Source organism: Microbulbifer yueqingensis (assembly GCF_900100355.1).
Lineage (GTDB): Bacteria > Pseudomonadota > Gammaproteobacteria > Pseudomonadales > Cellvibrionaceae > Microbulbifer > Microbulbifer yueqingensis.
Genome location: NZ_FNFH01000005.1, coordinates 1 through 57,267 on the forward strand (window position 1 = coordinate 1; position 57,267 = coordinate 57,267).

At 62.1% G+C, this 57,267-nt stretch carries 53 protein-coding genes (1 of these 53 only partly in view); 25 read left to right on the forward strand and 28 right to left on the reverse strand.

Annotation, left to right across the window (positions count from 1 at the left end; all coding sequences use genetic code 11):
- Positions 1-449: 449 nt before the first annotated feature.
- Positions 450-1,754: a tyrosine--tRNA ligase gene (gene tyrS / locus BLT26_RS11965; protein WP_091514406.1), complete on the reverse strand. Its 1,305-nt coding sequence runs from the start codon at positions 1,752-1,754 to the stop codon at positions 450-452.
- Positions 1,755-2,020: 266 nt separating this feature from the next.
- Between tyrS and BLT26_RS11970 the strand changes: the two genes are divergently transcribed.
- A complete protein-coding gene (locus BLT26_RS11970; RefSeq protein WP_091514410.1) occupies positions 2,021-3,400 on the forward strand; it encodes a peptidoglycan DD-metalloendopeptidase family protein in 1,380 nt (459 codons plus the stop codon).
- 4 nt (positions 3,401-3,404) lie between these two features.
- Positions 3,405-4,517 (forward strand): anhydro-N-acetylmuramic acid kinase, encoded by a 1,113-nt coding sequence (locus tag BLT26_RS11975; protein WP_091514413.1) that lies wholly within the window; start codon positions 3,405-3,407, stop codon positions 4,515-4,517.
- 8 nt (positions 4,518-4,525) lie between these two features.
- Here the strand turns inward: BLT26_RS11975 and erpA are convergent, their stop codons facing one another.
- The 4 genes from erpA to argC form a co-directional block, all read right to left on the reverse strand.
- Positions 4,526-4,879: an iron-sulfur cluster insertion protein ErpA gene (gene erpA / locus BLT26_RS11980; protein WP_091514417.1), complete on the reverse strand. Its 354-nt coding sequence runs from the start codon at positions 4,877-4,879 to the stop codon at positions 4,526-4,528.
- 163 nt (positions 4,880-5,042) lie between these two features.
- Positions 5,043-5,453 (reverse strand): bactofilin family protein, encoded by a 411-nt coding sequence (locus tag BLT26_RS11985; protein WP_091514420.1) that lies wholly within the window; start codon positions 5,451-5,453, stop codon positions 5,043-5,045.
- Between the two features lie 70 nt (positions 5,454-5,523).
- Positions 5,524-6,267 (reverse strand): DUF6776 family protein, encoded by a 744-nt coding sequence (locus BLT26_RS11990; protein WP_091514424.1) that lies wholly within the window; start codon positions 6,265-6,267, stop codon positions 5,524-5,526.
- 57 nt (positions 6,268-6,324) lie between these two features.
- The gene (argC, locus tag BLT26_RS11995; protein ID WP_091514428.1) at positions 6,325-7,371 is read right to left on the reverse strand and encodes an N-acetyl-gamma-glutamyl-phosphate reductase; all 1,047 of its coding nucleotides are present in this window, start codon (positions 7,369-7,371) and stop codon (positions 6,325-6,327) included.
- Between the two features lie 111 nt (positions 7,372-7,482).
- On the opposite strand from argC, the gene BLT26_RS12000 reads away from it, so the two are divergent.
- The 4 genes from BLT26_RS12000 to hemL all read left to right on the forward strand — a co-directional run bounded on the left by BLT26_RS12000 (position 7,483) and on the right by hemL (position 12,160).
- Positions 7,483-9,306 carry a chloride channel protein gene (locus tag BLT26_RS12000; RefSeq protein ID WP_245720696.1) on the forward strand — a complete coding sequence of 608 codons (1,824 nt, stop codon included), beginning with the start codon at positions 7,483-7,485 and terminating at the stop codon, positions 9,304-9,306.
- A 49-nt stretch (positions 9,307-9,355) separates the two neighbouring features.
- Positions 9,356-9,778: a protoporphyrinogen oxidase HemJ gene (gene hemJ, locus BLT26_RS12005; RefSeq protein WP_091514431.1), complete on the forward strand. Its 423-nt coding sequence runs from the start codon at positions 9,356-9,358 to the stop codon at positions 9,776-9,778.
- A gap of 151 nt (positions 9,779-9,929) precedes the next feature.
- Positions 9,930-10,718, forward strand: a complete 789-nt coding sequence (thiD, locus tag BLT26_RS12010; protein ID WP_091514433.1) for a bifunctional hydroxymethylpyrimidine kinase/phosphomethylpyrimidine kinase — start codon at positions 9,930-9,932, stop codon at positions 10,716-10,718.
- A 158-nt stretch (positions 10,719-10,876) separates the two neighbouring features.
- The gene (gene hemL / locus BLT26_RS12015; protein WP_091514437.1) at positions 10,877-12,160 is read left to right on the forward strand and encodes a glutamate-1-semialdehyde 2,1-aminomutase; all 1,284 of its coding nucleotides are present in this window, start codon (positions 10,877-10,879) and stop codon (positions 12,158-12,160) included.
- Between the two features lie 14 nt (positions 12,161-12,174).
- Here the strand turns inward: hemL and BLT26_RS12020 are convergent, their stop codons facing one another.
- Positions 12,175-12,561: an MAPEG family protein gene (locus tag BLT26_RS12020; protein ID WP_091514440.1), complete on the reverse strand. Its 387-nt coding sequence runs from the start codon at positions 12,559-12,561 to the stop codon at positions 12,175-12,177.
- 123 nt (positions 12,562-12,684) lie between these two features.
- Between BLT26_RS12020 and hemB the strand changes: the two genes are divergently transcribed.
- Positions 12,685-13,695, forward strand: coding sequence for a porphobilinogen synthase (hemB, locus tag BLT26_RS12025; protein WP_091514443.1), 1,011 nt, complete (start codon positions 12,685-12,687; stop codon positions 13,693-13,695).
- 61 nt (positions 13,696-13,756) lie between these two features.
- On the opposite strand, the gene BLT26_RS16330 is transcribed toward hemB, so the two are convergent.
- From BLT26_RS16330 to mrcB, 3 genes are all read right to left on the reverse strand, one after another.
- Positions 13,757-14,338, reverse strand: a complete 582-nt coding sequence (locus BLT26_RS16330) for a hypothetical protein (RefSeq protein WP_139169530.1) — start codon at positions 14,336-14,338, stop codon at positions 13,757-13,759.
- The gene (locus BLT26_RS12035) at positions 14,335-15,969 is read right to left on the reverse strand and encodes a hypothetical protein (protein WP_091514449.1); all 1,635 of its coding nucleotides are present in this window, start codon (positions 15,967-15,969) and stop codon (positions 14,335-14,337) included. Before BLT26_RS12035 ends, BLT26_RS16330 begins: the two co-directional genes overlap by 4 nt.
- 392 nt (positions 15,970-16,361) lie before the next feature.
- Positions 16,362-19,040 carry a penicillin-binding protein 1B gene (mrcB, locus tag BLT26_RS12040; RefSeq protein WP_091515209.1) on the reverse strand — a complete coding sequence of 893 codons (2,679 nt, stop codon included), beginning with the start codon at positions 19,038-19,040 and terminating at the stop codon, positions 16,362-16,364.
- A gap of 212 nt (positions 19,041-19,252) precedes the next feature.
- Between mrcB and BLT26_RS12045 the strand changes: the two genes are divergently transcribed.
- Entirely contained in the window at positions 19,253-20,281 is a 1,029-nt protein-coding gene (locus tag BLT26_RS12045; protein ID WP_091514453.1) for an adenosine kinase, read from the forward strand.
- Between the two features lie 5 nt (positions 20,282-20,286).
- Here BLT26_RS12045 and BLT26_RS12050 read toward each other — a convergent pair whose 3' ends face one another.
- The 4 genes from BLT26_RS12050 to BLT26_RS12065 all read right to left on the reverse strand — a co-directional run bounded on the left by BLT26_RS12050 (position 20,287) and on the right by BLT26_RS12065 (position 23,901).
- On the reverse strand, positions 20,287-22,044 hold the full coding sequence (locus tag BLT26_RS12050; protein WP_245720697.1) for an EAL domain-containing protein: 1,758 nt from the start codon (positions 22,042-22,044) through the stop codon (positions 20,287-20,289).
- 64 nt (positions 22,045-22,108) lie between these two features.
- The gene (locus BLT26_RS12055; RefSeq protein WP_091514459.1) at positions 22,109-22,678 is read right to left on the reverse strand and encodes a YajG family lipoprotein; all 570 of its coding nucleotides are present in this window, start codon (positions 22,676-22,678) and stop codon (positions 22,109-22,111) included.
- 61 nt (positions 22,679-22,739) lie between these two features.
- On the reverse strand, positions 22,740-23,186 hold the full coding sequence (locus BLT26_RS12060) for a copper chaperone PCu(A)C (protein WP_175453107.1): 447 nt from the start codon (positions 23,184-23,186) through the stop codon (positions 22,740-22,742).
- Between the two features lie 19 nt (positions 23,187-23,205).
- Positions 23,206-23,901: an N-acetylglucosaminyltransferase gene (locus tag BLT26_RS12065; RefSeq protein ID WP_245720706.1), complete on the reverse strand. Its 696-nt coding sequence runs from the start codon at positions 23,899-23,901 to the stop codon at positions 23,206-23,208.
- Between the two features lie 174 nt (positions 23,902-24,075).
- Between BLT26_RS12065 and BLT26_RS12070 the strand changes: the two genes are divergently transcribed.
- The 11 genes from BLT26_RS12070 to coq7 all read left to right on the forward strand — a co-directional run bounded on the left by BLT26_RS12070 (position 24,076) and on the right by coq7 (position 35,898).
- The gene (locus BLT26_RS12070; protein WP_091514468.1) at positions 24,076-25,857 is read left to right on the forward strand and encodes a protein-disulfide reductase DsbD family protein; all 1,782 of its coding nucleotides are present in this window, start codon (positions 24,076-24,078) and stop codon (positions 25,855-25,857) included.
- Positions 25,858-26,113: 256 nt separating this feature from the next.
- The gene (aroQ, locus tag BLT26_RS12075; protein WP_091514471.1) at positions 26,114-26,548 is read left to right on the forward strand and encodes a type II 3-dehydroquinate dehydratase; all 435 of its coding nucleotides are present in this window, start codon (positions 26,114-26,116) and stop codon (positions 26,546-26,548) included.
- Between the two features lie 47 nt (positions 26,549-26,595).
- Positions 26,596-27,063, forward strand: coding sequence for an acetyl-CoA carboxylase biotin carboxyl carrier protein (accB, locus tag BLT26_RS12080; protein WP_091514474.1), 468 nt, complete (start codon positions 26,596-26,598; stop codon positions 27,061-27,063).
- 15 nt (positions 27,064-27,078) lie between these two features.
- Positions 27,079-28,419 (forward strand): acetyl-CoA carboxylase biotin carboxylase subunit, encoded by a 1,341-nt coding sequence (gene accC / locus BLT26_RS12085; protein ID WP_091514477.1) that lies wholly within the window; start codon positions 27,079-27,081, stop codon positions 28,417-28,419.
- 99 nt (positions 28,420-28,518) lie between these two features.
- Positions 28,519-29,400, forward strand: coding sequence for a 50S ribosomal protein L11 methyltransferase (prmA, locus tag BLT26_RS12090; RefSeq protein ID WP_091514480.1), 882 nt, complete (start codon positions 28,519-28,521; stop codon positions 29,398-29,400).
- A 91-nt stretch (positions 29,401-29,491) separates the two neighbouring features.
- Complete coding sequence (locus BLT26_RS12095; RefSeq protein ID WP_091514483.1) at positions 29,492-30,613, forward strand: DUF3426 domain-containing protein; 1,122 nt, start codon at positions 29,492-29,494, stop codon at positions 30,611-30,613.
- Between the two features lie 233 nt (positions 30,614-30,846).
- Positions 30,847-31,785 (forward strand): tRNA dihydrouridine synthase DusB, encoded by a 939-nt coding sequence (gene dusB, locus BLT26_RS12100; RefSeq protein WP_245720707.1) that lies wholly within the window; start codon positions 30,847-30,849, stop codon positions 31,783-31,785.
- On the forward strand, positions 31,782-32,093 hold the full coding sequence (gene fis / locus BLT26_RS12105; RefSeq protein ID WP_091514490.1) for a DNA-binding transcriptional regulator Fis: 312 nt from the start codon (positions 31,782-31,784) through the stop codon (positions 32,091-32,093). The genes dusB and fis overlap by 4 nt, the downstream gene beginning before the upstream one ends.
- A 166-nt stretch (positions 32,094-32,259) precedes the next feature.
- Positions 32,260-33,831, forward strand: a complete 1,572-nt coding sequence (gene purH, locus BLT26_RS12110; protein WP_091514494.1) for a bifunctional phosphoribosylaminoimidazolecarboxamide formyltransferase/IMP cyclohydrolase — start codon at positions 32,260-32,262, stop codon at positions 33,829-33,831.
- A gap of 109 nt (positions 33,832-33,940) precedes the next feature.
- Positions 33,941-35,236 carry a phosphoribosylamine--glycine ligase gene (gene purD / locus BLT26_RS12115; protein WP_091514498.1) on the forward strand — a complete coding sequence of 432 codons (1,296 nt, stop codon included), beginning with the start codon at positions 33,941-33,943 and terminating at the stop codon, positions 35,234-35,236.
- A gap of 14 nt (positions 35,237-35,250) precedes the next feature.
- A complete protein-coding gene (gene coq7 / locus BLT26_RS12120; RefSeq protein WP_091514501.1) occupies positions 35,251-35,898 on the forward strand; it encodes a 2-polyprenyl-3-methyl-6-methoxy-1,4-benzoquinone monooxygenase in 648 nt (215 codons plus the stop codon).
- 38 nt (positions 35,899-35,936) lie between these two features.
- Here coq7 and BLT26_RS12125 read toward each other — a convergent pair whose 3' ends face one another.
- Positions 35,937-36,344 (reverse strand): OsmC family protein, encoded by a 408-nt coding sequence (locus BLT26_RS12125; RefSeq protein ID WP_091514505.1) that lies wholly within the window; start codon positions 36,342-36,344, stop codon positions 35,937-35,939.
- A gap of 341 nt (positions 36,345-36,685) precedes the next feature.
- Here BLT26_RS12125 and crp point away from each other — a divergent pair, with 341 nt between their 5' ends.
- The gene (gene crp, locus BLT26_RS12130; protein WP_281245474.1) at positions 36,686-37,321 is read left to right on the forward strand and encodes a cAMP-activated global transcriptional regulator CRP; all 636 of its coding nucleotides are present in this window, start codon (positions 36,686-36,688) and stop codon (positions 37,319-37,321) included.
- 77 nt (positions 37,322-37,398) lie between these two features.
- Here crp and trpC read toward each other — a convergent pair whose 3' ends face one another.
- From trpC to BLT26_RS12170, 8 genes are all read right to left on the reverse strand, one after another.
- Complete coding sequence (gene trpC, locus BLT26_RS12135) at positions 37,399-38,193, reverse strand: indole-3-glycerol phosphate synthase TrpC (protein WP_091514511.1); 795 nt, start codon at positions 38,191-38,193, stop codon at positions 37,399-37,401.
- Positions 38,190-39,239, reverse strand: coding sequence for an anthranilate phosphoribosyltransferase (gene trpD / locus BLT26_RS12140; protein ID WP_091514514.1), 1,050 nt, complete (start codon positions 39,237-39,239; stop codon positions 38,190-38,192). The genes trpC and trpD overlap by 4 nt, the downstream gene beginning before the upstream one ends.
- Before the next feature lie 24 nt (positions 39,240-39,263).
- Positions 39,264-39,842, reverse strand: a complete 579-nt coding sequence (locus BLT26_RS12145) for an anthranilate synthase component II (protein ID WP_175453108.1) — start codon at positions 39,840-39,842, stop codon at positions 39,264-39,266.
- Positions 39,839-40,702 carry an ion transporter gene (locus BLT26_RS12150; protein ID WP_091514518.1) on the reverse strand — a complete coding sequence of 288 codons (864 nt, stop codon included), beginning with the start codon at positions 40,700-40,702 and terminating at the stop codon, positions 39,839-39,841. Before BLT26_RS12150 ends, BLT26_RS12145 begins: the two co-directional genes overlap by 4 nt.
- Complete coding sequence (trpE, locus tag BLT26_RS12155) at positions 40,695-42,215, reverse strand: anthranilate synthase component I (RefSeq protein WP_091514522.1); 1,521 nt, start codon at positions 42,213-42,215, stop codon at positions 40,695-40,697. The genes BLT26_RS12150 and trpE overlap by 8 nt, the downstream gene beginning before the upstream one ends.
- Positions 42,216-42,471: 256 nt before the next feature.
- Entirely contained in the window at positions 42,472-43,137 is a 666-nt protein-coding gene (gene rpe / locus BLT26_RS12160; protein WP_091514525.1) for a ribulose-phosphate 3-epimerase, read from the reverse strand.
- Positions 43,138-43,156: 19 nt separating this feature from the next.
- A complete protein-coding gene (locus tag BLT26_RS12165) occupies positions 43,157-43,870 on the reverse strand; it encodes a nucleotidyltransferase family protein (RefSeq protein WP_245720698.1) in 714 nt (237 codons plus the stop codon).
- Positions 43,871-43,901: 31 nt separating this feature from the next.
- A complete protein-coding gene (locus BLT26_RS12170) occupies positions 43,902-44,957 on the reverse strand; it encodes an aminoglycoside phosphotransferase family protein (protein WP_091514533.1) in 1,056 nt (351 codons plus the stop codon).
- A 216-nt stretch (positions 44,958-45,173) separates the two neighbouring features.
- On the opposite strand from BLT26_RS12170, the gene BLT26_RS12175 reads away from it, so the two are divergent.
- Genes BLT26_RS12175 through BLT26_RS12195 form a run of 5 tightly spaced genes read left to right on the forward strand, consistent with a single transcriptional unit; the run spans position 45,174 to position 51,789 of the window.
- Positions 45,174-47,756, forward strand: coding sequence for an LPS-assembly protein LptD (locus BLT26_RS12175; RefSeq protein ID WP_091514536.1), 2,583 nt, complete (start codon positions 45,174-45,176; stop codon positions 47,754-47,756).
- 8 nt (positions 47,757-47,764) lie between these two features.
- On the forward strand, positions 47,765-49,105 hold the full coding sequence (locus tag BLT26_RS12180; RefSeq protein WP_091514539.1) for a peptidylprolyl isomerase: 1,341 nt from the start codon (positions 47,765-47,767) through the stop codon (positions 49,103-49,105).
- Entirely contained in the window at positions 49,102-50,136 is a 1,035-nt protein-coding gene (gene pdxA, locus BLT26_RS12185) for a 4-hydroxythreonine-4-phosphate dehydrogenase PdxA (RefSeq protein WP_091514543.1), read from the forward strand. The genes BLT26_RS12180 and pdxA overlap by 4 nt, the downstream gene beginning before the upstream one ends.
- 14 nt (positions 50,137-50,150) lie before the next feature.
- Positions 50,151-50,948, forward strand: coding sequence for a 16S rRNA (adenine(1518)-N(6)/adenine(1519)-N(6))-dimethyltransferase RsmA (gene rsmA, locus BLT26_RS12190; protein WP_091514546.1), 798 nt, complete (start codon positions 50,151-50,153; stop codon positions 50,946-50,948).
- A 31-nt stretch (positions 50,949-50,979) separates the two neighbouring features.
- Entirely contained in the window at positions 50,980-51,789 is an 810-nt protein-coding gene (locus BLT26_RS12195; RefSeq protein ID WP_091514551.1) for a symmetrical bis(5'-nucleosyl)-tetraphosphatase, read from the forward strand.
- A 46-nt stretch (positions 51,790-51,835) separates the two neighbouring features.
- Here BLT26_RS12195 and BLT26_RS12200 read toward each other — a convergent pair whose 3' ends face one another.
- The 6 genes from BLT26_RS12200 to BLT26_RS12225 all read right to left on the reverse strand — a co-directional run.
- Positions 51,836-52,639 (reverse strand): CPBP family intramembrane glutamic endopeptidase, encoded by an 804-nt coding sequence (locus BLT26_RS12200; protein ID WP_139169536.1) that lies wholly within the window; start codon positions 52,637-52,639, stop codon positions 51,836-51,838.
- A gap of 169 nt (positions 52,640-52,808) precedes the next feature.
- Positions 52,809-53,153: a CPBP family glutamic-type intramembrane protease gene (locus tag BLT26_RS12205; protein WP_139169538.1), complete on the reverse strand. Its 345-nt coding sequence runs from the start codon at positions 53,151-53,153 to the stop codon at positions 52,809-52,811.
- Positions 53,154-53,767: 614 nt separating this feature from the next.
- Complete coding sequence (locus BLT26_RS12210; protein WP_091514562.1) at positions 53,768-53,914, reverse strand: class IIb bacteriocin, lactobin A/cerein 7B family; 147 nt, start codon at positions 53,912-53,914, stop codon at positions 53,768-53,770.
- A 14-nt stretch (positions 53,915-53,928) separates the two neighbouring features.
- On the reverse strand, positions 53,929-54,069 hold the full coding sequence (locus BLT26_RS12215) for a class IIb bacteriocin, lactobin A/cerein 7B family (protein WP_091514566.1): 141 nt from the start codon (positions 54,067-54,069) through the stop codon (positions 53,929-53,931).
- A gap of 33 nt (positions 54,070-54,102) precedes the next feature.
- Positions 54,103-56,235, reverse strand: coding sequence for a peptidase domain-containing ABC transporter (locus BLT26_RS12220; RefSeq protein ID WP_091514569.1), 2,133 nt, complete (start codon positions 56,233-56,235; stop codon positions 54,103-54,105).
- Positions 56,235-57,267 carry the 3' portion of an HlyD family secretion protein gene (locus BLT26_RS12225; RefSeq protein WP_091515216.1) on the reverse strand. It continues 215 nt past the right edge of the window, so 1,033 of the gene's 1,248 nt are visible here — the last part of the coding sequence; the start codon falls outside the window, past its right edge; the stop codon is at positions 56,235-56,237. The genes BLT26_RS12220 and BLT26_RS12225 overlap by 1 nt, the downstream gene beginning before the upstream one ends.

Sequence of the window (57,267 nt, forward strand, 5' to 3'; positions counted from 1 at the left end):
TATTCTACACATCCGGGCTGCTGAAGCAAGTGCTTTTTAGCAGCTTTTTCCGGCTCCCTGACCGACCGCTCGGGCCTTTCCGGGAACCCCGACCACCGCTTCCGGTGACCGTCGAAGGGGCGCGCATTATATCGACCTCTTCGTGCTTGGCAAGCCTTTTTTGAAGGCTTTTTTCAGTGCCGGAGGCGATGCCCGAAGGCGTCTTTTCCCGACCCTGAAGGAGCGCCTGGCCCCTTCCGAAGGGGCGCGCATTATAGCGAGCCCTTCGATCCTGGCAAGCTCTTTTTTCAATAAATTTTCCTAAGAAAATCAATCACTTGGAGCTGCCTCCCCGCCACTTCTCAAGCAGCGAGGGCGCGAACTATACGGACTGCCCCGGGGGCTTGCAAGCGCTTTTGTGACAAAACTGTAAAAAAGTTTTTTCGCGACCCGAGGCGCCCGAAAACTGGTCAATCTTCCAGGGTAAAAAGGTGGTACTTCTTCTTGCCCAGGCGCACGATAAAGAAACGCTCACTCAGCGCCCTGTCGCGGGCGAACACGCCGGCGGGGTCGCCGTTGCGGTCGATCCCCACAGGCTCACTGTTCACCAGCACGGCATTGCGGCCCAGCGCATCCTTCACCGGCTTGCCGGAGGCGGCCATTCCCGCGTCCACCAATACCTGGATCAGGCTCTGCTCAGCAAAATCCCGCGGCAATACCGAGCTGGGGAGACCATCCTGGCGCAATTGCTCCAGGTCACTCGCCGACAGCTCGCCAATCTCACCAGAAAACATGGCCCGGGAGATCCTCTCGGCCGCGGCCAGCCCAGCCTCACCATGCACTTCCCGGGTGACTTCACGAGCCAGTATCCCCTGGGCTTCCGGCTTGCCGGCACGCTCGGCGTCAGCTCGCTCGATCGCATCGATCTCGTCGACACTGAGGAACGTAAAGTAGCGCAGGAACTTATATACGTCCGCATCGGCGGTGTTAAGCCAGAACTGGTAGAAGGCGTAAGGCGAGGTACGCGCCGGATCCAGCCATACCGTGCCACTCTCGGTCTTGCCGAACTTGGTGCCATCCGCCTTGGTGACCAGCGGCAGGGTCAGCCCGAAGACCTTCCCGCGGTGCTGGCGCCGGGTCAGGTCTACCCCACCGGTAATATTGCCCCACTGGTCGGATCCGCCGATCTGCAGGGTGCAGCTCTCCCGGTGATACAGCTCAGCGAAATCCATGGACTGCAGCAGCATGTAAGAGAACTCGGTGAATGATATCCCCTCGCCCTCGCGCTGGATCCGCTGCTTGACCGATTCCTTGTTGATCATATTGTTGACGGAGAAGTGCTTGCCCACGTCCCGCAGGAAATCGAGCACGCTCAAGCCCTGGGTCCAGTCGAGATTGTTGACCACTGCGGCGCTATTCTCACCGCAGTCGAAATCGATGAACTGGGACACCTGGGCGCGAATCTTCTCCACCCAGCCAGAAACCACCTCGGGTGTATTGAGGCTTCGCTCCTGCGCCTTAAAGGATGGGTCGCCAATCAGGCCGGTTGCGCCGCCAACCAGGGCGATAGGCCTGTGACCTGCCGCCTGAAACCTCTTCAATGTCAGCAGCGGTACTAGACTGCCTATATGCAGGGAATCAGCGGTGGGATCGAAACCGCAATAGAGGGTGCGGGAATGCGCCAGGTGCTCGGTAAGCTCCCCATCCCCGGTGGCCTGATTGATCAGCCCGCGGCGGTCCAAGTCTTTCAGCAGTGTGGTGTCGACCCCAGCCATCGTTTCCCCTCATGAATTGACTGCTACAGAAGCCGCTGCTGGCGGCAAAACGGGCAGCAACATTACCCGATATGGAGCCAAATACAAGCAGGCCGCCGCGCCCCGACCGAAAAGGCTGCAAACGCAAAGGAACTAGGTCATGGACAGACAGGTCAATTACTCCGTGAATCAGGATGAGATTTTTGATATAACACACTCTCGGTGTTCGTTTTTTAGGCACCAGCAAGCATTCAATACAAGTACAAACAGCGCCCCCTGTTAAGACCATGCAGAATCAACGCACCCCCAATCCGCGCCTGCTGGGCGCCCTGCGCCAGCATTTCCCGCGCACCCACGCCCTGGCGGCCGGCGCCGCAAGCTGCGCCCTGGCACTCGCCATGTTTGTCTCCACCCCGGAGGTCGAGGCGAAGCGTCTTTCGCTACCCGTGACCCTGTCCGCGGTCGAGGAGACCGGAGCGGCGGCCCCCGATGTGGCATTGACGGCTCCTGCACCCGCGCAGGCGGCACCCGCACAGGTAAGCACCAAGCGCGTGGAAGTGCGAAACGGTGACACGCTGTCCGACCTGTTCGAGCGCGCCGGGGTCGACACCCGGCACATGTATGAACTGCTGGAAAGCGGCAAGGAAGCTCGCGGTCTCGCCAGGCTGAGCCCGGGTGAGGAACTCACCTTCCATATCGCAGACGACGGCTCGCTGGAGAGCCTTGAACTTCACCGCGATCGCCTGAGTCGCCTGGAATTCAAGCGCGGCGATGCCGGAGACTTCACCTACGCCCTGCATCAGCGTGAAGCCGACAGCTATCCCGCGTATCGCCAGGCCGAGATCGAGAGCTCACTGTTCATGGCCGGAAACGAGGCCGGGCTGAGCAACAACCTCATCATGGAAATGGCCCAGGTTTTCAGCTCCGATATCGATTTCGCGCTGGATATCAGGAAAGGAGACCGCTTCAGCGTCCTGTATGAGGAAGAATTCCTCGATGGAGAGAAGATTGGTAACGGCCCGATCCAGGCAGTGACCTTCGTCAACCAGGGCAAGACATTCAGCGCAGTACGGTACGTAGACAGCAACGGCGACGCCAATTACTACACACCGGAAGGCAAAAGCATGCGCAAGGCGTTCATCCGCACACCGGTGGACTTTGCCCGTATCAGCTCGCACTTCAATCCGCGCCGCCTGCACCCGATTTTCAAGACCCGTCGCCCGCACAACGGCACCGACTATGCGGCGCCGAGGGGTACGCCGGTCTACGCGGCCGGCAGTGGCCGCGTGGTCAAGGCGGGCTACAGCAAGGCCAACGGCAACTACGTGTTTATCAAACACGGCGATCGTTACGTGACCCGCTACCTGCACCTGACCAAGCGCAAGGTGAAGACCGGCCAGCGTGTGAAGCAGCGCCAGGTCATCGGCACCGTCGGCTCCACCGGTTACGCCACCGGCCCGCACCTGCACTATGAATTCCTTGTGGATGGCCGCCACCGCAACCCGGCTACCATTGTGCGCAAGCTGCCCAAGGCGAAATCCATCCCGGAGGCTGAGATGGGTCGCTTCCGCGCCCAGACCCAGCCACTGCTGGCAAAACTGGAAAATTACGAACAACCGGCGCTGGCACAACGCGGCGAAGAGCAAAACCAACAAAGCGTCAACTGACAGCATGGGCGAGCTTTATGTCGGCCTGATGTCCGGCACCAGCGTCGATTGTATCGATGCGGTGCTGGTGGATTTCAGTGAGGAGAACTCGCCCAGGCCCCATATCCTGGCGACGCTGGGGCACCCGATTCCCGGCGCATTGCGGGATGCCATCCTGGCACTCTGCGCGCCGGGCCCATCGGAGCTTGACCGCGCCGGGCAACTCGACAGCCAGCTGGGCCGGCTGTTTGCGGAAGCGACCCTCGCCCTGCTCGAGCGCGCCGGTATCACTCCGGAGCAGGTCACTGCGATCGGCAGCCATGGGCAGACCGTGCGGCACCGCCCGCCCGGAACCGTGGCCCACCCCTTCACCATGCAGCTCGGCGACCCCAACACCATTGCCACACTCAGCGGAATCGCAACCGTAGCGGACTTCCGGCGCCGGGACATGGCCCTCGGCGGCCAGGGAGCCCCGCTGATGCCGGCCTTCCACCGGGCAGCCTTTGCCACCGCCGAGAACGACCGCGCCGTGGTGAATATCGGCGGCATGGCCAATATCACCGAGCTGCGCGCGGATGGCGGAATCCGCGGATACGATACCGGCCCCGGTAACGCCCTGCTGGACTACTGGATCGGGCTGCACCGCAGCCAGCCCTTCGACCGTGACGGCGCCTGGGCAGCCAGTGGCAGGGCGAACCCCGAGCTGTTAAACCGGCTCATGGCCGACCCCTATTTTTCCGCCCCGCCGCCCAAGAGCACCGGGCGCGAGGCCTTCAATGCCACCTGGCTGGAACGGGCCTGCGAGGGCCTGGAGCTGGCGCCGGCGGACGTGCAGGCCACCCTCGCCGAGGTGACCGCGGCCAGTATCGCCGATGCAGTAAGGAGCTTCGCCAACGGTGGCGAGCTGTTGATCTGTGGCGGGGGAGCGAGGAACTCGGATCTCATGCAGCGCCTGCAGCGCCGCCTGCCCACCTGGTCTATCGCCTCAACCGGGGACTACGGCATCGAGGCGGACTGGCTGGAGGCCGTGGGCTTCGCCTGGCTGGCGCGCCAGACCATGCGGGGACTACCGGGGAACTGCCCCGGCGTGACCGGGGCAGCGAGGGAAACGGTGCTGGGCGGCATATATCCGGCCTGAGGCCGGTTTCAGATCGAGAAGGAGGAGCCGCAGCCGCAGGTGGAAGACGCGTTCGGGTTCTGCACCACGAAGCGTGAACCGGACAGGCCCTCCTCGTAGTCGACCGTCGCCCCTACCAGGTATGGATAGCTCATCGCATCGACGACAATCTCTATGCCGCCTTTCTCGACCAGCGCATCGTCCTCAGCCACCAGCTCGTCAAAGGTGAACCCGTATTGAAAACCGGAACAGCCGCCGCCGGTCACGAAAACCCGCAGTTTCAGCTCCGGGTTCCCTTCCTCCTCCAGCAGGCTCTTCACCTTGGCCACGGCCTTGTCGCTCACGACAACGGGATCAGGGGAAAAGGAAACAGCTTCTGACATAAGTTTCTCTCGACAGACAGGGGCCCGCAGTGAATGTACAGGAATTGTACTGAATCGGGCCGGGTGGCGGCCATATTGCAAAAACCAACGAAATCAGTCAAGTATTCCGCAGGTTGCGGCCGGCCGGGCGCACTGCAACCCGGCCGGCACTTCCGCGCTACAGTTACTCCCCGTCGACGGAGGCCTCTTCAGAGTACTCGAGCATACGGGGCTCACTGGCGCTATCCATCTCCACGTTGGAAACCAGGGAACCGTTTACCTGGGCGCCTTTCACCATCTCGATCAGCTTGTAATGGACATTACCCTCAACCATCGCCTTGGCGGACAGCTCCAGGTGGCGGGCCGCGTAGACGTCGCCAGTGACATTGCCATTGATCACCACGTGGGGTACGCGGATCTCGCCCTCCACTTTGCCGCCATCGACAACCTGCAGGCGGGCATCGCTGTCGCTGTGGGCGCTGACATTGCCCTTTACCGTGCCCTCGATGACGAGATTGCCGCGGAAATGCAGGTCGCCGCTCACTTCGGTCTGGCGGGCGATCAGGGTCGTGTGGTTACTTCCAGAGCTAGCCATAGTCGTCGTCTTCTCTTTCTCTTGTTTTCTGAACATATCGGTCAAAACCTCGTGCAATCAGCGCCCGCTGTCAGCTCTTCTGAACCAGCCAGCCATAACGCTGCTCGATATTGAACCCCTTGCGCGCCCCGGACTTGAGTGACAGCTCGACTCCCTCCGGCTCGAAGCCATGAGGCAACTGTAGCTCGCCCTCAATATTCTGGAAATATTTGAAGCGCAAGGGGATCTTCTCGCCCTCCACCTGCTGCGACAGTTCGCTCAGGGGATAGCGTTTGGGCTGTCCATCCTGACTGCCCACCACGGTGAAGGTAGCGTGTCCCTTCACCACGGTGTGTCTCGTCGCGGACTGCTGCACCAGCAACTTGAACTGGTAGCGGCGCTCCTCGTCCGTCTGCGAAAGACTGAAACGGCCGATGGATACACCGTCACTGTCCTCGTCGGGAGCCATCAGCCCGCGGTAAAAGGAAATTTCCTGCTTGAGCTCGGCGATACGGTTCTCTTTCTCCACCAGCTCGGCCCGGACCTTTTCGCCCGCCTGCTCGCCTATCGCCAGCGACTGCTCCGCAGTGGCAACCCGCAGGCGCAGGGCTTCGTTCTCTTTACGCAGTGACTCGAGAGTTTCGACGGCCGTCGCATGGGCCAGGGTTTTCCGGTCGAACCCCTTACGCAGGTTGTACTGCCCGGCGTAGTAGGCCGACGCAGAGGTCACCAGAACCAGCAATGCCACGCCGAGTACCGACAGTACGCCAAAATACGGCCGGTGCGGCACCACTTTCATGCGGTAGTTCTTGCTGCGTTTTACTTTTTTTGCCATGACACCCGGTGGATTCTCAATCTCGTTAATCTGACGACCCTGTTGAATTAGCCGATTCTAAGGCAGCAGCGCCGGGCTCTCCAGTCCGAGCTTCTCATTCAGCCCAAACATGATGTTCATATTCTGTATTGCCTGGGCCGAGGCGCCCTTGGCCAGGTTGTCGATCACCGACATGACTACCACGGTATCCCGGTTATCGGGCCTGGCCAGGGCGATCCGGCACATGTTGCTGCCGCGGACACTTCTCGTCTGCGGGTGGCTGCCCGGAGGCATCACATCCACAAACGGCTCATCCGCGTAGCGGCGCTCAAACAGTTCCTGCAGGGCCTGGAGTTCCAGGTCCGACTGCAGGCGCGCATACAAAGTCGCGTGGATACCACGGATCATGGGCAACAGGTGCGGAACGAAGGTGACCGAGGCGGGAGTGCTGCCCTCGGCCTGCACCCGGCGCAGTCCCTGTTCAATTTCCGGCAGGTGTCGGTGACCCGCCGCCGCGTATGCGCGGAAATTATCGCTGTTCTCCGCCAGCAGCAGCTCGGTCTTGCCCTGCCGGCCCGCGCCGCTGGCGCCACTGGCGGCACTGGCAATCAGCTGGCCCGCCTCCACCGCACCGGCCTCCAGCAGCGGGATCCAGCCCAACTGGATAGCCGTCGGATAACAACCCGGGCACGCTATCAGTTGCGCCCCGGCGATCTGGTCACGATTGACTTCTGGTAGCCCGTAGACTGCCTGTGCCGCCAGCTCCGGGGCGGTGTGTGACTGGCCATACCAGCGCTCCCACGCGGCGATGTCCTGTAGGCGGAAATCCGCAGACAGGTCTATGACCCTCACGCCGCGCCGCATGAGCTCCGGCACCTGGGCCTGGGCCACCCCGTGCGGGGTGGCAAAAAAGACCAGGTCACAACCGGCGAGCTGTTCGGTATCCGGCTCGCAAAAAGCCAGGTTACAGTGACCTCTCAGGCTGGGGAAAAGTTCCGCCACCGGCTTGCCCGCCAGGGCCCGGGAAGTGATCGCAGTGAGTTCCACCTCAGGGTGCGGCACCAGCAGGCGCAGCAATTCCACTCCCGTGTAACCCGTACCCCCGACAATCGCTACCTTGATCACCAACTGACTCCTTACTCGCGTATCCTGCACGGGCGCCAGGAGTTCTGCTGGCGCCGTCTGTATAATGGATGCTGCACTCTACCACAAGCCAACACCAGCAAAGGACGCAAGGTGCCGCAGAAATCACGTCCCACCAGCAAGAAGAAACTGCAGACATGGCCGCCGCGGGAGCGCGGGCTGGAAAAGTGGCGCCTGCAGCTCTCCTCACAGGACGCTCTTGCCCCCCTGCTGGCCATGGCACTGCTCACCGGCATCCTGGCCGGCATGGTCACCGTGGCCTTCCGGCTCTTCAGCGAGATACCGGCAGAACTGTTCCTGGCGGTACCCGAGCGCTACGAGACTCTCCCGCCCCTGTGGCGTTTCGCCCTGCCCCTCGCCGGCGCGCTCGTGCTCGCCGCGGTCTACCATCTGCTGCGCTCCGGGATCCGCCATGTTGGCGTGGTGCACGTCATCGACCGGCTGCACAACCACCAGGCCCATATGCCATTGGGCAACGCCCTGTTGCAGTTTTTCGCAGGTGCCATTGCCCTCGTGAGCGGACAATCCGTGGGACGGGAGGGGCCGGCCGTACACCTCGGTGCTGCCAGCGGCAGCTGGATGGCGCGCAAACTACGCCTGCCCAATAATTCCGTCCGCAGCCTGCTGGGGTGCGGTGTGGCCGCCGCGATTGCCGCCTCGTTCAACACCCCCCTGGCCGGCGTGGTATTTGCGATGGAGGTGGTGATGCTCGAGTATTCGGTGGCCGGCTTCCTCCCGGTCATCCTCGCTGCAGTGGCGGGCAGTGCCGTCACGCAGCTGGCCTTCGGCAACGAGCCGGCTTTCAATGTCCCTGCCATCCAGCTGAGCTCCCTGGCCGAGTTGCCGATACTCCTGCTCTGCGCCATCGTGATCGGCACCCTCGCGGCGCTGTTCATCCGCGCCCAGCGCCGCCTGGCGCCGCTGCAACGACGGTCCCCGGCGCTGCGCTTCCTCGCCGTGGGCCTGGTGACCGGCACTCTGGGGATCTGGGTACCCGAAATCCTGGGAGCCGGCTACGATACGCTCGAGCTGGCGATGCTCGGCGACATTGCCCTGGGCACCCTGATAGTGATCGTGGCAGCAAAGCTGGTGGCGACGGCTTTCGCCTCCGGGCTCGGCATCCCGGGTGGGGTGATCGGCCCCAGCCTGTTCCTCGGCGCCTGCCTCGGCGGTATCGCCGGCAGCCTGACCAACCTGTGGCTGGGGGAGTACACCGCCAGCCCGGGGTTCTACGCCATGGTGGGTATGGCAGCCATGATGGCGGCCCTGCTGGACGCGCCGCTGGCAGCGCTACTGGCCATCCTCGAGCTCACCTACAACCCGAATGTCCTGTTTCCCGGCATGATGATGATTGTGGTGGCCTGCCTGGTCAGCCGCTATTTCTTTTCCGCCGAGGGTATCTTCCAGGAGACCCTGCGCGCCCTGGACAAGAGCGGCACGCCGAGCTGGCGAGCGCAGATGCTCAGCCGGGTGGGCGTGGCCAGCGTGATGGAACGGCGCTTCGTCGTCGCGCCGCAGAAAGTGGGAAAGGACCAGGCAGAACGTCTGATCCAGCGCCATCCACAGTGGATCCTGGTAGAGCTGCCGGACGAACCGGCCCACCAGTTACTCCGGGCGGCAGACCTCGCGACCTTCCTGCAGCGGGTGAAAGAACGACAGGAAGAGGAGGCAGAGACAGGCGGCAGTGAACCCGGCGAAAACGGCGAGCTCCCCCCGGTCGACCTGCTGCAGTTGCCCGGCGAGCGCTACGTGCTGGCAGCTCTGAACTGGCGCAGTACCCTGCTCGAGGCGCAGCAGAAGCTGGAGGCCAGTGGTGCCGACGCGCTGTACATTTCCCGCGGATATGCCGGCGCACTGGACAAGGACGCCTCGGGCATTATCCTGCCAGCGGATATCGATAACTTTTACCGCAAGTGACCCTTGCGCCGGGCAATCCGCCCGGGATCATAATCACAAGGAATACGCAATGCTCTGGGTCAAAGCCTTTCACCTGATGGCCATGGTCACCTGGTTCGCCGCCCTCTTCTACCTGCCGCGACTCTTCGTCTACCACCGCGACGCCACCGACGCCACCAGCCGCGACCGTTTCTGCATCATGGAACGCCGTCTCTACCGCGGCATCGCCCTGCCCTCGATGCTCGCCACTATTGCCCTGGGCATCTGGCTCATCTCTTTCAATGTCGACTATTACAAGAGTGCCGGCTGGCTGCACGCCAAGCTATTCATCGTGGTGCTGCTGATCGGCTATCACCATGTGTGTGGGGCCTACGTGCGCCAGTTTGCCGCCGGCACCGTCACCCGGAGCGGGCGTTACTTCCGGGTGTTCAACGAGCTGCCGGTACTCGCACTGGTGTCGATCGTGATCCTGGCCGTGGTAAAGCCGTTCTGATCTCGCCCGGGGCCCCTGTGCCAACTTGGGCGGGGGCCTGGACAGTAGCCACGGGCCCGGCCGCGCCGCTTAGGCGCGGGATCACACAGGCCCCGCGCCACAGAACAACTAGAATTAACCGCAAAGTCACCGGCCACCGCATGCGATCACAATGGATACTCGTCAACCCGTCATACTGACCATCACCCATCACGACCCGAGCGGCAGCGCAGGAATCACCGCCGACACAGAGACAGCCGTCAGCCTTGGCTGCCACTGTACCTCCGTAGTGTCAGCGATCAGTGTCTGCGACACCGGAGAGCTGCATGGCGTCGCGCCGGTGGAAGATACCCTGCTGGTGGAACAGGCGCGGGCAGTGCTTGAAGACATGCCGGTGGCAGCGATCAAGATCGGTTACCTGGGCTCGGTGGAGAACGTGCAGGCCCTGCACAGTGTGCTGAGCGACTATCCCGACATTCCGCTGGTAATCGACCCCGACGCTACCCTGGCCGACAAGGACAGCATGCTGGCGCCGCCCTTGTGGGCAGCGATGAGCTCCCTGTTGCTTCCCTTTGCCACCATGGTCTGCCCCAATCGCCGCGAGGCTCGCGCAATGGCGGTGGAGGCGGACGTGCTCGACGCCCAGGCCCAGGAGTTACTGGAAAGCGGCTGTCGCTACCTGCTGTTGACCGGGGTACCCGCCGCCGAACAGAAGCTGGAAAACCGCCTTTACGACGAACGCGGGCTCGTGCGCCAGTTTCTCTGGCAGCAACTGCCGCCGGCCGCCTACGGCACCTGTGGGACCCTGGCCACCGCCATCGCCTGCCATATCGCCCACGGCCTCACCATGATCGAGGCCGTGAGCCGCAGCCAGCAGTTCACCTGGAGTGCCATTGCCGACAGCCGCCGGCTGGGCATGGGCCGGCCGGTACCCAACCGGCTCTTCTGGACCAAGCGCTGAAGCAGGGTCCCTCAGGAATCTGCTGCCGACCTGAGAAATTTCTGTTTCCCCGTGATATTTGCCGCGGCGACAGCCTGCCGCGGGGCATTTGCCCCCGCCGGCGGCCATCCGGATAATACCCGCCAAATTTCAGCCAACCAGCAAGGCCGCGAGTCGATATGAGTAAATCCGAGCAACTGTTTGCCGAAGCCCAGCAGTACATCCCCGGCGGCGTCAACTCACCGGTGCGCGCCTTCCGGGCGGTGGGCGGAACCCCGCTGTTTATCGCCCGGGCCGAGGGCGCCTACCTGTTCGACGCCGACGGCAAGCGCTACATCGACTATGTGCAGTCGTGGGGCCCGATGGTGCTGGGCCACGCGCACCCGGAAGTCATCGAGGCAGTGGTGGAACAGGCCCAGTCGGGCCTCAGCTTCGGGGCGCCCACTGAACTGGAAACCGAGCTGGCCGAGGAGCTGTGCCGCCTGTGGCCGAACATGGACCTGGTGCGCTTCGTCAATTCCGGCACCGAAGCCACCATGAGCGCCATCCGCCTGGCCCGCGGCTTTACCGGCCGTGACAAGATCGTCAAATTCGAAGGCTGCTACCACGGCCATTCCGATTCCCTGCTGGTGAAAGCCGGCTCGGGCGCGCTGACCATGGGCGTACCCTCCTCTCCGGGGGTGCCCGCCTCCGTGGCCGACCACACCATCACCCTCACCTACAACGACCCCGAGTCGGTGCGCGAGTGCTTTGCGCAGCTGGGGGATCAGATCGCCTGCATCATCGTCGAGCCGGTGGCGGGCAACATGAACTGCATTCCGCCGGAACCCGGGTTCCTGGAAACCCTGCGCGAAGTGTGTGACCAGTACGGCGCCCTGCTGATCCTCGACGAGGTGATGACCGGCTTCCGTGTCAGCCTGACCGGTGCCCAGGGCCATTTCGGCATCGAGGCCGACATCACTACCCTGGGCAAGGTTATCGGCGGTGGCATGCCAGTGGGCGCCTTCGGCGGCAAGCGCGAAATAATGGAACAGATCGCGCCGCTGGGGCCCATCTACCAGGCCGGAACACTTTCGGGGAACCCGGTGGGCATGGTGGCGGGCCTCGAGACCCTGCGCCTGGTGCAGGAACCCGGCCTCTACGACCAGCTGAATGCCAGGACTGAAAAACTCGTCAATGGCGTTCTGGATGCCGCAAAGGAGGCGGGCATTCCCCTGACCGCCAACCGCGCCGGCAGCATGTTCGGCTTCTTCTTCACCGACGAGCCCCGCGTGACCAACTACAAGCAGGTGATGGCCTGCAACGGCAAACAGTTCAACCGCTTCTTCCACGGCATGCTGGACGAGGGTGTCTACCTGGCGCCCGCATCCTACGAGGCCGGCTTCATGTCGGCAGCCCACAGCGACGAGGATATCGAGCAGACCATCGCCGCCGCGCGTCGCGTGTTCGCAACCATGGCCTGACGGGGCGCCGCCCCTCAGGCGGCCAGGGCCGCCATCACCAGCAGCGCCAGGCAGCAGCCGTAGCTCGCAAACCAGAAGGTAGAGCGCGCCGCGTGCCAGTCGCACAGGTAACAGGCGCCATAGATCACGCGCAGGCCGATAAAGGCCAGCGACAGGCCCGCCAGCCACTGCTCGGCCACGCCCGCGACCATGGCCGCCAGCACCGCCGCGGCAAATACCGGCAGCGCCTCGAAGCTGTTGCGCTGGGCCCAGTCCGCCCGCTGCGCCAGGCCCTCCTGTGCCTCCAGGTAGCGACGGGGCGCACGGTTGTCATAACGCCCCTGGCCACTGGCCTTGGCGATGACGGTAAACAGGTAGGGCATCAGCACGGCTACCAACAGGCACCAGAGTGCAACGGACATCGATGATTCTCCTTTTGTTATGATTGCCGCCAGCATAGTCGAGCCGGCAGCACGGTGGCAGTACCCGGGCCGGCGGCGCGGGCGATCTATCCTTCAAACAGTCTTCAACGGGAGTCCAGCCCCATGAGTATCAGCCTTGAGCGCGGCGCCTTCCCCAACACACGCATGCGCCGCCTGCGTGCGCGCGACTTCTCCCGCCGCCTGGTGCGCGAGCAGCACCTGATCCCGGATGACCTGATCCTGCCCCTGTTTGTCATCGAGGGGCGCGACGAGGTCCAGCAGGTGGCCTCAATGCCTGGCGTGGAGCGCCTCAGTGTCGACCTGCTGGCAGACAAGGCCCGAACCCTCACCAGCCTCGGCATACCGGCCGTGGCCCTGTTCCCGGTGGTCGATCCTTCGGCAAAGTCCGAAGATGCCCGCGCCGCCTTCGACAGCGATGGCCTCGCCCAGCGCGCGGTGCGCGAGCTGAAGGACGCCGCGCCGGAACTGGGCGTGATCACCGACGTGGCCCTGGACCCGTTTACCAGTCATGGCCAGGACGGGCTGATGGACGACAGCGGGTATATCACCAACGACGACACCGTCGAGGTCCTGGTGAAGCAGGCTCTCTCCCACGCCGCGGCCGGTGCCGACGTGGTCGCGCCCTCGGACATGATGGACGGCCGTATCGGCGCCATCCGTTCCGCACTCGAGCGCGAGGGACATGTGAACACCCTGATCATGTCATACGCAGCAAAGTACGCTTCGGCTTACTATGGCCCGTTCCGCGATGCGGTGGGATCCGCCGGCAACCTGAAAGGCGGCAGCAAGGCCAGCTACCAGATGGATCCAGCCAACGGTGACGAGGCGCTGCACGAATGCGCCCTGGATATCCGCGAGGGGGCGGACATGATCATGGTGAAGCCGGGCATGCCGTACCTGGACGTGGTGCGCCGGGTGAAGGATGAGCTGCGGGTACCGACCTTCGCCTACCAGGTCAGCGGTGAGTACGCCATGCACTGCGCGGCATTTGATAACGGCTGGCTTTCGCGGGAGGCGGTGATCCTCGAGTCTCTGTTGGCGTTCAAGCGGGCGGGCGCGGACGGGATCCTTACTTACTTTGCCGAGGAGGCGGCGCGGTTGCTCAACGGTTAGCCCCGGATCGGCAGGGCCCGGCGGACCCGTATGGGGACCCAGCTCTTCAGTTTCAGTCCCTTCAACGGGACTCGGCAGGGAACACGATCAGGGGGCGGCCTTCCTCATCGGCGCCCATTTTCGCGCCCTGCGGTAGTTCCGGCGAGCCCCGGGCAGCGTCGGGCCCGATAGAAACAGGGATGGTAAACATACCACTCTGCCCGACACCCTGCTGATCCAGGGCGAACGCCAGGCGAATCCTGAATGCGCCCTCCCGTTGGGGTATAAAGCTCACCCTGAATTCCCGGCGTTCCCTTCTTTTCACCGGACCGAAATTGGCAGAATCCGAGGCATCGAGCAACAGTAACCCCGGTTCCGGCAAAACCCGGACCCGCAGCGAATCAGAGTCGATCCCACTAGCCAGTTTTACTGTTAGGCGCAGGGGCTTCCCCACCGCCGGGCTGCCTTCCAGTTCATATGCCACCGAAACGGGAATACCTGGCTTTGCCGAAGCATGACGGTCACCCGATTCATCATTATTCACTGGCCCAGATGCCTTTGCTAATTTCGGGTTACTCGCACAGCCACTGGCCTGCGATGCTCCAGCAAAGAGGATGATTAAACAGCCCACAGCCAAGCGCCTGAAGATTGCTGTTACTTTCATGAGATGCTTACCTCCATACAGATGCGCCCCGTTTTCTCTCCCTTGATCATGTCCCCGTCCGTCACTTCCAGGACATAAGTTCCGGGCTCAAGCGTAGCCTCCAGGGATGCGCTCCTCCCGTCTTCACTCGCCACCGAATAATGGTGGCGTTGACCGTTTTCTAGCAGGTAAAACTTCGGCTTCGCCGCTTCGTCGCCCTCGACCAGCAAGCTAAAACTTCTCTGCTCGGCCACCTCCAATCGCAAAAACTGTCGTACGGAAAGCTTGTTTCCATCACCGGCGGAATCGAACTGGCTGTTTGCACACAGGGTCACCGGTGAACCCCCAACCACCAGGTCGCGATACAGTGGCAGCACGTCCTCTGCACCGGCATTGTTGGTCTCCAGCGTCGCCCACCCGTCCACGACTTCCGCGATCTGCTGTGCCTGCACCAGGGCGGATATATCCTGGAAGGCGGCTGGGTACTGCTGCTTCAGCTGATGCACAAAGGGAAAGATGCTGACCGGCGCCTCGCCAGTACTTAACTCGCCGGTAAGCACTTGGTGAATCGCAGGAAAGCCCCGCCGCTCATCGCCATCTCCCATCAGGCCGGCGAGCCCGTAAATCAACTGGATCATGGAAGCTTCGCCATACCAACCCACCACGCCCCAGGGATTGGTCCTGACATCATAACCCCACCCACCGGCCTGTCCCTCTCCCAGGGAATCCCTGTAAACCGGGTCCCCTGTCACTATGACGGCAAAGGCGGTGGCAAAGCCTTCATTAAATGCCAGGCGGTGATCGAGCCACTGTGCCACACTATGCGGACCGCCGATCGAGTCCCATCGCGACAGCCTGTGCTCATAGTAGTGCGCGAATTCGTGCAGAATCACATGCTGGTCAAATTCTTCGGTATCCTCTCCCGCCATACCCAAGAGATAGATACTCCCATTTCGGGGCCTGTAGTGGGACGACCAAAGCTCTCCCGCGGAGCGATTGGTGGTTTCGCTTCTTCTATTGTTCGGGCTCCAGTACACCCGCAAATCCGGCAGCCTGTCTTCCTGCCCGCTTTCGATGAGAAATTCGACAGCGCCGTAAATCGTATCAAGGATCGCGAAAGGGGCTGCCACGCGAGCCCCGCTATATTCCTGCCCGTCCCAGCCGGAGGTGGCGATGAGGTTCAGCTCGGTGTCCCCTGAGACAGTGACTGGCTCGCTTTCCATCGCGTAGAGAGCATTTCCCGCGGTATTGTCGGCAACTCTTATATCCCAACCCGGTTGCCCGTCCCCCACCATTCGGGCCTGTACCCGCACCCGAACTTCGCTTCCCTCTTCGACCACCAACTCATAGAAACCGTTTTCATCGGTAACGCCAGTGTCCGCCTGGCTGCCTTCGCCGACATAGACCGCTGAAACCACAAGTCCTCGGCCAGGCGAGATATAGGTATTCTCGTAATCGAGGCCAAAACTCACAGGATCGTGGGGTACGCGCTCAAAAGATATTGTGCCGCTAAGGCGACTGGTTGCGACGGCATCCTCGGCGCCAGCTCCACTCCCGCCGTCGCCCCCACCGCCACCCCCACAGGCTCCCAGACTTTGAATTAGCAATAAGAGAATGAAGACGATAAGGGGCACCCCTTTCGTATTTTTCATTATTTTTTTCCAGCGGTAGGTGAACGGATATTCCAGAGGACGTTCGTTAACCCTTAGCATAGGAATCCCACTAGTCAACTTGCTTGCAAGTCCGGACAAAAGGGATGCCGTAAGGCAGTCCGCGACCGCGAAAATCGCGTCAGGTTGTCCAGGGGGAAGGTGTGAACTGCGGTGGGTTTTTCACTGCAGGCTGAGAACGATTACAGGCTGGGGTCTGTGAAGCTCTGGCAGGGGGAACTCTCCGGGGACACCTTGACAGCAACCCCCGGGGCAAATGAGCTGAGATACGCCCAGCGTGAGGCGCACTAGTTGATTACCGTGATCTCAGTGTCCGCGCGAACGCACGGAACGGAGGATTCCCGGCGCAATAGAGCCATCGAACGGCCTACGGCTCAGGGCCACTGGTCCTCACCGCCCGGCCAGGGCTCGGCCTCCTCTACAGGAACATCGCCTTCGTCGCGGCGCCGCAGTTCCTCGCGCCGGCGCTCCTCCTCTTCCAGGCGCTCCTGCAGCAGCCGCCGCTCTTCCTCGGCGCGGCGCTCCTCCTGCTGCCAGAGGTCTTCCTGGCGGATCTCTTCTTCCTCATCGGGTGGCAACTGCAGTGGCTCGTCCTCCCAGCCGGGCTGCTGCAGCTCGTCGTCGCGCCGCAGCTGTTCCTGCAACTGGCGCTCGCGTTCGCGCTGGCGCTGTTCCTCCTCCGGGTCGACGCCCCAGCCGGGGGTCATTTCCTGGCGGGGCGCGGTCTCGTCCTGGCTGTCGCGGTCATCGCCGAACAGGTCGCGGAACCAGCGGAAGCGCTCGCGTCCGCGACATTCGGGCGCCGGCTCCAGCTTCGTCTCGTAGGAGAACGGGAGCTCGGTCCCACCTTCACAGTATTCGGGGTTCATATACTGGCCGCGCTCGTTCACCGGCTTGTATTCCACCCCGCGCGGCGGCTCGACCCGACCGTGGCGATGGGGCAGCTTGCGCATGATCTCCGCCCAGATGGTCAGGGCACCGGTGGCGCCGGTAAGGCTGGTGCGCTCGTTGTCGTCCCGGCCCAGCCATACCACGGCGGTCACATCCGGCGAGAAGCCGGCGAACCAGCTGTCGCGGTAATCGTTGGTGGTCCCGGTCTTGCCGGCGAAGGCGACGCTGCTGGGCAGGCGGCGCATGGCGCTCTTGCCGGTACCCTCACGCATTACCTCTTCCAGCGCGAAGCGCAACAGGTAGGCCGGCACGGCATCCACTCCCCGGTTGCTCCGGCGACGGAAACGCTGCACCTGCTCCCCATCCGCATTCGCCACCGCCAGCAGCGTGCGCGGCTCCACGTGCTCGCCCCCATTGGCCATGGTCTGGTACATGCCGGCCACTTCGAACGGGGTCAACTCCACCGCCCCGAGCAGCATCGCCGGCACCCGCGGCAGGTCGGCCTGCACCCCCAGCCGCCGGATGGTCTGGCGTACGTTCTCGAGACCCAGGTCGAGCCCCAGGCGTGCCGTGGCCTGGTTGTACGACTTGGCCAGGGCCAGGTAGAGGGGCGTCGGGCCGTGGCTCCGGTTGCCGAAATTCGACGGCATCCACACCTGGCCGTTGTCGCCTTCGACGCGGATGGGCGCATCCTCGATGGGCGTCGCCAGGCTGTACTGGTCCGGGCGCTCCAGGGCGGTGAGGAAGACCGCCGGCTTGATCAGTGAACCCACCTGGCGACGTGCTTCCAGGGCACGGTTGAAGCCGGGATAGTTGGGGCGACGGTCGCCCACCATCGCCAGTACATTGCCGCTGTTGTTGTCCAGCAGGACGGTGGCCGCCTGCAGGGAATCCGCCTGGATGCCCCGGTCCTTCTCGATCTGCTCCGCGCGCTCACTTACGGCATCCTCGGCAAGTTTCTGTACCGACGGCGACAGGGTGGTGTAGATCCGCAGGCCGGCCGTGCGCAGCTCTTCATAGGAGTAGTAGGGCCGCAGCTCCTCCAGCAGTCGCTCGGTAAATGCCGGATAGGGGTTCTGGGCGGCCGCGCCGGCGCTGGCCACATCCAGTGGGCGCGCGCGGTAGTCCTCATACTGCTCGGCCGTGATCAACCCCTGCTCCTTCATCACCTCGAGAACCGTATTGCGGCGTTCGAGCGCCCGCTTGGGGTGGCGCCAGGGATTGTAGTAGGAGGCACCCTTGGCCAGGCCGACCAGCAGGGCCATCTCGTGGGGCTCGAGGGTATCGAGGGGCTTCTGGAAGTAGAACTCGGATGCCAGGCCGAAGCCGTAGATCGCCCGGCTGCCCTGCTGGCCCAGCCACACCTCGTTGATGTACTCCTGCAGGATATAGGGCTTCTCGTAGTGGAGCTCCATGAGGATGGCCATCAACGCTTCGTTGATCTTGCGCTGCAGGCTGGGCTTGTGGTCGAAAAAGATGTTCTTGACCAGCTGCTGGGTGATCGTGGATCCCCCCTGCACCACGGCGCCGGCCTTGATATTGGCGATCATGGCCCGGGCTATGCCCCGGGGAGAGACACCGAAGTGGTGGAGGAAGTCCTGGTCCTCGACGGCGATCAGGGTATTGGCCAGCAGCGGCGGGATGTCGGCGAAACGCACCGGGTTGCGGTCGTCGCCACCGCCGAGCAATGTGCCGATCGGCGCCGCATCGAGGCGGAATTCGCGGATCTTGTTGCCGGCCTCGTCGCGCAGGTTACTCAACTCGTCATTGCGCAGGCGGAAGGTCACCTGGGCGGCGGGCTCCCGCCCGTCGGCGTGGGCAAAGTCCCGGCGCCAGACACGGAACTCCATGCCTTCGCGGTGCCACTGCCCCGGTTCGGTAAGGGGCTTCTTCTCCCGGTAACTGAGGGCGTCGAATTCCGCCATCAACTCGTCCGGGCGCAGGGCCATACCCTCACGCAAAACCAGCGGGCGGGCAAAAACGCGCGCCGGCAGCTGGTACTGGCGACTGTCCAGTCGCTCACGAAGCTGCACATCGAGATAGACCATATACGCGGCCAGGGCCAACACCCCGACCAGGGCCAGCAGGCCCAGCCGGACCATCCAGCGGTGGAGCCTTCCCGGGTTTGACGACTTCGCGTGCCCGCGCTTCTTCGATGCCATAGAGATGAAGTACCAATCCAATACGTAAACTATAGATAGGGTAAGCGACCTGCTGTTCCCGCCAGACCAACCGGGAGCGCAGCACCCGACCTGCGTGGGCCTTTATAAGCGCTCCGCCACGCTTGTCAAACCCGCCCGGCTTGCACTTGCCCCGGCGGCGGCCATAATGCCCCCTGAATGACTGCCAGATCCATCCACAGACAAGGAACACCATGCACCAGTACGATCTCTACGGCATTGGCGCCGCCCTCCTGGACACCGAAATCGAGGTCAGCGATGGTGACCTGCAGTCTCTCGGTGTCGACAAGGGCGTGATGACCCTGGTGGATGACCGGCGCCAGGCGCAGCTGGTCGGCGAGCTGAAGGATCACCTCGTGACCGCCAAGCGGGCCTGTGGCGGCTCGGCAGCCAATACCATCATCACTTCCAGTTACCTGGGATTGCGCACCTTCTACTCCTGCAAGGTAGCGGATGACGACAACGGCGACTTCTATCTCGCCGATCTCGCCAGCGCGGGTGTAGCCTACCCGGCCACCCTGGACCAGGCGGAGGCCGGCACCACCGGCAAGTGCCTGGTGCTGATCACACCGGACGCGGAGCGCAGCATGAATACCTTCCTCGGTATCAGCGGTGAACTGTCAGTGGCCGAACTGGACCGGGAGGCCCTGCGCGCCTCCCGCTGGAGTTACATAGAGGGCTACCTGGTTTCCTCGGAAACCGGTCGCAGGGCCGCCGTGGCACTGCGCGAGGAGGCCGAGGATGCTGGCGTAAAAACCGCGCTCAGCCTATCCGACCCCGCCATGGTCCAGCTGTTCCGCGATGGCCTGCAGGAAATGATCGGCGAGCGCGTGGAGCTGCTGTTCTGCAACCGTGACGAGGCCCTGGGGTTCACCGGGGAGGACTCCCTGGAAGCCGCTACCAGGGCGCTGGCCCGATACTGCCGCAGCTTCGCCATCACCCTGGGCGGGGATGGCGCACTGCTCTGGGACGGCGAACACCAGTACCGCGTGGCCGCTCCCGCAGTGCACGCCATAGACACCAATGGCGCCGGCGACACCTTTGCCGGCGCATTCCTCTACGGCCTTAACCGGGGCATGACTTTTCCGGAAGCGGGTAAACTTGCCTGCCGCGCGGCGGCGCGGGTAGTGAGCCAGTATGGACCCCGCCTGCGCGCCGGCCAGTACGGCGACCTGCAGCAACAACCGGAACTGGCAGAGGGCAATGGCGGGACAGCGGGCTGAGCCGGTCAGGAATCAGACGCCTGCGGGGGAAAGGGCGCGGCGGGAGCAATTCCGAAGCCCTGGGCGTAATCGACCCCCATCTGCTGCAGTTTTGCCATAAGTTCCGGGGTCTCCACGTATTCTGCAATCGTGCTGATGCCCATCCGCTTGGCCAGGTGATCGATGGTGCTTACCATGGCGCTGTCGATCTCGTCTTCGAGCATGTTGCGCACGAAGCTGCCATCGATCTTGAGGTAGTCCACCGGCAACTGTCGCAGGTACGCGAGCGAAGAGGCGCCCTGGCCAAAGTCGTCGAGAGCGAAACTGCAGCCAGCCGCCCGCAACCTGTGAATAAAGATCAGGGCGCGCTGGAGATTATTGATGGCACTGGTCTCGGTAATTTCAAATTGCACGAGCGACGGCGCCACCCCCGCGTCAGCCAGTTCGGCCAGCACGTAATCGGCAAATGACTCATCGCCGAGGCTGAGCCCGGAAATATTGACGGCGTAACTCGCCGCCTCTTTGCCGGCAGCCTGCTCACTTGCCATTTGCCGGAATACGCGGCGGATCACCCAGCGGTCCACCTCCTCGATCAAACCGTAGCGCTCGGCCGCCGGCAGGAACATGCCCGGGGGTATCACATCGCCATCGCGCCCGCGCATCCGCACCAGCACCTCGTAGTGATGCACGGCCTGCTCACCCGCGAGGCTGACCACCGGCTGTCGGTGCAACAACAGGCGGTCGTCCCTTAAAGCCGCGTGGATTTCCTGTACCCAGATGGTTTGCCGGCGCTTTTCGAGCACCTTGCGCGAATCGCTGAAAAGTTTCACCCGATTGCGCCCCTGGTCACGGGCCGCCGAACAGGCGTCGTTGGCTGAAGCGAGCAATTCGCTGGCAGAGGACGCGTGGCTGTCGACGGTGACCGCGCCGATGGACAGGGCCACCCGGCTGTCGCTGCCCTCCCACTGGAAAGAGAATCCCTTCACCGCCTCGCGCAACCGCAGCACGACCCGGCGAGCCTCCTCGATGGAGCAGTCTCGCAGGAGGATGGCGAATTCATCGCTTCCCACCCGCGCAAACAGGTCCCCACCGGACAGGCAACGACCCAGCAATTCCACCAGCTGCACCAGCAACTGGTCGCCGGCGCGGTAACCGAGGGTGTCGTTTACCACCTTGAACTGGTAGACATCCAGGTAGAGCAGTACATGATGGTGACGCTTGTCCAGGCAGCGGGAAAGGGTCGCCTGCAATTCAGATTCAAACAGCTGGCGGTTGGGAAGGCGGGTCAGTGCATCGTGGGTATTCTGCCAGCTGAGTCGCGACGAGATCCGGCGCGCGGCCGACGTGTCGCGAAGGATGATGACGTAACTCTCCACCGCTGGGCCGTCCTGCACCGCGCCGACCCGCACACTGACAGGCGCCGGGGCCTCGCTGCCGCCGGGACGCTGCAGGTACGCGGTCAGCTCCAGGGCGCCGGCAGGGTCCCGGCCGGGGGTTGCCGACAGGAGCGGCGGAAGCCGCTCGCCGCGACCATTCCAGAGCGGAAGTTGCTCATCCAGTGGCTGGCCGGGGACCAACCCCGAAGGATCGCCGGTCAGCTCGCCCACCAGTGGATTGCAGTAGGTAATACGGCCCGCCCCATCAGTGATCAACACCCCGTCTGCGACCTCTCCCAGCGCCCTCTCCGCTGCCGACAGGCTGAAACTGGAGCCAGGCGCGAACGGGTCTTCCACCAGGGGCAAGGCCCCCAGGTCGGTCACGGATTTGCGGTCGAAATCACTCAAAGCTACGGGCTCATTTTCATGTCCGGCTTCCCTGTGCAACAGGCCGAGCCTGCGGCCGCCTCGGTCAGAGGTTGGCGCGCAAGAATGCCTTGAGTTTTTCATCCTCGAAGGCCCGCTGCAAGGTCGCGCTGAGAAGGCCATTGATACGGCCCTCGACCTCCTCCTTGGCCGGCTTGATCAGGTTGCGGTCCTTGCCACTGGAACGATAGTTGCCATAGTAAGTCGCCCCACCGATTGTCACCGCCAACTGCACCTCGGCAGAGGAGTCCACCTTACTGGTCAGCAGCTTGTTCGGGCTGGTGTATTTCAGGCTGGTGAGACTGGCCACCACCTGTACATCGGCACCGCTGAAGACCGGCTCGAAGGACCAGGCGCGGAAACCCTCCTTAACGGTGTCTGCGAGCGCGTCTTCGACATTGTTAGCCAGCTGCACCTGGGACTGGTCGGCATAGATGCCACCCAGCGAACCCAGTCCGCCGCCCGGGAGCTTGTTCTGTCCCTGCACGCTGACGGTAAAGCCGGTGCCAAACGCCTCCGGTGCCACCTCGACCTGGGGGCGCACCTGTACCTGTACGGGACTATGGGCACAGGCGACCAGGGTGACGGCCAGCAGACTGATCAATAGTTTTTTCATCGATACCTCCGGTTTTGTGAATATTTTGCCTTTGGCGCAACGGAATCCGGGCCCGGCAGGGTCAGCCGTGGTCGTGGTGAACGCCATCAGTGATTGCCCGTACCGGCAGCCCCACTTCAAGCACCTCTCCGTCAGCGAAATACAGCCGAAGTTGGACTTTCCTTCCCGCCCGCAGTTCAGCCCCGCTCAGCATCAGGTGGATACCCCCGGGGGCCATGGTGATCTCGCCTCCCGGTGGCAGTTCCAGCGCCGCCAGGGGCCTCATACGACTGATTCCCCCCTCGGTAACCGTACTGTGTATCTGCACCCGCGCGCCTCCGTGCAGGGGTAGCTCTAACCGCTGCAGGCTACGGGCGCTGTTGCCGGTGTTGCGCAATGTCAGGTAGGCCGCGGACATGCTGGCGCCCGGTAGCGTCTCGCGCGCGTACCCCTCGACATCCAGTCCGGCCGACGCCAGGGCAGGCACGGACATCGCAGCCAGCAGCAGGCCGCGCAGTGCTGTTTTCACGAAGCCACCTCTCATGCCCTCAGTTCCCCATGGCGCCGGTCAGAATTACCTGGGGAGCTCCCCCCAGCCTGATATCCCCGCGCACCCGATAGCCGGGGACCGCCTCGCGCAGCTGCTGGTAGATCCAGCGCCCCTCTGCATCCTGGCGCGCCACGATAATGATGCGCTGGTTCTCGCTGCGAATACGCCGGGCCAGCTCCTGTAGCTGGCTTACCAGCTCGGGGGACTTCGCGGACAATGCCGCCGGGGACAGCGCAATGGTCTCTCCCTCAGGCAGGCCGGCGCTGGCCTGCCGGCGCTCCCGGGCCAGCTGCGCGCGCACTTCTGCCACCAGGGGGTTATCCGGTGCCAGCTCATCGGCCCGGCGCAGGTAAGTAGTCACTTCGCCGAAGGACCGCCGCCGCAGGGCATCCCGTGCCCGCTCCACGAATTCGATCACAATAGTCTGGATACCGCTCGCGGCGCGGCGGTTGTCCGGGTCCAGCTGGCGCACCCGCAGGTAATAGTCATAGGCGCTGGCACCGGCAGGCTGGGTGAGAAACCCCTGCCTCTGGGCGGCATCGGCCCGGGCGAGGAAGAACTCGACATTCCGCTGGCGGATCTCCTCCGGCGTTGGGCCGGCCGGCTTTGCGGCCTCGGGCAGCGGCACCGCCCTCGCCGGCGGGACCGCGGGCGTGGATACACAACCAGCCAGCCAGCTGGCGAGAAGACTCACACCCAATAAGCGAATCCCTCTTGACCTCGACAAGCCGATCTCCCTCTGTGTCTTTTTTGTACCGTTTTTTTGCACCGCAGTGACCGTTATACTGCTTCCGCCGGCGGTTCCGCAACGAACCGGAACCGGCCCGCCCGGTCAGATTAATGCTGACTGTAACCAATGTGAACTGTGATGACTGTGATGACCAACGGGTTCCCCAAAAATTTCCTCAACCTTGTGATGCTGGTCGCCCTGCTGGTGACAGCTGGTGCAGCGAATGCCCAGACTTCACAGTCACCTTTTGCCGGTCCCGCCCCGGGCGCCAGCCTGGACAGTGAGTTCCTGCCCGTGGACGAGGCTTACCGGCAGGACTTCCTGTTCGGCAGCTCCGACGCCAGCATCATTTTCCAGATCGCGCCCGGCTACTACCTCTACCGTGACAAGCTGGCGCTCTACCGTGTCGAGGGAGAAGAGCGCAGCGAACTGCCGCTCGACCTTACCGACGGCGAGGTGATCTGGGACGACTATTTCGAGAAGGAGACCGAGGTCTATCGCCAGCAGCTGGAGATTCCGCTTCCGCAGGCGAGCGGCACCGCACGCATCGAGCTGCATTACCAGGGATGCGCAGATGCCGGCCTCTGCTACCCGCCTCAGACCCGCGTGTTCGACGTGGATTATGGCAGCGGATCGGTAGTACCGGTAAACAACACAAGCTTTTCGCCCCCCGCCGGGCCAGCGGCGGACGGCGACGACTCCGGGATCTCGCTCGGATTCGCGCTGCTGGCGGCGTTCATCGGCGGGATGATCCTCAACCTCATGCCCTGCGTTTTCCCGGTCCTGTCGATCAAGCTGCTGGCGATCGGGGAGGCAGCGCATGCCCCCTCGCAGCGTCATGCCCACGGCTGGGCATACAGTGCGGGCGTCATCGCCAGTTTCGTCGGCATTGCGGCGCTGATGCTGGCGCTGCGGGCCGGCGGCGAAGCGATTGGCTGGGGCTTCCAGTTGCAGTCACCGGTACTGGTAGCAGCCCTCGTCTACCTGTTCTTTGCCATGGGCCTCAGCCTTTCAGGGGTCACCGAGTTTGGCACCCGGCTTATGGGGCTCGGCCACAGCCTCGGCGACAACCAGAACCTGCGCGGTTCCGTCGCCACCGGTGCGCTGGCCACTGTAGTGGCCAGCCCGTGCACCGCGCCGCTCATGGGATCTGCCCTGGGCTTCGCCGTGACCCAGCCCGCCGCTGTGGCACTGTCGGTATTTGGCGCCCTGGGCGCCGGGATGGCCGCCCCCTTCCTGGCGCTCACCTACGCTCCCAGGCTGGCCAGGCTCCTGCCACCGCCCGGGCCCTGGATGGACAAATTCAAGCAGCTGCTGGCCTTCCCCATGTACCTGACCGCGGTCTGGCTGCTGTGGGTACTTGGGCGCCAGAGTGGCAGCGACGGCGTGGCACTGGTACTCGCCGGCGCGGTGGCAATCGCTTTTGCCCTCTGGCTTTGGCCGCGCCCCCAGTGGCAGTGGGGCAAGGGCAGCGTGGCACTGGCAGCGGCTGCCCTCGCGATCGCGCTGCTGCCGCGCCTGGATACCGTAACAGCCACCACCACCAAGTCCGGTTATTGGCAGACCTATTCGGCGGAGCTGCTCGAGAGCGCCCGCGCCCAGGGCAAGCCGGTACTGGCCAACATGACGGCGGCGTGGTGCATCACCTGCCTCGCCAACGAAAAAGTAGTACTCTCCAGCGATGACATCAGTCGCGCCATCGAGGACCTGGGGGTCGTTGCGCTGAAGGGGGACTGGACCAACCAGGATCCCCAGATCAGCGCACTGCTCGCCCGCTATGGCCGCACCAGCGTGCCCCTCTACCTCATCTACCCCGCCGACGGCGGCGAGGCCCGCATCCTGCCCCAGGTTCTCACCCGGCAGGGTGTGCTCGAGGCACTCAACACCGCCGCGGGCGTCGCCCCCACCAATCAGTCATGACCGCCCGGTCTCTATGGCCATAGAGACCGGGAATCCCGCCACTCACACGCCTTTCCAAGCTGATTTACCGGTAAATTTCGGCGATCTGCACCCAACGTCAATAAACTGTGGCCCAGAGCATGGACAGAGGGTCATTTTTATTGCACACTCGCCGCGAATATGGGCAATCGGTGCGAAAACGTGACGTTTGCCGGCAAGTTAGCCAATTTTCGCTATTGTTTTGTGACCGTTTCACGCTTTTTCTTCAGGACAGGCTATGGCACACCTCCTTCTGTTGCACGGACCCAACCTCAACCTGCTGGGCACGCGGGAACCGGCGGTTTACGGGGCGACCACCCTGGAGGAGATCGACCGCGCGGCGCGCGAGCAGTGTGCGGCTGCCGGCCATCAACTGGAGACATTGCAAAGCAATAGCGAAGCGGAGCTGATCGAGCGGATTCACGCCGCGGGCCGCCAGGGCGTCGCCTGCATCGTTTTCAATCCCGCCGCTTTCACCCATACCAGCGTGGCCCTCCGCGACGCGCTGGCGGCAGTGGGCATCCCCTTCATCGAGGTGCACCTGTCAAATGTTCACGCGCGAGAAGAATTCCGCCGCCTCTCATATTTTTCCGACCTGGCCCGGGGAGTCATCTGTGGCTTCGGCCCGAAGAGCTACACCCTGGCGCTGGAGGCGGCGCTGCAAGACCTTTAACCGACCAGACAACTCTTTCACCCACGACTGCGAGTGAGAACAGAACTATGGATATCCGCAAGATAAAAAAACTGATTGAGCTGCTAGAGGAATCCGATATCGGCGAGCTCGAAATCAAGGAAGGCGAGGAATCGGTGCGCATCAGCCGCGGTGTCAGCGGCCCTGTGCATGCAGCACAGCCTATGCCCGCACCGGTGGCCGCAGCGCCCGCCGCCCCGGCACCGGCTCAGGTGCCGACTTCCAGTGCGGAGGAGCCCGAGGAAGCCGTACCGGCGCTGACTGGCCACGCCATCAAGTCGCCGATGGTAGGCACCTACTACGCAGCCTCCAGCCCCGGCGCCGAGCCGTTCGTTAAAGTTGGCCAGCAGGTCAAGGTGGGCGATGTGGTCTGCATTATCGAAGCGATGAAAATGATGAACCAGATCGAGGCGGACAAGGCCGGCACCATCGAGAGCATCCTGGTTGAGGACGGCCAGCCGGTAGAGTTCGACCAGCCGCTCGTCACCATCGTCTGACCGGGATAAGCCAGCATGTTTGATAAAGTACTGATTGCCAACCGGGGGGAGATCGCGCTGCGCATCCTGCGCGCGTGCAAGGAAATGGGCATTTCCACCGTTGCCGTTCACTCCCAGGTGGACCGCGACCTCAAGCACGTGCGCCTGGCTGACGAGGCAGTGTGCATCGGCCCCAACCCCTCGCCGCAAAGCTACCTGAATATCCCCGCGATCGTCTCGGCCATGGAAATTACCGACGCTGTGGCGGTACACCCTGGCTACGGCTTCCTGGCTGAGAATGCGGATTTCGCCGAACAGGTGCAGAAGAGCGGCTTCACCTTTATTGGCCCGGACCCGGACGTGATCCGCCTGATGGGCGACAAGGTATCCGCGATCGCGGCCATGAAGAAAGCCGGGGTTCCCACGGTCCCGGGCTCCAACGGCCCGCTGCCGGAGAACGGGGAGCGCTGCCTGGAGATTGCCCGCGAGGTCGGCTACCCCGTGATCATCAAGGCAGCTGCCGGCGGCGGCGGTCGCGGCATGCGCGTTGTGCATACCGAAGCGGCCCTGCTGAACGCGATTTCGGTAACCAAGTCCGAGGCTGGCGCCGCTTTCGGTGACAGCACGGTGTACATGGAAAAATTCCTGCAGAACCCGCGCCACGTGGAAATCCAGGTGATGTCCGACGGCCAGGGCAACGCCATTCACCTGGGCGACCGCGATTGCTCACTGCAGCGCCGCCACCAGAAGGTTCTGGAGGAAGCTCCGGCGCCGGGCATTCCCGATGATGTGCGCCGCGATGTGCAGCAATCCTGCGTCCAGGCGTGCATCGACATCGGTTACCGTGGTGCGGGCACCTTCGAATTCCTCTACGAGGACGAACGCTTCTATTTCATCGAGATGAACACTCGCATCCAGGTAGAGCACCCGGTCACCGAGATGGTCACCGGCATCGACCTGATCAAGGAGCAGATCCGGGTCTGCGCCGGAGAGAAGCTGTCCATCCGCCAGGAGGACGTGGTAATCCGCGGGCACGCTTTCGAGTGCCGTATCAACGCCGAGGATCCCAGGACCTTCTTCCCCTGCCCCGGCAAGGTGAACAATTTCCACACCCCCGGCGGACTCGGCGTGCGGGTGGACTCGCACCTCTACTCGGGCTACACGGTGCCGGCCAACTACGACTCCATGATCGCCAAGGTCATCACCCACGCTGAGGACCGCGAGTCAGCGCTGGCGCGTATGCGTGTTGCCCTGTCTGAGCTGATCGTCGACGGCATCAAGACCAATATCCCCCTGCAGGAGGACCTGGTGCGCGACGGCGCCTTCGCCGCTGGCGGGGTAAATATTCACTATCTTGAGAAGAAGCTCGGCCTGTAAGCCGGACTCGCGGGGCCCCTGGCCCCGCGAGCCTTGCCGGCAATCCGGCCGGTTCGCCCCTACACTTTATCCTCCCCAACCAACACCCACCGGAAGACTATGCCCTGGCTCCAACTCCGCGTAGACACCAGCCGCGATCAGGCTGAACAGATAGAGGATGCCCTGCTGTTCGCGGGTGCGGTCTCGGTCACCCTGCAGGACAATGCCGACCAGCCGATCCTGGAGCCCGGCCTGGGCGAAGTCCCCCTGTGGGATGAGACCCGCGTTACAGGGCTCTTCGATGCCGAGGTGGACACGGGCGTGGCGGAGGCGAAAGCGGCTTCGAGTCTCGGCGAGCCCCTGCCCAACGCGCGCTGGGAACAGCTGGAGGACAAGGACTGGGAGCGGGAGTGGATGGCCCACTACAGCCCTATCCAGTGCGGTGACAACCTGTGGATCTGTCCCAGCTGGTGCGAACCCCCTGCGCCACAGGCAGTCAACCTGATGCTCGATCCCGGCCTGGCTTTCGGCACGGGCACCCACCCCACCACCTTCCTCTGCCTGCAGTGGCTCGCCCGCGAGCAACTCGAAGGCACCACGGTGGTCGACTTCGGCTGCGGCTCCGGGATTCTCGGCATCGCCGCCCTGCTGCTGGGCGCGGCCAGTGCCCGGGGGACCGATATCGACCCGCAGGCACTGCGGGCCAGCCGCGACAATGCCATCCGCAACGGGCTGGAGCCGGAGCGCTTCCCTGTTTACCTGCCGCAGAAGATGCCGCGCGAGCCCGCAGACCTGGTGCTGGCCAATATCCTCGCCGGTCCCCTGGTGGAGCTGGCACCCGAACTGGTTGAGCTGACGCGCGTTGGGGGTCGGCTGTGCCTGTCAGGCATCCTCGCCTCCCAGGCGGAGAAGGTCCGCGAGGCCTACAGCGCCTGGGTGGAATTCGAGCCGGACGGCCGGCGTGAGGAGTGGGTGCGCCTCAGCGGCACCCGCGTACGCTAGCAAGCGCCCGCTTACCGGCGGTTACACGGCCTTGCTACGGAAGTCGCCCCGCGCCTAAACTTGGCGACCGAATAATTTCTGCCAGAGTCGAATGTCGCAACTCGTTACCCGCTGCCCCCACTGCAGCACATCCTTCCATGTCAGTGAACAACAGCTGCGCGCCGCGCGCGGCGCGGTGCGCTGCGGCTCCTGCCTGCAGGTGTTCCGCGCGGATGAGAATATCGTTTTTGCCGAGAGCGAGGTGGACTCGGACAAGGACCTCGAAGCGCTGCTCGAAGACGACGATTTCCTCATCCACGACGACATCCTCCTCGATGAGGACGAGCAACCCACACCACCGACCGTGGCCACTCCCGGCCCGGAAGCAGGAACTTACCGCGATGACGAAGAGCAGCCACTGATCGGCGATGCCTTCGGGGAGACCCAGTGGGAAGAATTGGACGGTACGCCTGATGCCGCCGCAGCAGGCATCCAACCCGAAGATGAAGATACCTCTGCCTTTCCCGACCGGCCCGACCAGGAAGAGGAATCCAGCGGACCGGATAGCGACTTCCCCGGGCACGGGCACGAGACCCCGCCACGGGGAGTGCCTGCGGCTGGAACCGCGGCTCACCACGAGGATGTGGCCGCCAGCGGTCCGGGGCGAATTACGCCCGACCACATCCCGGAGCGGGAGAGGCTGATTTCCGCCATCGAGCCGGCCCCGCTGGAAGTGGGCTGGCCCCCAAACGGGCGTCGCCGCGTACCGGGCTGGCTGTGGGGACTGCTGGCGCTGGTACTGGCACTGGCCCTGGTGGTACAGCTGGGCTACTACCGGTTTGACACCTTCGCGCGGCAGCAGCCCTGGCGCAGCCTCTATGCGCAGTTGTGCCCGCTGCTGGACTGTGAGCTCCCCCAGCTCGAAGACCTGCGCGCCATCCGCACCTCCAATCTTGTGGTGCGCAGCCATCCGGATATCGAGGGCGCCCTGGTGGTGGACGCGGTGCTGCTCAACACGGCGGACTTCCCCCAGCCGTTCCCGGACCTGCTGCTGCGCTTCAGCGACCTGAAGAACCAGCCGGTCGCGAGCCGGAAGTTCGAGCCGCGGGAATACCTCCAGGGCGAACTGGCAGGCCGAAGCCAGATGCCCCCCGGCAGCCCGGTGCATATCGCCATTGAGATCGTGGATCCCGGCCGCGAGGCCATCAACTATGAGCTGCTCACCACCCGTTGACCCCGGGAGCGCTTATCGAGCGGCCGCATTGGCTCCTGGAACCACATTAATTGCGCAATCATCGACCTAAATGCATAGCCCGCGACCAATTTGCACGGTTTTTCGCTTTTCCAATCGCGGGGCAGCGGCTATCATAGGCGGCTCTTTTGACGCCTGATCCCGCGGAGCATGTCTTGTCGAGCCAGATCGCCATCGGCCCCTACGTTATCGGCAACCCGGTAATCCTGGCGCCAATGGCGGGCGTTACCGACCGCCCGTTCCGCCAGCTGTGCCGGCGGATGGGCGCGGGCCTGGTGGTCTCGGAGATGGTGACCTCGGACACGCGCCTGTGGAACAGCCGCAAATCGCGCCTGCGCCTGGATCACACCGGGGAGGCTGCCCCGGTTTCCGTGCAGATCGCCGGGGGCGACCCCGGGATGATGGCCGATGCAGCGCGGGAGAATGTGCGCCGCGGCGCCCAGATCATTGATATCAACATGGGCTGCCCGGCGAAGAAGGTGTGCAAGAAGGCAGCGGGGTCCGCGCTGCTGCGGGATGAGAAGCTGGTCCGGGAGATTCTCGAGGCGGTAGTCGGCGCAGTGTCTGTGCCGGTGACCCTGAAAATCCGCACCGGCTGGTGCACGGAGTCCCGCAACGGAGTGCGGGTGGCCAGAATGGCCGAGGATATCGGTATCTCGGCCCTCGCCGTACACGGAAGGACCCGCGCCTGTGGCTACCACGGACAGGCCGAATTCGATACCATTGCCGAAATTGTATCCAGGGTGGGAATCCCGGTTTTCGCCAATGGGGACATAACCGGCGCAGAGCGGGCCCGCGAGGTGCTCGACTACACCGGAGCCGCTGCAGTAATGATTGGCCGGGCAGCGCAGGGACGGCCATGGATTTTTCGGGAGACAGCCCACTACCTCGCCACCGGCGAGCGGCTGCCCGAGCCCTCAGCGGAAGAAGTCAGGGACATTTTGCTCGCCCATTTGGGTGAATTACACCGTTTCTACGGTGAAGTGATGGGGGTCCGTATCGCCCGCAAGCACGTGGGCTGGTACCTGAAGACACTCGCGGACAGCGAGTCCTTTCGTAAGACCTTTTTCCAAATTGAAAGCGCAGAAGCACAACATGCCAGCGTTCACGAGTGGTTTGAACGCCGAATAACGAGAGGGGCACAAGCGGCATGAACAATGAAGCAATCATTCCGGACACAGGCAACGATGAAGAGGTGTCTGCGGGGGGGCAGACGCAACTCCAGCAGCCGCAGCAACAATCCCTGCGCGATGCGGTTGAGCACGCGATGGAGAACTACTTCCGCCACCTCGACGGCCAGATGGTCACCGATGTCTACGACATGGTGCTGTCCGAGATTGAAGCGCCTATGCTGGAAGTGGTGATGAAGTACACCCGCCACAACCAGACCCGCGCGGCACAGCTGCTCGGCCTGAACCGCGGCACGTTGCGCAAGAAGCTGAAGCGTTACGGCCTGCTCTGAGCAGCGGCGCCCGGCGCACCAGATACCGCGAGGGGGGATGGGGACACTCATCCCCCCTCACTATTTACTGTAATCCTGTTTTAGCGGTACCGGATTCACCGGTGCCCGGCCATTGACGGTGCCAGGGGCACCAACTCCTTTTCAGAAAGCAAACGGACCCAATGTTATGACTGACAAGGTTGCGATTCGCCGCGCGCTGATCAGCGTGTCGGACAAGACCGGAATCGTGGAATTTGCCCGCGAGCTGGACGCTATGGGCGTCGAGATCCTCTCCACCGGGGGCACACACCGCCAGCTCAAGGATGCCGGCATCGCGGTAGTGGAAGTTTCCGACTACACCGGCTTTCCGGAAATGATGGACGGACGCGTCAAGACCCTGCACCCCAAGGTCCACGGTGGCATCCTCGGTCGCCGGGGCACCGATGACCAGGTCATGTCCGAGCACGGCATCACCCCCATCGACATGGTGGTAGTAAACCTCTATCCCTTTGCCCAGACAGTGGCGAGGCCCGACTGCACCCTGCCCGACGCCATCGAGAATATCGATATTGGCGGACCGACGATGGTGCGCGCTGCGGCCAAGAACCACCGGGACGTCGCGATCGTGGTCAACGCCGCTGACTACGACAGCATCATCACTGAAATGAAAGCCAATGACGGAGCCCTGGACCAGGCGCACCGCTTCGACCTTGCGGTCAAGGCCTTCGAGCACACGGCAGGCTATGACGGCGCCATCGCCAATTACCTGGGCTCCATCAAGGATGGCGAGAAAGAGCCCTTCCCGCGTACCTTCAACAGCCAGTTCATCAAGACAATGGACCTCCGCTACGGCGAGAACCCGCACCAGAAATCGGCCTTTTACGTGGAGGCCGAGCCGGCCGAGGCCAGCATTGCCACTGCCGAGCAGCTGCAGGGCAAGGAACTCAGCTACAACAACATCGCTGATACCGACGCGGCGCTCGAATGCGTCAAGGCCTTCGACGAGCCGGCCTGTGTGATCGTCAAGCACGCCAATCCCTGCGGCGTGGCCATCGCCGACAGCATCCACAAGGCCTACGACATGGCCTTCGCAACTGACAAGGAATCCGCCTTCGGCGGCATTATCGCTTTCAACCGCGAGCTGGACGGCGAAACTGCGAAGGCGATCGTCGAGCGCCAGTTTGTCGAGGTAATCATCGCCCCGAGCATTTCCGCAGAGGCGCGCGCCGCCGTAGCCGAGAAGAAGAACGTGCGCCTGCTGGCCTGTGGCGAGTGGAGCGGCGAGCGCGCCCCGGCCCTGGACTACAAGCGCGTCAATGGCGGCCTGCTGGTGCAGGAGCGCGACGACGGCATCGTCACGGTCGCTGACCTGAAAGTGGTCAGCAAACGCCAGCCTACCGAGGCGGAAATCCGCGACCTGCTGTTCACCTGGAAGGTGGCGAAGTTCGTCAAGTCCAACGCCATCGTCTACGGCCGCGACGGTCGCACCATCGGCGTCGGTGCCGGACAGATGAGCCGCGTCAATTCAGCGCGGATTGCGGCCATCAAGGCCGAACATGCCGGCCTCGAGGTAGAGGGCTCCGTAATGGCCTCCGACGCCTTCTTCCCCTTCCGCGACGGCATCGATAACGCTGCCGGCGTCGGCGTCAGCTGTGTGATCCAGCCGGGCGGCTCAATTCGCGACGACGAGGTGATCGCCGCCGCCGATGAGCACGATATGGCCATGGTCTTTACAGGCATGCGCCACTTCCGGCACTGAAGCCCCGGGCCGGGTTCTCCCGGCCCGTCACGACCCCGGAGCGAATCCGCGCTAGAATAGCGCACTGACTCCGATCCTATTCAACCGGCCGACACAGGGGAACTTTAGGATGAATGTATTGGTAATTGGCGCCGGTGGCCGCGAGCACGCCCTGGCCTGGAAGGCCGCCCAGAATCCCGCGGTCGATACCGTTTTCGTGGCGCCGGGCAACGCCGGCACCGCCCGCGAGCCCGGCCTGCAGAACGTGGCTATTGGCGTTGACAACTTCTCCGCCCTGGCAGAGTTCGCCGAGGCCAACAATGTGGAGATGACCATTGTCGGCCCCGAGGCGCCGCTGGTGGACGGTATCGTCGACCTGTTTAATAGCCGCGGCCTGGCCATCTTCGGCCCCACCAGGGCTGCAGCCCAGCTGGAGGGCTCGAAGGCCTTCACCAAGGACTTCCTCGAGCGCCACCAGATTCCCACCGCCGCGTACCGCAACTTTACCGAGATCGAGCCGGCAGTTAACTATATCCGCGAGCAGGGTGCCCCGATCGTGGTCAAGGCGGACGGCCTGGCCGCGGGCAAGGGCGTGATCGTGGCCGAGACCGAGGAGCAGGCGGAACTGGCGGTACGCGACATGCTGTCAGGCAATGCCTTCGGTGAGGCCGGCTGCCGGGTGGTGATCGAGGAATTCCTTGACGGCGAAGAAGCCAGCTTTATCGTCATGGTGGATGGCGAACATATCCTGCCGATGGCCACCAGCCAGGACCACAAGCGGGTGGGTGATGGCGATACCGGTCCCAATACCGGTGGCATGGGCGCCTACTCCCCGGCGCCGGTGGTGACCGACGCGGTCTACCAGCGCATCATGCGCGAAGTGATCGAGCCCACCGTACGCGGCCTGGCTGAAGAAGGCATGCCCTACACGGGATTCCTGTATGCCGGGCTGATGATCAGCGCCGACGGCACCCCCAAGGTCATCGAGTACAACTGTCGTTTCGGCGACCCGGAAACCCAGCCTATCATGATGAGGCTGAAGTCAGACCTGGTGGAACTCTGCCGGGCAGCAGTAGAAAAGCGCCTTGACCAGGTGAGCGTTGAATGGGACCCGCGTCCGGCCCTGGGCGTGGTACTGGCCGCACACGGCTACCCCGGCAGCTACCGCCGTGGCGACGCCATCTCGGGCCTGGAGCGTGCTGACAGCGAAAACGCCAAGGTATTCCACGCCGGCACCGCGCTGGACGGGGAGCGGGTGGTCACCAGCGGGGGCCGGGTACTGTGCGCCACCGCACTGGGGGATACCGTGGCCGAGGCCCAGGCCAATGCCTACACTGCCGCCCGCGCCATCCACTGGGACGGTGCCTTCTACCGCAAGGACATCGGCTACCGGGCGGTAGAACGGGAACAACAGACCGAAGCCTGAGGGGAGTGACCGCCATGCCCAGAGAGCGCCAACTGTCCGGCCTTGACCGCCTGCTGCTGCAGGCGGATCGTGCCCTGCGCACCCTCAGCCCGGGTGCACCCTCCCATCCGCGCCCCAGTCCGGCACGGGGAGTGGAAGAGGCCGAGCTCAGTGATCGCGAGCGTCGCCACGCCGCCGGCCTGATGCGGGTGAATCACAGCGGTGAGGTATGCGCGCAGGCCCTGTACCAGGGACAGGGCCTGACCGCGAAACTCCCCGACGTGCGCGAGGAAATGGAACGTGCTGCCGAGGAAGAGGTGGATCACCTGGCCTGGTGCGAGCAGCGACTGCGCGAGCTGGACAGCCGGCCGAGCCTGCTCAATCCCCTCTGGTACGGCCTGTCTTTCGGCCTCGGCGCCGCGGCCGGCAAGGTCAGCGACCGGGTCAGCCTGGGGTTTGTCGCCGCCACCGAGGAACAGGTCTGTAAGCACCTGGACAGCCACCTCACCCGGCTGCCGGAGCAGGATGCCAGGAGCCGGGCCATTGTCGAGCAGATGCGCGAGGACGAGGCCGAGCACCAGCACGCAGCGCTCGCCGCGGGCGGCGCCCGCTTCCCCGCCCCCGTAAAGGGACTGATGTCGCTGGTCTCCAGGCTCATGACCTCCGCCAGCTACCGGCTGTAGCTGTTACACGGATCCCGGAAGGCCGGACCCCGGGAGGCTCAGACCTCCTCAATCCGGTAGCGGTGCACGATTTCCACACCGGCGTTCTTCAGCATGATGGAGGCGGAGCAGTACTTGTCCGCCGACAGCTCCACGGCCCGGGCCACCTGGGTCTCCTTGACGCCCCTGCCGCGAACCACGAATTCCATCTCGATGCGGGTGAAAGGGGCTGGTGTCGCGTCGGGGCGCTCGCCGGTCAGTTCACAGTGGCAGGAGACAATGTCCTGGCGGGCTTTCTGCAGGATGGTCACAACATCGTAGGAGGCGCAACCGCCGGCGCCCAGGAGCATCATCTCCATCGGGCGGATGCCGTTGTTCTTCTGGCCACCCTCCATGACCACCGAATTGCCACTGCCAGCCTCACCGACAAACGTGACACCATCGACCCAGGTTACTCTGGCCTGCATTGCCTGCTCCTTCTGAAAAAATCGGGAGCAAAGCTTATCACAGGGGAACTCCAGGGCGTCCCGGGAGTCACTATGAATTATGTTTCCAGCCTTTTCGTGGCCCCTTAATGCGGTATAGTAGGCAACTGTACTGACCGCCCTCGCTCGAGCTCCGTTGTGAGCCACCAGTCACCTGCTGCAAAAGCAGTTGGCACCGGTACGGTGGTTCAGGTCACAACGCGGGCGATTACTGCGTGGGGCCACTGTCGCAGGCCGGCTTTTACAGCGATAATTCGCCGGCATCGCTATGACTGCGCTCCCGGTGGGGATCAGGCACAAATTTAAGAATAAGGAGTAGATCCGTGACGGTTGCTACCGAAGATTCCATGACCACAGGCAATATTGAAGATTTCCTCGCGCATTGCCACCGGCGTCGCTACCCGGCCAAGAGCACCATTATCTATGCCGGCGATCGCTGCGAGTCGCTGTACTTCATTATGCGCGGTTCGGTGACTGTCCTGATCGAGGATGACGAAGGGCGCGAGATGATTGTCGCCTACCTGAACGATGGCGACTTCTTCGGCGAGATGGGCCTGTTCGACCAGGATACCCGCAGCGCCTGGGTGCGCACCAAGACCGAGTGTGAGGTCGCGGAGATCTCCTACAGCAAGTTCCAGGAACTGACCCGCCAGCACCCCGAATTCTTGTTCTCCCTGGCCACGCAGATGGCCAGCCGCCTGCGCAACACCACCCGCAAGGTGGGCGACCTGGCATTCCTGGACGTCACCGGCCGGGTGGCGCGCACGCTGCTCGACCTGTGCAACGAGCCCGATGCCATGACCCACCCCGAGGGGATGCAGATCAAGATCACGCGCCAGGAGATCGGCCGCATCGTCGGCTGCTCGCGCGAAATGGTAGGCCGGGTCCTGAAGACACTCGAGGAACAGGGACTGGTCTCGGTCAAGGGGAAAACCATGGTGGTCTACGGTACCCGCTGACCGGCAGCAGCCGAGTAAGACAAAAAAGGGCGATCCCTTCCGGGATCGCCCTTTTTTTTGTCGATCGCGCGTCGCGATCAGTTGAACATTTCCAGCAGCTTGCGTCCCGGCTCCGGCTCGCGCATAAAGGCTTCCCCCACCAGGAAGGCGTGGACATCGTGTCCCCGCATTGCCGCTACATCGTCAGTGGTGTGGATGCCGCTCTCGGTAACCACGATGCGATCATCCGGGATCTGCTCCAGCAACTGGAAGGTGGTTTCCAGCTGCACGTCAAATGTATGCAGGTTGCGGTTATTGATCCCCACCAGCCGGTTGGGCAGCACCAGGGCCCGCTCCAGCTCTTCGCGGTTGTGCACTTCCACCAGCACGTCCAGGCCGAGGTCCCGGGCCAGCGTATTCAGGTCGCGCAGCTGCGCATCGTCCAGGCAGGCGGCTATCAGCAGGATACAGTCGGCGCCCAGGGCCCGCGCCTCATATACCTGGTAGGGATCGACAGTGAAGTCCTTGCGCAGCACCGGCAGGCGCACGGCATTGCGCGCCTGCTGCAGGTATTCGTCCGCGCCCTGGAAAAAATCCACGTCGGTCAGCACCGACAGGCAGGCGGCACCGCCACGGGCATAACTGCTGGCGATCTCCGCCGGAATGAAGTCCGGCCGGATCACCCCCTTGCTGGGCGACGCCTTCTTGATTTCCGCGATCACCGCAGCTTCACCGGCGCTGATACGGGCTTCAATGGCAGCGACAAAACCGCGGCAAGGCGGCATCGCCTCCGCCTGCGCACGCAGTTCGGCCTCGGGCACACGTCCCCGGCGCTCGGCAACCTCCTGCCACTTGCGCTCGACAATGGTTTTCAGGATGGTCGGTGTGCTCATGATTTTACGTCCTCCGGACGAAAGGCGCTGGTGAAGGCTGCCAGGTCGTTGATCTTCTCTCCAGCAAGGCCGCTGGCGATCGCATCCTGCGCCATCGCCACCCCCTCCGCGGCAGAGGCGGCGACCCCGCTGACATAAATTGCCAGGCCTGCATTCAGGGCCAGCATATCGGCTGCCTTCTCACCCGCCTCGGTCTCGCGCTTGCCAAGGGCATCGCGGATCAGGGCGAGGGACTCAGCAGCGCCGGATACACCCAGCCCTTCCAGGTTGCGCCGCTCGATACCAAAACTCTCCGGTCGCAATACCAGCTCACGCAGCTCGCCACCCCTGAGTTCGACCGCATGGGTGTCCGCAGCGATACTCGCTTCATCCAGGCCGTCATCACTGTGCATGACCAGCACGTGCTCCGCACCAAGATTCTGCAGTACCTCGGCCAGTATCCGGCAATAGCGACGCTCATAGACGCCGATAACCTGCCGGCGCACCCCGGCAGGGTTGGTCAGGGGGCCGAGCACATTAAAGATGGTGCGCAGCCCCAGGGCCCGGCGCGGGCCCACCGCGTGGCGCATGGCACTGTGGAAACTCGGCGCGAACATGAAGCCGACACCGATGGTTTCGATACAGCGTGCCACCTGTTCCGGTGACAGCGGCAGGTAGATGCCCGCCTGCTCCAGCAGGTCGGCGGCGCCGGTGCTGGAGGAAACCGAGCGATTGCCGTGTTTCGCCACCCGGGCACCGGCGGCGGCGGCCACAAAACTCGCGGCACTGGAGACATTGAACAGGTTGGCGCCGTCGCCGCCGGTACCGACGATATCGACCGCATGGGTAAGATCTATATCGACGGGGGTGGCCAGCTCCCGCATGACCTCTACTGCCCCGGTGATTTCTTCCACCGTCTCTCCGCGTATTCGCAGTGCGACCAGCAGGGCACCGATCTGCGCCTCCTCTGCCTCACCGCGCATGATCTGCCCCATGGCCCCGCGCATCTCTGCACGGGTTAGATCCTCGCCCTCCACTAACCGGGCAATGGCCTGCTTGATGTCCATAGCTGTTCCCCCCAGGAAGATTGTTCAGGAATCCAGAAAGTTCCGCAGCAGGTCGTGGCCGTGCTGGGTAAGGATCGACTCAGGGTGGAACTGCACCCCCTCTACCGCCATTTCCCGGTGGCGCAAGCCCATGATCTCGTCAATCTCGCCGTCCTCAGTTTCAGTCCATGCAGTAACCTCGAGGCATTCGGGCAGGCTGCCTTTCTCAACCACCAGGGAATGATAACGGGTGGCCTCAAACGGGTTCGAAAGATTGTTAAAAACCCCACGATTGTTGTGCACAATTGCAGAAGTCTTGCCGTGCATTACCTGGCCGGCGCGCACTACCCTACCCCCAAATACCTGTCCGATGCTCTGGTGGCCGAGGCAGATACCCAGGATGGGTATCTCGCCGGCAAACCGCCGGATTGTCTCCAGGGAAATCCCGGCCTCATTCGGCGTACAGGGGCCAGGAGAAATCACAATTTTATCTGGCGCCAGACGCTCGATATCTTTCACTGCGATCTCGTCGTTGCGCCGCACCTCGACAGCCGCCCCCAGCTCGGCCATGTACTGCACCACATTCCAGGTAAAGGAATCGTAATTGTCGATCATCAGAATCATTGTGCGGGTTCCTCTCCTGTGGGCCTTAAGGGGGGTGACTCCATGCGCTTCTGCAGGCGAGCCAGCGCCTCCTGGGTAGCGCGCAGCTCGCGCAGGATCTCGGTCTGGCTGGGTGGCAACTGCAGTTCATCGAGGCGGCGCAACTTGGCCTCTTCCAGGTTGTTCAGTACCACGCCGATGAACAGGTTGATCATCACAAACGCCCCCATCACCACGAAGCTGACGAAATACAGCCAGGCCCAGGGCATCGCCTCCATGGCGGTGTACATGATGTCGGTCCAGTCCTCGAAAGTGACGATCCGGAACAGGCTCAGCAGGGCGATCGGCAGGCTGCGCCAGTGTGTCGGGTCGATATCCGAGAAGAGGAAATAGCCGGCCACTCCATATATATAAAAGATGATCCCCATCAGCAGCGCAATATGGAACATGCTCGGCAGGCTGCGCAGCAGTGTGTCGACGAGCAGGCGCAGTTCGGGGAATGCGGATACCAGCCGCAATACTCTCAATACGCGCACCAGGCGCGCCAGGGTGGCCATGGGGCCAGCCGCCGGCACCAGGCTGAGCACGATGATGGCAAAGTCGAAGCAGTTCCAGCCGCTGGCAAAGTAGCGCCAGGGACGGTTGCCGTGCGCCGCCATCTTGACCGCGGCTTCCAGTACGAACGAGAGCAGTACCAGCTGGTTTACCCAGTGCAGCGCGCCACCGAACCGCTCGGTGATCCAGGCGGAGGTCTCGAGGCCGACGGCGACGGCGTTGAGCAGGATCAGCCCGATGATTACCTGGTTGAACAGCGGTGCCGCCGCCAGGCGTGCACAGGTTTCTGCAAGGCCGGCCCTGGCCGGCGCTGTGACCTCATTCATGGTTGACTGTCTCGTTACTGCCACCCGGGACCGGCTCCGACTCGCCGGCCACGGCAATTGCCACCGCGCGGAACAGTGCCCGCGCCTTGTTCATGGTTTCGTCCCACTCTGACTGGGGATCGGAATCCGCCACCAGCCCTGCGCCGGCCTGGATATACACCTGGCCATCCTTGATTACCGCCGTGCGTATGGCAATGGCGGTGTCCATGTTGCCGTTCCAGGCCAGATAGCCCACGGCCCCGCCGTAGATGCCGCGCTTTTCCGGCTCGAGCTCGTCGATGATTTCCATAGCACGGATTTTCGGTGCGCCCGACAGGGTTCCCGCCGGCAGCGCCGCCCTCAGCGCATCTATCGCCGACACCCCGGGCTGGATCCGCCCGCTGACATTGGAGACGATGTGCATTACGTGGGAATAGCGCTCCACCACCATCTGCTCGGTGACCCGGACACTGCCGGTTTCGGCGACCCGGCCCACGTCGTTGCGACCCAGGTCGATCAGCATCAGGTGCTCGGCGATCTCCTTGGGATCTGCCAGCAGGTCGCGCTCAAGGGCCTCATCCTCTGCCTCAGTTGCGCCACGCCTGCGTGTGCCCGCAATCGGGCGCACGGTCATGTCTCCATCTTCCAGGTGCACCAGGATTTCCGGGCTTGAACCCACCACCTGGTGGTCGCCGAGGTCGAGGAAGTACATATAGGGGGAGGGGTTCAGGCTGCGCAATGCCCGGTACAGGTTCAGTGGCGGAGCCGCGTAGGGCGCCGACAGGCGCTGGGAAGGCACTACCTGCATTACGTCACCGGCGAGGATGTACTCCTTGACCCGCTGGACGCTGCGCTTGAAGGCCTCCTCGCCGTAGTGGGAGCGGAATGCCTCCTCCTCGATACCCTGGCCGTCGAGGTCCAGCGGCGCGGCACCCGGCAGCGGCCGCGCCAGCTGCGCCACCAGTTCCTCCAGGCGCCGCTCTGCCCGCTGGTAATCCCCGTCCACCGACGGGTCGGCGTGGACGATGAAGATCACCGTTCCGGCGAGATTGTCAAACACCACCAGCTCGTCGCTCACCATCAGGAGGATATCCGGGTTGCCGAGGGTGTCCGGGGGGGCGCCGCCGGCAAGGCGTGGCTCGATATAGCGCACGCAGTCGTAACCGAAGTAGCCGACCAGCCCCCCGTTGAAGCGCGGCAGCCCCTCCAACTGGGGAGCGCGGTAGCGCTGCTGGAATTCCTCGACGAACGCCAGCGGGTCCCCGGCCTGGTGCTCTTCCACCACCTCGCCGTCGCGCTCAACCGTGACGCGGGGACCAGCTGCCCGCAGCACCGTGCGCGCCGGCAGGCCGATAATCGAATAACGCCCCCACTTCTCACCGCCCTGCACCGACTCAAACAGGTAACTGTAGCGACCTGCGGCCAACTTGAGATAGGTGGAGAGCGGGGTCTCGATGTCCGCCAGCACGCGGCGGACCAGCGGAATGCGGTTGTATCCCGCAGACGCAAGCTGGGTGTATTCACTGGGGGTCATGGCGACTCCGGAGTAGGTTTATAAACCAATCGTGTTGATCTGGATTATTGCCCGAGCGGATTGGACAAACTCCGCCCGCAGGGAGAGCCCCGGCGCAAACTGGTCAGTGTACGCGGGTCAGCGGGTCAGTGGCGCCATCGCCAGCTGTGGAAGTGGGAAGCAGTAGTCTTCACGGGTGGCCTCGTTTCTCGAGGTAGTTAGTTTACAAACCCGCCGCCGGCTGGGCAAGGCCCTGCCGGCGCCGCGCCGGGCGGCATCAGGCGGACAGCTCGCGACGCATCGCCGCGATGGCTTCTGCGTAGTCATCGGCATTGAAGATCGCGGAGCCGGCGACAAAGGTATCCGCACCTGCGGCGGCAATCTCGGCGATGTTGTCCCGGGTGACCCCACCGTCAATTTCCAGCCGGATATCGAGGCCGGATTCATCGATGAGCCTGCGAGCTTCGCGCAGTTTGCCGAGGGCGGCGGGGATAAACTTCTGCCCCCCAAAGCCCGGATTCACCGACATCAGCAGGAGCATGTCCAGCTTGTCCACCACATACTTCACCGGATCCAGCCCGGTAGCCGGGTTCAGCACCAGCCCGGCCTTGCAGCCCAGGCTGCGGATCAGCTGCAGCGAGCGGTCCACGTGCCGGCTGGCCTCGGGATGGAAAGTGATATAGGTGGCACCCGCATCCGCGAACATCCGGATCATGTCGTCCACCGGCTCCACCATCAGGTGTACGTCGATCGGCGCCTCAACGCCGTGCTTGCGCAGGGCCTGGCAGACCATCGGGCCGATGGTCAGGTTGGGCACATAGTGGTTGTCCATCACATCGAAATGCACCCAGTCGGCGCCGGCCGCCAGCACGGCGTCGACCTCCTCCCCGAGGCGGGCGAAATCGGCGGAGAGGATGGACGGGGCGATCTTGAAGTCGGGCATAGGGATTTCCTGGTAGTGCTCAGTTGTTTCCACTGCTTTTTCCGCACAGGCGTGCGTCGAGGCGCTGCAGGCGCTCGGGAGTGCCCACATCGCACCAGTCACCTTCATACAGCTCGGCCTGTAACCGGTCCTCGTTGTGGACGAACACCTCGCCGAGGCCGAAACAGGTACGCCGGCGCGGATAATCGGTAAGAATCTCCGGGCGCAGCCAGCTGATGCCCGAGAAGGTGTAACGCGGCGTCGTGCTACCGGACAGCAGCCCGTCGTCGATGCCGAAGTCCCCTTCAGGATTGTGCGGCGGGTTGGGCACCATCAGCAGTCGCCCGGGACAGTTCCCTGGCAGGGGGCTCTGCAGCCAGCCGGACAGATCGAAGTCACACCACACGTCACCGTTGACCACGAAGAAAGGGGCATCGCCAAGCAGTGGCAGGGCCTTGAGGATGCCACCGGCGGTTTCCACCGGCTCGCCCTCGACGGAATAACAGACCTCCAGACCCCAGCGTTCACCGGAACCGATGTGCGCGCGGATCTTCTCGCCGAGGTACCCCAGGTTGATCACTACCCTGCGCACGCCCACGGCGGCCAGGCGCTCCAGCGCGTGCTCGATGAGGGGCTTGCCGGCCACCTCGAGCAGGGGCTTGGGAGTATCGTCGGTCAGGGGCCGCATGCGCTTGCCAAAGCCCGCCGCCAGTACCATAGCGGCGGGAGCCTGATTGTCGTTTGCTTGCTTCATTAGGTTATTCGTGCGGTTTCACAGCTTGGGTTCACCGGCGACGCTCGCCCGCGGTCCGGTAATCACGGTACCAGCTCTGACGCTCAGCCAGGGGCAAAAGTTCGGCGCTGAACCAGTCCGCGAAGGGTTTCAGCTCAGGGTAACGCCCCGCGACCTCCAGGGTATAGCGGATCACCAGCGGCAGGTCCGGCAGATAACCCTGCTTGCCGTCGCGCAGGTAAAGGCGCGGGAAGAGTCCCAGAACCTTGATATGGCGCTGTAGCCCCATCCAGTCGAACCAGCGCAGGAAGGTGCGCGGCTCCACCGACGGCAGTATACCGGCGGACTCGGCGGTGGCCGCATAACAGAGCGCCCACTTCTCCACCTGCTCCCTCGGCCAGCGGATATAGCAGTCGCGCAGGAGTGAGGCCAGGTCGTAGGTGACCGGCCCCCAGACCGCATCCTGGAAGTCCACCACGCCCGGTCGCTCCCCCTCGCGCACCATCAGGTTGCGGCTGTGGAAATCCCGGTGCACCAGAACCTGTGGCTGCTCGGCGGCAGAGCCCAGCAGCAGGTCGAAGGTGTCCTCCAGCAGGCGTTTTTCCTCGTCCCCCAGGGAGTATCCGAGGAGTTTTCCCACCAGCCACTCGGGCAGGATGCGCATCTCCGTCTGCAGCAGCTCGCGGCTATAAGGGGGTAAAAGGTCCGGCGACCTCGGAATCTGTTGCAGGCAAAGGAGCTCAGTCAGCATCTCGCCGTACAGGCCCTCTACGCTATCCTCGTCCAGCAGCCCCAATAATTGCCGGTCGCCGAGATCCTCGAGCAGCATGAAGCCCCGGGACACATCCGCTGCGACCACCATGGGGGTATGGACGCCGTGGCGGCGGAAATAGTCTGCCAGCGCGACGAAGCGGGCCGGATTGGTCCGTTCGGGCGGCGAGTCCACCGCGATCAGGCTCGGGGTAGTGTCGGTGCGAAAATAACGCCGAAATCCCGCGTCGCCCGCCAGCGGCAGCAGCTGCGGCGTGCCCGTGGGCAGGGTCCGGCCGGCCCATTCGCCCAGTTCGGTGCGCCGGGTGTCTGTCTTTTGTATCGAACGCTCGTTCATGCGCCGTTGCTACTCCACTATTCCCGGCCCGCATTGTAACGGTGCAACCGGCGCCGTCCAGCAACCCCGGCAAATTTCCCCGCCAGCCGCCCGGCGGCCGGCATGCTATCAGTGTTAACCATGCCCACATTCAAGTAGAATCACCCGCTGATTTTTGCGCGCCACCCCGCGCCCCCTACGGAAGAGACTCTAAAGATAGTCGGAACTGACCCCCTGATGCTGGAAGCCCCCCGGTGGCGACGCCTGACACTGGCGATTGCCCAGATATACCGTCCGCACGTACTGGCAATCGGCCTTGCAGCCGCGCAACCTGCGTGGGCGCAGGATCCTGCGGCACCAACCGATCCGGTATCCGGCCCGGCTGACAACCCTTACCTATATCTCGACTGGCTTCCAGCATGGCAATTGCCGGCCGAAATGCGCGCCGGCCTGCCGCCGGCCTGTAGCGGTGCCTTCCTCCCCCCCCCGCGCAATTATCGCGACGCGCATTTGCGGCCGGACGAAGCGTCTCTACGCGCCACCGCGGATGCCTCGCAATGGCTTGACGATGGCAGCGCCCAGCTGCGCGGCAACGTCCATATCACCCAGGGCTACCGACAGCTGTTCGCCGACCAGGTGGATGTCGAGCCCGGAGACAATACCGCCTACCTCCGCGGAGCCATCGAAATCCGTGAGCCCAACCTGCTCGTGCGCGGACGTGCGGCCGAGATCCATACCGACAGCCGCGCCGCAAAGATAGAGGATGCCACTTACGTCATCCATGACGAGTTCATTCACGGAAGTGCCACCTATGCCTCACGGGAAGCCAGCGGCGAGCTGAACCTGGTCGGCGGGAGCTACACGCGCTGCGAACCGGGCCACGTGGTGTGGCAGATCAATGGTGGCGAGATCAATATCGATAATGTCGAACGCCAGGGCGTGGCACGTAACGTGCGGCTGGAAATCCTCGACGTGCCGGTATTCTACTTCCCTTACCTCCGCTTTCCCGTGGGTAGTGCCCGCCTGTCCGGCCTGCTTTTCCCCAGTGTCAGTAACAGCGATGAAAACGGTTGGGACGTCGCCATTCCCTATTACTGGAATATCGCGCCGCAAATGGACGCCACCATCGTACCGCGCTATATCCAATATCGCGGCACCGGTGCGGAAGTGGAGGTACGACACCTCAGCCCGTGGTTCAATACCGAAATCCGGGCTGCGGGCCTGCCGAATGACAAGGGGGGAGATGACGAGGACGCCCGCAAGTTGATTGATCGCGGCTTCCCGGAAGAACTGGTACTTCCCGCCAAGGGGGAGGACCGCTGGCTGGCCAATGTGGAACAGCAGGGCAGTAGCGGCGGAGCCTGGTTTACCAAGATCGATTACACCAAGGTGAGCGACCCGGATTACTTTCGCGACCTGGATACGGCTAACCTGAGCGTCTCCGCCGAAACAGCGCTTAGCCAAGCGGCCTCCTTCGGACTTCTTGGCCGGCACTGGAGAGCCAGCTTGCGGCTGCAGGAATACCAACAGCTGGTGAAGGATCGCTTCGATACCTACAGCCAGCTACCCCGGCTCGATGTGGACGGGAACTACCGCTGGGGCGACTGGGCACTTAGCCTGGATCACCAGCTGACCAGTTTTGACCACGATGACACCCAGACCATCCGTTTTATTGCTGATCCGCTCGATCCCGACAGCGTAAGGACGGCATCCCGGAACTTCATCACCGCCGATCGCGCAAGGCTGGACTATGAATTTGGCTGGGAGCGGCAGTGGCTGTGGGGCTATTTTACCCCAGGGGTGGCACTGCGCTACCTGAGCTACCAACTGGACGACCAGTTTCTGCGCCCTGAAAGCAGCAGCTCCCCCGAGGCATCGGCAGCGCAGCTGACCCTGGATACGGGCCTGTTTTTCGAGCGCGACGGCCGCGCCTGGAATTTCGACTATATCCAGACTCTCGAGCCGCGCCTATTTGCCCTGGTCAGCTCGGATGCGGATCAGCAGGACTTCAATAATATTGCCATCATGCCCCGGGATGGCGGTGACGACCTACTGTTTGACACGTCGTTGTTCACCTTCAGTTACGACCAGCTCTTTCGCGACAGTCGCTTCAACGGTAACGATCGCATCGATGATGCGGACCGTGTCGCGCTGGGCCTGACCACCCGTTTTATCGATCCAGTGAGCGGGCGCGACCTTCTGGCCGCCAGTGTGGGGCAGGTGTTCTATGGCGAAGATGTGCAGATTGGCCTGCGGGAACCCATCCTGGACCAACCCCGCTCGGAGTTTGCGGCGCGCCTGGAAAGCCGGCCACTCCAGTCCCTGCGCATCAGCAGCGAGCTGATCTATGACGACAAGGATACCGAGCTCAACCGGGGAAACGTCACACTGCGCTACCTGGACGAGGACTTGCGGCTGTTCAATTTCAGCTATCGCTATTTGCGCCAAGACGAGGATTTCGAAATCACTGGCAACCCCGCTGACCAGCCGGTCCGCCAGGTGGACGCCTCAATGGTACTCCCAATCGGCGGCGGCACCTCACTGTTGGCGCGGGCCAATTATGACGTCACGTTTGAGCGGGAACTGGAATACCTTGCCGGCGTCGAATATGACAGCTGCTGTTACCAGGCACGACTCGCCTGGCGCCGCACGTTGGACAATGACCTCGCAGACGTGTTAACTCCCGAGGAACTGGAATACGAGGAGGGCATATACCTCGACTTCCAGCTGAAAGGGCTCGCCGGCCTGGGCACCACCGTTACGCGGATGCTCACCGAGGGGATCCCCAACTTTGAACAGAGAGAAATGTTGAGACAGTGAAGAGCATAATGAGAAAGTGCACCTTGAAACGCGGCCTGCTGGCTCTCGTGTCTGCCTGCGCCCTGTTCACCGGCGCCGCCATGGCGCAGGTACAGACTCTCGACCGGGTGGTCGCAGTGGTGGATGACGACGTCGTAATGGCCAGTGAGCTCCAGCAACGCCTCAACACCATCATGAACCAGATCGAGTCCCAACAGGTTCAGGCGCCTCCCATGGATGTCCTGCGCCGGCAGGTGCTCGAGCAGCTGATCGTCGAACGCCTGCAGCTGCAGATGGCGCAGCGCGCGGGGGTAACCGTCTCAGACGCGGAACTCGAACAGGCTGTCGCCAGGGTACAGCAGAACGCCGGCGCGAGCCCGGAGCAGTTCCGCCAGCGCCTGGCCGCAGACGGCATCTCCATGCGAGAGTTCCGCGAGCAGATCCGTCGGGAAATCCTGATCCGTCGCGTCGAACAGGGAAGCGTCAATCGCCGCATCCAGGTCACCGACCAGGACATCGATAACTTCCTGCGCTCCAAGGAGGGCGAGTTCTGGAAATCGCCGCAGTATGAGCTTGGCCACATCCTGATCCCGGTAAGTTCCAGCGCCCCCGCCGACGAGGTCCGGCAGGCACGCGAAAAGGCAGAGCGCCTGGCCCAGCGGGTTGCCGACGGCGCCGACTTCCGCGAACTGGCGATAGCCAACTCCGGCGGCCAGAATGCCCTGTCCGGCGGCGACCTTGGCTGGCGCAAGACAGTAGAGCTGCCGAGCCTGTTTGCCAATGCCCTGGAGGGGCTGGGCGTGGGCGACGTCAGCGAACCCTTCCGCAGTGACGCCGGCTTCCACCTGCTGAAAATCCACGCCCAGCGCGGTTCCAACGAGCAGGTCGTGGAGCAGACCAAGGCGCGACACATCCTGGTCAAGACCAGCGCCATTCGCGATGACGACGACGCCTATAACCTGCTGATCGACCTGCGCAACCAGCTTGAGGACGGTGCCAGCTTCGAGGAACTCGCCCGCGAGCACTCCGAGGACATCGGCACCATGCTGGCCGGTGGGGACCTGGGTTGGTCCATGCCAGGGCAATTCGTACCGGAGTTCACCCAGGCCATGGACAATACCCCGGTCGGAGAAATCTCCATGCCGTTCAAGTCACAGTTCGGCTGGCACATCCTGCGGGTGGACGGTCGCCGCAACCAGGACATGACCGACCAGTACATTCGCAAGCAGGCGGAAAACCTGCTGCGTAACCGCCGCTACGAGGAGGAAGTACAAAACTGGCGTCGCGAGATACGCGACCAGGCCTTTGTAGATATCAAGCTGCCCGGCGCAGACAAGGACTCCGACAGCGGGGAACAGACCCAGGAATGATTCCACGCATCGCCCTCACCCCCGGGGAACCCGGGGGTATTGGCCCGGAGCTGGCGGTCAAGCTGGCCAGTCTCGGGCATGAGCGGGGCAACAACAACCACGCGGCTGGCAACGGTCTCGCCCACGGCCCAGCGCAGGTAGTCGCCATCGCCGACCCGGAGCTGCTGCGCACTACCGCCGCCCAGCTGGGCCTGCCGCTCCGGCTGATCCCGTTTGATCCCGCACAGCCTCCCGGCGAGACCCCTCCCGCCAGCCTGCATGTCCACCCGATTTCTCTCGCGCAACCTGCTGTGGCAGGCCGGCTCAACCCCGCCAATGCGGGCTACGTCCTGGAGACCCTGCGTTTCGCGGCACAAGGCTGCCTGAATCGTACCTTCGACGCACTGGTGACCGGCCCGGTCCACAAGGGAATAATCAACGACGCCGGCTTTCCCTTCAGTGGCCATACGGAGCTCTTCGCCGAGATTGCCGGCATCGAGCGGGTCGTAATGATGCTCGCTGCCGGTGAGCTCCGGGTCGCCCTGGCGACCACTCACCTGCCACTCAAGGAGGTGAGCGACGCCATCACCGCCGAGCTACTGGAACAGGTGATCACGATCCTTCATCGCAGCCTGCGAGACCAGTTTCGCATCCCGAACCCTCGCATTGGTGTATGCGGCCTCAACCCCCATGCCGGCGAGGGCGGCCACCTCGGCCGCGAGGAAATCGAGGTCATAGAGCCGGCGCTGGACAAGCTGCGTGCACTCGGCCTGCGCCTGCTGGGCCCCCTCCCCGCCGATACCCTTTTCACCCCGCCGCAGCTGGCCCGGTGTGACGCGGTCCTGGCCATGTACCACGACCAGGGCCTGCCGGTGTTAAAATTCAAGGGGTTCGGCCACGCCGTCAATATCACCCTGGGGCTGCCCTTCATACGCACTTCCGTGGATCACGGCACCGCACTGAACATCGCCGGACACAATGAGGCCGACTGCGGCAGCCTGCGCGCCGCGCTGGCACAGGCGGTCCAGATGGCCAAACTGCGCAACCTCTGAATTGCAGATTTTTTATGGATAACTTTTTCCAGCATAAGGCGCGCAAGCGCTTTGGCCAGAATTTCCTGGTCGACGACAACATCATTGAGCGCATCGTGCGCGCCATCGGCCCGAGCGAAACCGACCGACTGATTGAAATCGGCCCCGGCCAGGGCGCCATCACCGCCCTGCTGCTACAGCGCTGCCCGTCGCTGACGGCCGTCGAGCTGGACCGGGACCTGATCCCCATGCTGCAGTTCAAGTTCCGCGACTATCCCGAGTTCGAGATCATTGAACAGGATGCGCTCAAACTGGACTTCGGCGCCCTGGCTGAGGAAAAGCCGTTGCGGATCGTCGGCAACCTGCCGTACAACATCTCCACGCCCCTGCTGTTTCACCTGCTCACTTTCCGCGGCAAGATCGAGGACATGCACTTCATGCTGCAGAAAGAGGTGGTTGACCGTCTCGGCGCCACACCAGGCACCAAGGCATACGGGCGGCTGAGCGTGATGGTGCAATACCACTGCCGGGTACAGGGCCTCTTCCCCGTACCGCCACAGGCCTTCCGGCCCGCGCCGAAGGTAGAATCCGCCATTGTGCGGCTGGTGCCCCACCCGAACCCGCCCTACCCGGCCACGGATGAAGCGCTGCTGGAGCGTATCGTCAATGTCGCCTTCCAGCAGCGTCGCAAGACCCTGCGCAATGCCCTCAAGCCGTTGTACCCGGAACTGGATGCCTCAAAGCTTCCAGTGGACGCCGGCCGTCGGCCAGAGACACTGAGTGTGAAAGAGTTTGTCGACCTGGCAAACTACTGCGCGACACTCAAAACCTGAAACAGAGTGGAAGGGACACAGGGATAGCATTTTGGCGACATATGCAATCGGCGACATCCAGGGGTGCTTCGACCCCTTCATGCGCCTGCTCGACAAGATCCACTTTCGGCCCGACCGGGACAAGCTCTGGCTTGCCGGCGACATGGTGCACCGCGGCCATGACAGCCTCAGCACCCTGCGCTTCCTTTACGAACACCGTTCCCAGGTCACTGCGGTACTGGGCAACCACGACTTGCACCTGCTGGCACTGGCCCACGGCGCCAAGCGCCTGACAGACAGGGAACACGACCTTGCCAAAATACTGCGGGCGAAAGATGCCGACAGGCTACTGGGCTGGCTGCAAAGCCTGCCCCTGGTAGTACACAAAAAAGGTTTCACCATGGTCCACGCGGGCATACCGCCAATATGGAGCGTGACCAGGGCGCTGGAACTCTCCCGGGAAGTCCACCGCGCGCTCGCCGATGAGGCCATGGCCAAGGCGTTTTTTTACGGAATGTATGGCAATGAACCCCACTGCTGGAGCGACCACCTGGTGGGCATCGAACGCCTGAGGTCGATCACCAACTACTTTACCCGAATGCGGTTCTGCAAGGCTGACGGCACCCTCGACCTGGTGACCAAGCGGGGACCCGAGGCAGAGCATAACGACTACAAGCCGTGGTTTAGTTTTCCCGAGCGCAAAACCAGGAAGGAGAAAATTATCTTTGGCCACTGGGCGGCGCTGGAAGGAAGGGCTGATACAGAGAATGTCTATGCGCTGGATACCGGCTGTGTCTGGGGTGGGTATCTGACTGCGATGCGACTCAGTGATGAGAAATTTTTTTGCGCGGATTGTGGCTGATAAAGCAAGCCAGCATCCCACACTGGATACCGGCTTACAGGCCACCTCACAAGATACCCAGATATATCACCACAATTGCACTGACAAGGTTATTCAGCAAATGCAGCAGCATCGGCAGCAACACCGAACCGCTCCTCTCCCGTGCCAGCCCCAACAATAGCGCCAGTACAAAAACGAAACTCAACTGCACCCAGTGATATTGCCCCCAGTGAATCAAGGTAAACAAGGCAGAAGTTAGCAACAGCGTTCCACTGAAACCGAGTCGCGTCTGTCGCCACGCGCTAAACAGGTACCCCCGAAATAGCAATTCCTCCAGCAACGGCGCGGCGAGTACGACCACCAGAGCCAGCGGAAAATGGCGACTGCCCGCCAGCATCTGCATAAATTCGCCCTGCTCGATACCGAGAGACTTCACCGTCAGCACCTGCGCGATCATGAAGACCACCAGTAGCGACAGCCAGCGCCATAGTGAGCCCAACCCGAAACCGGAAATGGCCAGCGTTTCCCGCCGGGTTTGGCTCTCGAACTTGGATGCTAATAACAGCGCCGGCAATATCAGGCAGAACTGGGTCAGGTACATCCCTGCCAACGCCGCGGTCGTCTGGATATGCACCTCCACGGCCTGCTGGATCGAGGCTGGCTCGACAACACCCCCCTGCGCCCCCAGCTGCGCACCCAGGTAACCGCCATAACCTGCGATATAAAGAAAAACACCGGCAAAATGCAGAATAGCAAAACTGACAAGCCATCCAATGGCGCACCAGGGATTCGGCATCGGCTGACGTCTCGGCACCGCACTTTGACCATTACCTTCGATTGACCCGGAATTATTTTCGACTACGGACTCCACAATAACCTCAACTTTTTCTATATTTTTTACTCCAGGTATACAGCCAACAGCGGATCATACCTGCACCCTTCTTTACCAGATGACCCGAGGGCCTATTCGGCTAATACTTTTATTTTCTTTATCTGATCTTCTTTGCATATACTCTCTCTATCCATTTCACCCTCTACGCTCAATAAATACTAAGCATGAGCACTACGACGATATTGATGGCCACATGAGGAAGCAAGCCGGCAATAAATGCTTTTTTCTTTGAAACCTCTAGCCACCATAAATAGCTGAAGCTAAAAATGAAAAAGCTCCAAATGGTTCCTACAAACTTAACAGGTTCTATAAGCCCATGGACAAACCCCCAGACCACTGCAGAAACCATGCATGCCAACCAGTGATCAAGCCCGAACTTAACCAAAATGTTTAATAAGAGAGCCAGAAGCATGGCCTCAATAAGAGGCGCCACAATGATAAACCGAAATGCATCAGCCATATCCAGGTCATAATCAGCCTCTATACTGATCACGCCTAAACTAAAAAGGTTATAAGTTAGTAGGAAAAAGCCAGCAGCAAAACCGATCCACGCATTGCCGAAACAGTAGATACAGAAATAAATAATTTGTAGGATTGAATGTTTTTCTGCAAAATAGCTTCAGTAAACTTTCTTTTTCTATTCATATTATCAACTTCATTATTAGGGCAGAGAAGGCAGCGACTTCATAAATTATCTGACAGACGTAAAACCTCTTAACATTTCCGCGGACATCTTAACCCAAGACCCCAATGACTTCGTCCCGCAACCACAGCAGCATTCGCGGCGCACGGTAGAGAGCCCTCGCCAGTATGATCCTTTGCCTGCCTATCATAGGATCCAAGGTAGGCCTCTATAGCGCTCAGGAAGCACCCCATCCAGGTGCACGACTTTCGAACCAGAAATGACCCCTCAGGACTTTCGTTCCACACGCTCGCAGCAATATACGTCCACTGCAAGCGCGGGAATTAAGAAGCTAGCATCAGGGGCATTTAAGGGGCGTTTAACATAAATATTACTATTGCGCCCAGTATACTACCTGCAATAAACAACAATACTTTTGTAGATTCGCTCATATAAATGCCACCCTCAATCGAGTCAATTGATTATCATTTAATTTGCTTGGCAACCCAAAGCGCGCCAGCAGCGACGGCACCCCCAAATGCAGTACCACCGACAAAGTAACCTATCGCAGCTACCGCTGGGGCGATGCCGCCCTGGACATGCACAAGCTCATGCGATTTAAGCTCTTTCATGTTTCCGCCTCCTATTAAACAAGCTTATACGCTGCAAATACGGCACCAGCACCAAAAGAGGCGCCCGCCATAAAATACTTTACAGCGGCTGCAGCTGCGAGAGGTGCCAATCCGCCATTCACATGCTCAATTTCTTTCACAGTGAGTTCTGTCATTTGTATATCTCCTTAGTTTTAATTGGTTGCCGCTTATATAGCAGCTATATTTATCTGCCTCCCTGCAGATTCGACCGTCTCCGGCCTATGAGCCACCAAAACCCGGGTAACAGCGAGCTGCTTGATATGATCATTGACCAAAGACTCATTCGCCACATCCAGGTGACTGGTAGCTTCATCCATGAACAGTATGCGCGGCGCACGGTAGAGGGCCCGCGCCAGTATGATTCTCTGCTTCTGGCCACCACTCAAGCTGGTGCCCATATCGCCCACCAGAGTGTTGTACTGCATGGGCATTGCGAGGATTTCCTGGTTCACGCAAGCCATCTGGGCGCAATGAGCGATTCTCTGGATATCGGGCTGCGGTTCGAAACAGGCTATGTTCTCTGCGATAGTCCCGGCGAGAAGCTGGTCGTCCTGCATAACGCCGGCAATTTGGCCTCGGTAGCCCGCCACCTGTGTCAGCGGTTTTCCGTCGATCAGTATTTCCCCGTCGGTGGGGATGAGCAAGCCCATCAGGCATTTGAGCAATGTAGTTTTTCCACACCCACTGGGGCCAACAATAGCCACCGTTTCCCCCGCCTCAATCGTGAAGCTCAGGTTCTCAAATGCGGGCGCTTCTGCCTCACCATAACGAAATCCCAGGTTACGTACCTCGATACGACCGGCCAGAGGCTGTGCCACGTGGCCTGAGATTATTCCCAACGCACTTTCCTGGTCAGCATTTTCTGTCTTCGTAAATACCATATCGGACAAGCGATCCAGGTGAAGACCGAGCATCTTTATCTCGATCCATTTGGCTATCAGCGCATCCATGGACTCGACAAAACGGGTTTTATAGCTGATGAAGGCAAAGAGCATACCCACAGTGAACAGATTTTTCATCACTGCGTCTGCAGCAAAATAGATCACAAGAATATTTTCACATCCGAATAGTAATCGGTTAATGGTGTCGTAACGGATATTCCAGCGCGTAATGCGAATATCTTTGTTAATGGTATCCGCCAATCGATTGTGCCACTGTCCCTGACGATCATTTTCTCGCTGAAACAACTTGATCGTCTGAATAGCCCGCACTGACTCCATAAAGTGCGAATCGTGCTTGGCCTTGGCCACAATTTTCTCCTCAGTTAGCATTTTCAACGGTCGGAAGAGAAGCAAGCGCAGCACCGCGTAGAGGATCACTACAAGAAGCACGATAAGGGTGAGCTTCATGTCATAGAAGAACATGGCAGCCAGGGTAATCATTGCCATTACGCCATCCACCAATGCCGCCACCAATCCGGTGGTAAGGAGATCGCGAACTTGACTCAACGAACCGAAACGTGACACCACGTCGCCCATATGCCGCGTGGAGAAATAACTCATAGGCAACCGGATCATGTGGCGAAAAAGGTTGGCGGCCATTTGCATATTTAGCCTACTGGAAATATGCACAATCACCCATTGGCGCAGGGCACTGGTTCCCGTCTGTATCATGAGCAAAAGGCCGAAGCCGATCGCCAGCACCAGCAGCAGGTTTTCGTCATTTCGAAGGATGACGTCATCCACTACCGTCTGCATATAGAACGGTGTTACCACAGCAAAAATCTGCAGCAGTAGAGATAATACCAATACCTGGGCGAGGCTGCGTTTTAGCCCGGTAATGCGTGACCAGAAATGACGAAGCCTGAGGTGCTGGCGGTCTTCACCGGGCTGGAATTCTTCTGTGGGCGTGAGTTCCAGTGCAATGCCAGTAAAGTGCTGACCGAACTCTTCATGGGTCAGAACCCTCTCACCCATCGCAGGGTCGTGGATAACCACCTTATTGCGTTGCACGGACTGGAGCACCACAAAGTGGTTCATATCCCAGTGCAGCACACATGGAACCTGAAGATCCCCCAGATGCTCCAACTCCAGCCGCAAAGCACGAGCAGACAGGTTCAAGCGGCCAGCCATATCCATCAGGGTTTTGAGATTGGTACCATGATTGGAAATACTAAAGCGCCGGCGCAGCGCAGCCAGATCCGTGTCGTAGCCGTAATAGCTTGCAATCATCGCAAGACATACCAGGCCGCACTCCGCGGCTTCTGTTTGCTGAATCACCGGCAGGCGCCGGCCTGTTGCGAAATGCAGTAATTGATCTGGACGCGTCTTGCCAGCCGTTTGCTGTGTTGCAGCTTCCATTACAGGCGTCCCTTCAGGCTATAGATAGGCTCTAGTAGCCATTGCAACAGACTGCGTTCGGCGAGCTGCACATCGGCAGACAGAGTCATTCCTGGTTTGAGAGGAAAATCCTTTCCATAGGCCCTCACTGATGACTGAGCAAGCTCAGCTGAAACCTTGAAGACGGGCTCACGCACTGATATTGGCGTATTTAGCAATTCATCTGGCAGCATGACAGTATCTGAAACCTCTAGCACGCTACCACCGTAAAGGCCGAATTTCTGAAAAGGGAAGGCATCGTAACGAATCTTTAGAGATTGACCCACATCGAGAAAACCAGCTGACCGGACGGGCACCAGTAACTGTGCTGCCAGCACCTCCCCATCAGGGACTAGAGACAGAACAGGGATACCAGATTGCGCCTGCTGCCCCTCCTCGGCCTGGAGATTGCTAACTATTCCCGCCCTCGAAGCCCTGACTATATAAGCTCTCTGGCCATGGAGCTGAGCAACCTTCTGCGCCAAATCGGAAAGTCGAGCTCGCAGCTGGCCGGCAGTATTGGCGTACTCCTCAGGCAACAAAAGCATTTCATTCTTCAGTTGCTGTATTTGGCTCTGCAACCTCACTCGATTACGTTGCAGGCTCTGGCGCTCGGCACCCATTTCCAGCTCCTGCGCCAACATCCCCTCAAGCTCTACGGAGGAAATATGACCTCGCTCATTTAGAATTCGGTAACGTTCTGCTTGTTCTGAAATTATTTTGTAGCGGCGGGCCTGAGCTATGATCTGCTGGTCTAGCAAGGATAGATCTCTCCTGGCAGCGGCAATATTCTGCTGTATATTCTGTTGCTTTTGCTGCTTTAACTTCTCGCTGCGGGCCAACTGCTCACTGAGCAGATTGCGCTGACTTTCGTACTCAGCCAACAGAAGAGTCTCCAGGTTTTTTCCGTCTGGCAGGACTCGATCACCATTAACCACGATTAACGGCTGATCCCTGATGACTTTTTCCCCCTCCTCTACCAACACCTGCTTGATCACACCTGGCCCATCTGCA

Bases quoted from the DNA above. Each gene is read 5' to 3' on its own strand.
- tyrS (WP_091514406.1), bottom strand. From the start codon at position 1,754: ATGGCTGGGGTCGACACCACACTGCTGAAAGACTTGGACCGCCGCGGG.
- BLT26_RS11970 (WP_091514410.1), top strand. From the start codon at position 2,021: ATGCAGAATCAACGCACCCCCAATCCGCGCCTGCTGGGCGCCCTGCGC.
- BLT26_RS11975 (WP_091514413.1), top strand. From the start codon at position 3,405: ATGGGCGAGCTTTATGTCGGCCTGATGTCCGGCACCAGCGTCGATTGT.
- erpA (WP_091514417.1), bottom strand. From the start codon at position 4,879: ATGTCAGAAGCTGTTTCCTTTTCCCCTGATCCCGTTGTCGTGAGCGAC.
- BLT26_RS11985 (WP_091514420.1), bottom strand. From the start codon at position 5,453: ATGGCTAGCTCTGGAAGTAACCACACGACCCTGATCGCCCGCCAGACC.
- BLT26_RS11990 (WP_091514424.1), bottom strand. From the start codon at position 6,267: ATGGCAAAAAAAGTAAAACGCAGCAAGAACTACCGCATGAAAGTGGTG.
- hemJ (WP_091514431.1), top strand. From the start codon at position 9,356: ATGCTCTGGGTCAAAGCCTTTCACCTGATGGCCATGGTCACCTGGTTC.
- thiD (WP_091514433.1), top strand. From the start codon at position 9,930: ATGGATACTCGTCAACCCGTCATACTGACCATCACCCATCACGACCCG.
- hemL (WP_091514437.1), top strand. From the start codon at position 10,877: ATGAGTAAATCCGAGCAACTGTTTGCCGAAGCCCAGCAGTACATCCCC.
- BLT26_RS12020 (WP_091514440.1), bottom strand. From the start codon at position 12,561: ATGTCCGTTGCACTCTGGTGCCTGTTGGTAGCCGTGCTGATGCCCTAC.
- hemB (WP_091514443.1), top strand. From the start codon at position 12,685: ATGAGTATCAGCCTTGAGCGCGGCGCCTTCCCCAACACACGCATGCGC.
- BLT26_RS16330 (WP_139169530.1), bottom strand. From the start codon at position 14,338: ATGAAAGTAACAGCAATCTTCAGGCGCTTGGCTGTGGGCTGTTTAATC.
- BLT26_RS12035 (WP_091514449.1), bottom strand. From the start codon at position 15,969: ATGAAAAATACGAAAGGGGTGCCCCTTATCGTCTTCATTCTCTTATTG.
- mrcB (WP_091515209.1), bottom strand. From the start codon at position 19,040: ATGGCATCGAAGAAGCGCGGGCACGCGAAGTCGTCAAACCCGGGAAGG.
- BLT26_RS12045 (WP_091514453.1), top strand. From the start codon at position 19,253: ATGCACCAGTACGATCTCTACGGCATTGGCGCCGCCCTCCTGGACACC.
- BLT26_RS12055 (WP_091514459.1), bottom strand. From the start codon at position 22,678: ATGAAAAAACTATTGATCAGTCTGCTGGCCGTCACCCTGGTCGCCTGT.
- BLT26_RS12070 (WP_091514468.1), top strand. From the start codon at position 24,076: ATGACTGTGATGACCAACGGGTTCCCCAAAAATTTCCTCAACCTTGTG.
- aroQ (WP_091514471.1), top strand. From the start codon at position 26,114: ATGGCACACCTCCTTCTGTTGCACGGACCCAACCTCAACCTGCTGGGC.
- accB (WP_091514474.1), top strand. From the start codon at position 26,596: ATGGATATCCGCAAGATAAAAAAACTGATTGAGCTGCTAGAGGAATCC.
- accC (WP_091514477.1), top strand. From the start codon at position 27,079: ATGTTTGATAAAGTACTGATTGCCAACCGGGGGGAGATCGCGCTGCGC.
- prmA (WP_091514480.1), top strand. From the start codon at position 28,519: ATGCCCTGGCTCCAACTCCGCGTAGACACCAGCCGCGATCAGGCTGAA.
- BLT26_RS12095 (WP_091514483.1), top strand. From the start codon at position 29,492: ATGTCGCAACTCGTTACCCGCTGCCCCCACTGCAGCACATCCTTCCAT.
- dusB (WP_245720707.1), top strand. From the start codon at position 30,847: ATGGCGGGCGTTACCGACCGCCCGTTCCGCCAGCTGTGCCGGCGGATG.
- fis (WP_091514490.1), top strand. From the start codon at position 31,782: ATGAACAATGAAGCAATCATTCCGGACACAGGCAACGATGAAGAGGTG.
- purH (WP_091514494.1), top strand. From the start codon at position 32,260: ATGACTGACAAGGTTGCGATTCGCCGCGCGCTGATCAGCGTGTCGGAC.
- purD (WP_091514498.1), top strand. From the start codon at position 33,941: ATGAATGTATTGGTAATTGGCGCCGGTGGCCGCGAGCACGCCCTGGCC.
- coq7 (WP_091514501.1), top strand. From the start codon at position 35,251: ATGCCCAGAGAGCGCCAACTGTCCGGCCTTGACCGCCTGCTGCTGCAG.
- BLT26_RS12125 (WP_091514505.1), bottom strand. From the start codon at position 36,344: ATGCAGGCCAGAGTAACCTGGGTCGATGGTGTCACGTTTGTCGGTGAG.
- trpC (WP_091514511.1), bottom strand. From the start codon at position 38,193: ATGAGCACACCGACCATCCTGAAAACCATTGTCGAGCGCAAGTGGCAG.
- trpD (WP_091514514.1), bottom strand. From the start codon at position 39,239: ATGGACATCAAGCAGGCCATTGCCCGGTTAGTGGAGGGCGAGGATCTA.
- BLT26_RS12145 (WP_175453108.1), bottom strand. From the start codon at position 39,842: ATGATTCTGATGATCGACAATTACGATTCCTTTACCTGGAATGTGGTG.
- BLT26_RS12150 (WP_091514518.1), bottom strand. From the start codon at position 40,702: ATGAATGAGGTCACAGCGCCGGCCAGGGCCGGCCTTGCAGAAACCTGT.
- trpE (WP_091514522.1), bottom strand. From the start codon at position 42,215: ATGACCCCCAGTGAATACACCCAGCTTGCGTCTGCGGGATACAACCGC.
- rpe (WP_091514525.1), bottom strand. From the start codon at position 43,137: ATGCCCGACTTCAAGATCGCCCCGTCCATCCTCTCCGCCGATTTCGCC.
- BLT26_RS12165 (WP_245720698.1), bottom strand. From the start codon at position 43,870: ATGAAGCAAGCAAACGACAATCAGGCTCCCGCCGCTATGGTACTGGCG.
- BLT26_RS12170 (WP_091514533.1), bottom strand. From the start codon at position 44,957: ATGAACGAGCGTTCGATACAAAAGACAGACACCCGGCGCACCGAACTG.
- BLT26_RS12175 (WP_091514536.1), top strand. From the start codon at position 45,174: ATGCTGGAAGCCCCCCGGTGGCGACGCCTGACACTGGCGATTGCCCAG.
- BLT26_RS12180 (WP_091514539.1), top strand. From the start codon at position 47,765: ATGAGAAAGTGCACCTTGAAACGCGGCCTGCTGGCTCTCGTGTCTGCC.
- pdxA (WP_091514543.1), top strand. From the start codon at position 49,102: ATGATTCCACGCATCGCCCTCACCCCCGGGGAACCCGGGGGTATTGGC.
- rsmA (WP_091514546.1), top strand. From the start codon at position 50,151: ATGGATAACTTTTTCCAGCATAAGGCGCGCAAGCGCTTTGGCCAGAAT.
- BLT26_RS12210 (WP_091514562.1), bottom strand. From the start codon at position 53,914: ATGAAAGAGCTTAAATCGCATGAGCTTGTGCATGTCCAGGGCGGCATC.
- BLT26_RS12215 (WP_091514566.1), bottom strand. From the start codon at position 54,069: ATGACAGAACTCACTGTGAAAGAAATTGAGCATGTGAATGGCGGATTG.
- BLT26_RS12220 (WP_091514569.1), bottom strand. From the start codon at position 56,235: ATGGAAGCTGCAACACAGCAAACGGCTGGCAAGACGCGTCCAGATCAA.